Genomic DNA, 57,671 nt, shown 5'->3' on the forward strand with positions numbered 1-57,671 from the left:
ACACTTGCAAAGTAATAAAGCTCATTCTCAGATGGCGCACCAAACGATTTGAAAGCAAGTAAACCTGTCGCTTGAGCCATAGCTTCAAGAATCAAAACACCAGGAAAAACCGGAAGCTGAGGAAAATGACCAGTAAACTGTGGTTCGTTAACGGAAACATTTTTAATTGCCGTTAGGTGCTTCGCTTCTTCAAAGTCAACAACACGATCGATCAACAAAAATGGGTAGCGATGAGGCAAAAGCTCCTGAATTTCAGTGATATTCATCGTTTTCTTTTCAGTAGTCAAAGTCATATTCCTATTCTAATACTTAATTAATTATTTGCGATTATAGACGAAAAAGACCCGCACATCGCGAGCCTTCTTCAATAAATATGGTATTACGATTCCACATTTCTATCGATTAACTTCTCGACAGCTTTTAATCGCTTATTCATATCGTCAATTCGATGTACGCGAGTCGCTGTTTTACGCCACTCTTTATTGGTTTGCAATGGGATACCAGAAGAGTACATGCCTTTCTCTTTGATTGAGCGCATGACCATACCCATACCGGTGATCGTTACTCCATCGACGATTTCAATGTGACCATTAATCACACAACCACCACCAATAATACAGTATTTACCGATATTAGTGCTGCCAGCGATAATAGTACCACCTGCAATCGCAGAACCATATCCGATGTGAACATTATGAGCAATTTGGAGTTGGTTATCCAAAATCACGTTATCGTCCACAATGGTATCATCTAATGCACCGCGATCGATCGTCGTACAAGAGCCGATTTCAACACGGTTACCAATACGAACAGAGCCGACTTGGGGAATTTTTATCCACTCGCCTTTCTCATTCGCATAACCAAAACCATCAGAGCCAATCACTGTGTTTGCTTGAACTAAACAATCGTTTCCAAGCTCAACATCATGATAGATACTTACATTCGACCATAACTGAGTGTTAGCACCGATTTTGGCTTTTTGACCAATAAAGCAACCTGCACCGATAACAGCACCATCGCCGAGTTCAGCTCCAGATTCAATCACTGCATTCGCACCAATAGAGACGTTTTCACCAATAATGGCATCGCTAGCAACAACGGCAGAAGGTGCAATACCTTCAGCCGCTGCAGGTGTTAAATCTAAAGCTTGAGCGACTTTAGCAAAAGCAACATAGGGGTCATCCACAACAATAACATTTGTCTGACAAAGTTCTCTTTCCGCCGCCTTAACCATAATGGCAGATGCACAGCAATCAGCTAAATGCTTGCTGTATTTTGCATTCGAAAGAAAAGTGATTTCTCCTTGTTTTGCTTTATCCATAGGAGCAACCGATGAGATGATTTGATCACCTTCACCGTAGAGCTCTCCCCCGGTAATTACGGCCAATTCGGCTAAAGTGAGTTGTGGCATAACGTTCTTATTTTAATTGCTTAATAACCAGTTCTGACACATTAAATTCAGGCTTACCATATTGCATAGCTTGAATATCAACGATCAGATCGTAACCTTCTTTTTCAGCAACCGCTTTTACTGCTGCTTGAATTTGCTTAAATAGTTTTTGCTTCTCTTGAGCTTCGCGACGTTGACTCGCCTTCTCTAAAGCTTGTCCTTTGATTTTGTAGTTGCTCTGAAGTTGGCCAATTTCAATACGTAGTTTTTCAACTTCGTCTGGACCTAGTAGCTCACCATCACGCTTAAGTTTTTCAATTTTTGTTGCTGCTTCAGCTTGAATCGCTTGTAGTTCAGCCGCTTTATCTTTGAACTCTTCTTGCAATTTTTGCAGTACGATTTCACGTTGAGGTAGCTCTTGGAATACTTGAGCAGTATTAACATAACCAACTTTCTGAGCAGCTTCCGCAGCTTGAGCAAATAAAGAAGAGCTTAATACGATAAGGCCAAGACCCGCTGCTTTCATCATGTTTTTCAAAATATATTCCTTAAAATTTAGAATGTTCTACCAATAGTGAAAGTGAAGAACTCTTCATCATCACCTTCAAAAGATTTAGCCGGCTTCGCGACTGAGAATACTAATGGCCCCATAGGAGACATCCACTGCAACGCAGCACCATATGACGAACGATAATTTGTTGGGTCTGAATAGTCGTAGTAGTAAGCGCCACCAGGCATGTCAGCACTCGCTTTACGGTAATCAAATTCGGTATCCCATACACTTGCCATATCGAAGAATACGCTAGTACGGATTTGATTTCGTACTTCATCCGATGCAAATGGTGTTGGTACGATCAGCTCAATACTTGCCAATGCCACCGCGTTACCACCGACAGAGTCATCTGTCGCTTTATAATTAGGGTTATTACCTACACCTTCATTATAAACAGCTTTAGGCCCGGCGGAGTTCGAACCAAAACCACGTAAAGTGGTAAAGCCGCCCGCGTAGTAGTTCTCATAGAATGGGAATAAGTTATCATTACCATTCGTTTGACCATAACCATTACCGTAACCTAAACGACCACGCATCAAGAGCGTAAATTCATGCTTTTTGGTTAAAGGTATGTACTGTTTCACATCATACTGAGCTTTAAAATACTGAACATCAGAGCCCGGTACCGTTGCCTTGAAAAATGCTCGTTGATGGTTACCTTCCGTCGGGAAATACCCTCGGTTTAAATTGTTGCGTGTCCATGAAATATTGAGATCAAAATCATTGGTCACCAAGCTACCGTCAGAGTTCATGTTATCGGCTTGCGCTTGTAAAAACTGCTCAATTTGTACATAGGCATCTAAGTTTGAAATCTTATTATGCGTATAACCAATACCAAATTCGACACGGTTGAGCTCATCAAACGGGAAACCCCACGTTAAGCTCGTACCGTAACTTTCATTGGTATAGTCAACAATACCCGCTTCAGAAGCTTCAAATTCATTGTAGAAAACTTTACCACCTAGACTCACACCATCAAGGTTCCAGTATGGGTCACGGTACTCTAAGCTGATATTTTTCTGATAGTCATTCATCATGGCACTGATGCCGACTCGATTACCACTACCGGCAAAGTTATCCTGCTGTAGACCGACTTGGAAACTTACGCCAGATTCCGTACCGTAGCCTACGCCAAAGTTTACACTACCCGAGTTGGCTTCTTTTACGTTGTACACTAAATCGACTTGATCTTCGCTTCCTGGAACACGAACCGTTTGAACATCAACCGTTTCGAAGTAACCAAGACGGTTCAGACGTGCTTTACCCGTATCTATCGATTTTGAATTTAACCAACTGCCTTCCATTTGACGCATTTCACGACGTAAAACTTCGTCTTTAGTGGCGTTATTTCCAGTGAATCGGATATCACGAACATAAATTCGACTACCCGCATCAACATTGATAATAAGTGACACTTCATTAGTTTCATCATCAAATTCAGGAATAGTACGAACTTGAGGATAAGCGTAACCCGCCTCCCCTAAAATACGTTTAACCCCTTCCTCTAATTCCGTCACTCGAGAGCCGTTATACACTTCGCCAGCTTCAAAAGGATTTAAAGCGGTAAACTCAGCCTCTTTACCTACAAGGTCACCACGGAAATTGATGTCCTTGACGGTGTAGGCTTCGCCCTCTTCTAGGCCAAGCGTAATATAGACACCTTTCTTATCTGGGGAGATGGCAACCTGTGTCGAATCAAGCTTAAACTTCAAATACCCTCGGTCAAGGTAGTAAGACTTCAATGCTTCTAAATCACCTGCAAGAATCTGCTTCTGGTACTTATCATCAGATAGGAAGTTCCACCACTCAATATCTACGTTCAGATTAAATCGAGAAAGTAACTCTTCATCATTATAAACTTCATTACCAATAAAGTTTATCTGTTGAATTTTAGCGGAAACACCTTCGGTGAAAACAAATTTAAGGTCAGAACGATTGCGAGGAAGTGGGGTTACAACCGCTTTTACCGTCGCATTATATTTACCAACACTGTAGTAAAAATCTTCTAAACCTTTCTCAATATTGCTTAGCGTAGTGCGATCTAAAGCTTCACCCACACGAACCTCAGATGCATCCAAGTTCTGCTGAAGCTGCTCTTCTTTAATCGCTTTATTACCAGAAAATGAGATGCTGGCAATGGTCGGGCGCTCTTTGACTTGGATGACTAAAGCATCGTTATCACGTAATACTTTTACATCTTCAAAGTTACCTGAAGCATAAAGCGCTCGAATAATTTCCGATACGTCTTGTGAGTCAACAGAGTCGCCAATACGAACAGGCATCTTCAATAATGCGGCACCGAGAGCCACACGCTGTAATCCTTCGATTTTTATGTCTTGAACGACAAAATTTTCTGCGCCATTCGCTGACACGCTAGTTGCCAACAACGTTGCGAATAGAATCTGCTTAATCGCCATATTTATTCTAACTATTCCTTGCTACTGCTTTTGATTACGATTTAAAAATCATAAACGAGTAAAATCATTAAATATTGCTAACGCCATCAATGAGAAGATGATAGCTCCTCCGACTCTATACCCCATCTCTTGTACCTTTTCTGGCACCGGGCGTCGGGTTACGGCTTCAATTGCGAAAAACAGCAAATGCCCACCATCTAACATAGGCAATGGAACCAAATTAATGATCCCTAAATTCACACTGATTAATGCTAAAAACCCAAGGAAGTAAACAATGCCATAATCAGCGGTTGCTCCTGCTCCTTTTGCTATCGATATCGGCCCACTTAAATTATCGAGGCCTACATCACCAACAACCAGCTTCTTAAGCATGCTGATCGTCAAGCTTATAATTTGCCCTGTTTTATCAAACGCTTTTTCTATCGATTCAAATACACCATATTTCAGCTCAAATCGATAACTTTGCGGCCATTCTGCGACTTTCGGTGCAATACCCGCAAAACCAATCACTTTATCCTTGGAAATCTTTTTGCTATCTGGTTCTAACACAACAGGAAGAACCACACCATTTCGTTCGATCTCTAAAGCCACCACTTTATTCGGACTTTGGCGTATCACCTCTACAATCTGCTGCCAGTCCTCAACGATGACATCATTGACTCGCACAAACTTATCACCTGCGATCAGCCCAGCTCGAGCACCTGCCCCGTCTTCTGATACGTTAACCAGTACTGGTGTTATCTCAGGTGTAAACGGAGAAAAACCAAGTGCCCTCATAGCAGACTCAGTTTCTGGGTTAAAGTTCCATTCTCTAATGTCGAGAGTCTTCACTTCTTCGTAACCAACACCATCAACTGGCGTAAGCGTGACTGTCATCACATCATCACCGATATGAGAAATTAACCCCATATTCACTGATTCCCAGTCAAGAGTTCTAACGCCGTCGATCGACTGAAATTGCATTCCACGTTCAATGCCTGACTGCGCCGCAATTGAATTTGGAATAACTTCACCGACTACGGGCTTAACCGCTGGAATACCAATTAAAAACACCAACCAGTAAGCAAAAATCGCGAACACAAAATTAAAAGCAGGACCAGCGCCAACAATCGCGCTCCTCTTCCATAATGCTTTTTGATCGAACGCGTACTGTTTTTGGTCTTCAGGCACTTCATCAACACGAGAGTCGAGCATTTTTACGTACCCGCCTAATGGGATCATTGAAAGGCTATATTCGGTCCCATCTTTACCCATTTTTCTCCAGATTGATTTACCAAAACCAATTGAAAATTTTTCCACTTTTACGCCGCAGCGGCGGGCTACCCAGAAGTGCCCATACTCGTGCACAGCCACCAAGATGCCTAAAGCAATGATAAATGAACCGAAGTTCCATAATATATCAATCATAATTTACGCTCACGAGTGGCTTCTAAAGCAAATATTCGAGCCATTCTATCTAGCTCAAGTAGGCTTTCCAAGCTATCTATGGAATGAGATGTGTTAGTCGCGCAGACCTTAGACAATACAGCTTCATTAACGGCTGCAATGTCCGTAAATTTAAGTGTGTTATTCAAAAATGCGTCAACGGCGACTTCATTGGCTGCGTTTAATGAGGTGGTGGCATATTGCCCTTCATAACACGCATCAATCGCAAGTTTTAAACAAGGGTAGCGGTCGAAATCTGGTTCAAGGAAGGTCAACTGCCCCACTTTAGTAAAATCGAGCGCTTTGACACCAGCATCCACACGCTGAGGGTAAGACATTGTCAGAGCAATAGGTGTCGACATGTCCGGCTCGCCCATCTGGGCTAACACCGAGCCATCTTTATATTGAACCATTGAGTGAATGACAGATTGAGGATGAATAATTACTTTCAGCTGCTCTTTGGAGGCATTAAACAGCCATTTAGCTTCAATATACTCAAGACCTTTGTTCATCATTGTCGCAGAATCAACCGAGATTTTCGGCCCCATAGCCCAGTTAGGATGAGCAATAGCCTGCGCTGGAGAAACTTCACTTAATTCACTGACATCAGTGTAACGAAATGGGCCACCGGATCCGGTCAGTAGTATGTTATCAACTCCACTCTGTTCGAGGTTACATCGACCTAAGTTAGTTTGGATCTCACTAGGTAAGCATTGGAAGATAGCATTATGTTCACTATCAACTGGCAATAATTCTGCGCCAAATTTGTCTACCGCATCAATAAAGAGTTGGCCTGACATCACCAGAGCTTCTTTATTCGCTAACAAAACTCGCTTACCCGCTTGTACCGCCGCCATAGTAGGGATAAGTCCAGCAGCGCCAACGATAGCCGCCATCACCGTATCCACTTCATCAAATGAAGCGATATGATTCATCCCTTCCAAGCCTGACAGTACTTGAGTTGAGATTTTTAATGTTAATAGCTGTTCTTTTAATAACTTAGCAGCATCATCACTCGCCATCACTGCATATTTTGGTCGCCACTTTTCACACAGCTGACGCATTTTCTCTACATTGGTTCCGGCAGCCAGAGCAACAACTGAAAAATGTTCAGGGTTTTGCTCTACAACCTTGAGGGTACTAGTGCCAATTGAACCCGTTGCGCCGAGAATAGTTAAATTTCGCATTGCGTATAGACCGTTAGTTGCGAGAAAAAGGCAAGAATGACCTTGCCTTAATCACTAAAATAAAACGTTATTAAAATATATAGTACAGAAGAGCAAATACAGGGAAGGCAGCGGTTAAGCTATCAATGCGATCAAGGATGCCACCATGCCCAGGAATGATATTACTGCTATCTTTAACTCCTGATACACGTTTAAACATACTTTCTACTAAATCACCTAGTACTGAAATGACAACCGTAATAAGCGTGATCACAATCATGTGTAAAGGCGTTGCAAATTGGATATCAAACCAAACTGAGAAGCCCCAGCCAACCAGTAGCGCTGCAATAATGCCTCCCAATAAACCTTCAATCGTTTTATTAGGGCTTACTGCGGGAGCCATCTTTCTTTTGCCAAATGTTTTGCCTGAGAAGTAAGCGCCACTATCAGCCGCCCATACTAAAAAGCAAACAAACATAACCAGCTTAGCGCCGTGGTATGGATCAGTAGAGATATCTTCGGCACGTAGAATCACGACACTCCAAAAAAAAGGAAGTAATGTCAGTAACCCAAACACATGACGTAAGACATTAGAGCCTTGCCAACCAGCTGCCGATTTAGGGTAGGTTATCGCTAAACCACTCGCGATAATCCACCAGATAGAGCCAACAGCTAAAATTGAAAAGTGCAAACTAGAGAGGGAGTTCAAGCTATCAGCATCGGTAGGCAGTAAGGCATAACTTGCGGCACCAATAATAACGGATGGGATTAATGCCATATAACGAGATTTATGTTCTACAAATTGCGTCCACTCCCAAAATCCTAGTAGTGTGATCACAGCTAGTGCTAACATAAATAGCGGGAGCGATAATTCAAAAATTCCTAAAATAACTAGAGGAGCTAAAATCAACGCGGTAATGATTCGTTGTTTCAAACTTTATAATCCTTATTTTTCTTCCATCAATGCTTTAACCTGGTCATCAGTACAACCAAAACGTCGAACTCGATTGACAAACCAAGTTACAGCTTCAACCAAACTATCTTCATCAAAGTCTGGCCAAAATTCTTCGGTAAAAAACATCTCTGCATAAGCGAGTTGCCAAAGCATAAAATTACTTATGCGACATTCGCCACTTGTCCTAATCAATAAGTCTACTTCTGGAATATCGGCCATAGTGAGATGTTGAGAGATCATATCCTCATCAATATCACTTACGCTACATTTCCCTTCAGCGACTTGAGTGGCAATAGACTTCATGGCTTCTGTGATGTCCCACTTACCGCCATAATTGGCCGCGACATTAACCACCATACCTGTATTGTTTGCGGTTAACTCTTCAGCTTCAATGATTTTCTTTTGCAAACGAGCACTAAATCGGCTTTTATCACCAATAATGCGCAGCTTTAAATTGTTTTTATGGAGTTTCTTTATTTCACTCGATAATACAGTAATAAACAATTCCATAAGCAAGCCAACCTCTTCTTCAGGTCGACGCCAATTCTCACTACTAAATGCAAATAAAGTCACCGCTTCAATTTTCAGCTTACTTGCTGCTGATATCGTTTTTCTTACGGCACTCACCCCTTTTTTATGGCCAAAAACACGAGGCTTTCCATGAGATTTAGCCCAGCGGCCATTACCATCCATAATGATAGCGATATGTTTTGGAAGGGAGTCTGTGAAGTTCTGAGAATTTTGCATATGAAGTTAATTTACGTACCATCGTCAAGATTGGACAGACTAGCATAAAAAAAGGCGCTGTGCTGCGAGCTCAGCGCCTTACCAATCATAAAGTTGTAAGTATTGGTTATACTTCCATCAACTCTTTTTCTTTAACTGCTAGAACGTCATCAACACTCTTAACAGCAGCATCTGTTAGCTTTTGAATTTCGTCTTGTGCACGACGATCTTCATCTTCTGAAATTTCTTTGTCTTTAAGAAGCGCTTTAAGATCACCGTTTGCGTCACGACGGATGTTACGAATAGCAACACGACCACCTTCAGCTTCGCCACGAACGATTTTTACTAAATCTTTACGGCGTTCTTCTGTTAGTGGTGGAAGTGGTACACGGATAACGGTACCCGCTGACATAGGGTTTAAACCTAGATCAGATTTCATGATTGCTTTTTCGATAAGAGGAGTAAGCTCTTTATCAAATACAGTAATAGACAGCGTACGCGCGTCTTCAGCGATGACGTTAGCCACTTGGTTTAGTGGCGACATTGCACCGTAGTACTCTACAGAGATGCCAGACAGAAGGCTTGGATGCGCACGGCCTGTACGGATCTTAAGTAGGCTGTTACGTAGTGATTCTACACTTTTTTCCATGCGCTCTTGCGCGTCTTTTTTGATTTCGTTAATCACAATTTCACCTTAAATAATTTTTCTTAAAGAATACGCTTTGATGAATACGTACTAAAAAGAATGAATAGGATGACTATAAAATACAAACCATTTGATTTGTAATTTTATAATTACTCAGCATCGCTAATTAGCGTGCCTTCTGCTTCACCCATTACCACGCGACGTAATGCGCCTGGTTTGTTCATATTAAATACACGAATAGGCATTTTATGGTCACGTGCTAGTGTAAATGCCGCTAAGTCCATAACCTTCAGCTCTTTCTCAAGAATGCTGTTGTAAGAAAGCGTATGATACAACTCTGCTTCAGGGTTGGCTACAGGGTCAGCTGTAAATACGCCATCAACTTTTGTCGCTTTTAGAACGATATCCGCTTCAATTTCAATACCGCGTAAACATGCAGCAGAATCTGTAGTGAAGAATGGGTTACCCGTTCCTGCCGAGAAGATCACAACGCGACCTTGACGAAGTTGGCTAATTGCATCTGCCCAGTTGTAATCGTCACATACACCTTTCAGTGGGATTGCAGACATTACACGTGCGTTCACATATGCACGGTGTAAAGCATCACGCATTGCTAAGCCGTTCATTACGGTTGCAAGCATACCCATGTGATCACCAACAACGCGGTTCATACCCGCTTCAGCCAGACCAGCACCACGGAAAAGGTTACCGCCACCGATAACCACACCAACTTGAACACCTAGCTCCACAAGCTCTTTTATCTCTTGAGCCATACGATCAAGTATCGTTGCATCGATACCAAATCCTTCTTCGCCTTGAAGGGCTTCGCCGCTAAGTTTAAGCAGAATACGTTGATATGCTGGTTTAGGGTTCGTAGTCATGAAGTATACCTTCCAAAGAGAGTAGTTAATTAACAGTCATGATTTAATACTCTGAACACTTTCATCATCTCTAATAATGAAACGAAATACCAAATCATGACAATTAATAAAATGGGTACAGCAGTCATAAAAAGACCGCAGCAATGGCCACGGTCTTTTCATTAGCAATACACTAAGGATTAACCTTTTTGTACCGCTGCAACTTCATCAGCAAAGCTCATTTCTGCAGCTTTCTCGATGCCTTCACCAACTTCTAAACGAATGAAGTCAGTTACTGTAGCACCTTTAGCTTTAAGAATATCGCCAACAGTTTGCTTAGGTTCCATGATGAAAGCTTGACCAGTTAGTGATACTTCACCAGTAAACTTCTTCATGCGGCCGATAACCATTTTTTCTGCGATTTCTTGTGGTTTGCCTTCGTTCATTGCGATTTCAACTTGAACCGCTTTCTCTTTAGCAACTACATCAGCAGGTACGTCAGCAGGAGTTAGGAACTCAGGCTTAGACGCAGCAACGTGCATAGCAACGTGCTTGATAGTTTCTTCGTCAGCTTCACCAGCTACAACAACACCGATACGGTCGCCGTGGCGGTAAGAACCAACTTTAGCGCCTTCGATGAATTCAACACGACGAATGCTGATGTTCTCACCGATTTTAGTTACTAGCGCGATACGTGCTTCTTCAAATTTAGCTTGAAGAGCTGCGATATCTAGGCGCTCAGCTAATGCTACTTCTGCTACTTCATTAGCAAATGCAAGGAAACCTGCATCTTTTGCTACGAAGTCAGTTTGGCAGTTAACTTCAAGAATAGCAGCAACACCTGCTTCTTCTTTAATTAGGATTGTACCTTCAGCAGCAACGTTACCCGCTTTTTTAGCTGCTTTAGCTGCGCCAGATTTGCGCATATTTTCAATCGCTAGCTCAATGTCGCCTTCAGCAGCAACAAGTGCTTTTTTACATTCCATCATGCCCGCAGCTGTGCGTTCACGAAGTTCTTTTACTAGAGCAGCAGTTACAGTTGCCATTCTCGATTCCTCGGTTGATTCTAAAATAAGGTAAAAATCAGGGGCCAAATAGAGGGCCCCTGATGCTAACTATAACTTAGTTTCTATTAAAACGAGGGTTCACTAAAACTCTGTCTTCCAAAACTAAGTAATGGTTGGAGTCGCTATTATTCAGCAGCTTCTACAAAACCATCTTTTTCAGCAGTGATAGCAGCAACATCTTTGTTACGACCTTCTTTAACCGAATCAGCAGCAGCGTTTAGGTAAAGCTGTACCGCACGGATTGCATCGTCATTACCAGGAATGATGAAGTCAACGCCGTCTGGGTTAGAGTTAGTATCAACAACAGCGTAAACTGGGATACCTAGGTTGTTTGCTTCTTTAACTGCGATGTGTTCGTGATCTGCATCAATTACGAATAGAGCGTCAGGTAGGCCGCCCATGTTTTTGATACCACCAAGAGATTTCTCTAGCTTCTCCATTTCGCGAGTACGCATTAGAGCTTCTTTCTTAGTAAGCTTGTCGAAAGTACCGTCTTGAGCTTGCGCTTCAAGTTCTTTCAGACGTTTGATAGACTGACGAACAGTTTTGTAGTTTGTTAGCATACCGCCTAACCAGCGGTTGTTAACGTAAAACTGGTTGCTGTTGATAGCAGCTTCTTTAACAGCTTCAGATGCAGCGCGCTTAGTACCAACGAAAAGAACTTTACCTTTTTTCTCGCCAACTTTAGCAAGCTCAGTAAGAGCTTCGTTGAACATTGGTACAGTTTTTTCTAAGTTGATGATATGAACGTTGTTACGAGCACCAAAGATGAATGGCTTCATTTTTGGGTTCCAGTAACGAGTTTGGTGACCGAAGTGAACACCAGCTTTAAGCATATCGCGCATTGATACAGTTGCCATTTTAAAATCCTCTATGGGGTTAGGCCTCCACATTCCCCATGCATCCGACCCCTAACTTATTAACCTGAGTTAATGAAGTTGAAGCACCCCGGAACATGTGTCGAAATGTGTGTGATTTAAAGATAATTAAGTATAGGTCAAAGCTGCTTCGCCAAACAGGAGATAACAGTCTTTGTTCCCGGCGCGCTTTATACCATAGTTTGATTATAAATTTCCAGTAAAAAGCCAATTTCCTTAGTCAAATTGGGCGAACAAAATCTAAATGAAAACGGATTTCAATTGCGCTTCCGTGTCTCACTGATAGAATAGCGGCTATAGCCATCTTAAGGCATCTGAAAATAGATAATAGAGAAAGCCAATGTCTGTAAAAATCAAAACAGCTGAAGAAATAGAAAAAATGCGCGTTGCGGGCAAACTTGCAGCAGAAATTTTAGAAATGATTGAACCTCATATTCAAGTGGGTACGACGACAGAAGAGTTAAACACCATCTGTCATGAATACGCGCTTGCGAAAGGTGCCTACTCTGCCCCTCTTAATTATCACGGTTTCCCTAAATCTATCTGTACGTCAATCAACCACATTGTGTGTCACGGCATCCCTGCAGAAGAAGATGTTGTCGTTAATGGTCAAATCAAACCTGCAGTATTAAAAGATGGTGATATTCTCAACGTTGACATTACCGTAATCATCCCTGATGACGAAAATGCAGACCTAAGCGTACGTCCTACAGGTTACCACGGTGATACTTCTAAGATGTTCCTTGTGGGTGATGTATCAGCCGTTAACAAGCGCCTATGTATGGTTGCTCAAGAAGCGTTATATGAAGGTATGCGCCAAGTTAAACCGGGTGTTCAGCTGGGTAAAATTGGTACTGCGATTGAGAAATACATCAAGACCAACAATAAGAATAACCCTCGTGCTAAATTTTCGATCGTTAAAGACTATTGTGGACATGGTATTGGTGCTGAGTTCCATGAAGATCCACAAGTGGTTCACTACAAAAACAGTGATCGTACAGTTTTAAAAGCTGGAATGATTTTTACTATTGAACCAATGATCAATGCAGGTAAATTTGGTTGCCGCCTTGATGATGAAGATGGCTGGACAGTTTACACCGCTGATAACAAAAACTCAGCGCAATGGGAACATACTCTTCTCGTAACCGATACAGGTTGTGAAGTGCTGACACTTCGTAACGAAGACACCATTCCACGACTGCTAGTTAACTAATTATTAGCTAACGACATCGAATCTGTTTTGTTGAAATATCTCCGTCAATCGGGGATATTTTTTTATCTAGCCCTATATTCTGGTAGATTAGTTTTATTCTACTTTTCTTGCATGGATTGCAGACAATGCCTTATCAATCACCACTCACTTTTAGCGATGAGCAGCTTCAAGTCTCAGAACTAAAAGAGCAGCTCGATATTTTCACTTGCTACCAAAAGCAAGAGTTTCTCAACCAGCACCCAATAAACGATTTAGTCCTCGCTCGTGCAGAATATATGGATCTGTTGCTGACACGATTATGGCGTCATTTTGGCTTCTATGAACGACCAAATTTAAGTTTAGTTGCCGTAGGTGGTTATGGTAGAGGTGAGCTTCACCCTCTTTCTGATATTGATATCCTCATTGTCTCCAAGCATAAACTACCCGATGCGCTTGGCGTTCAAATCAGTGAGTTCATTACTCTGTTATGGGATTTAAAGCTCGAAGTTGGCCATGCCGTTCGAACGGTTGATGAGTGTAATGACATTGGCCGTGAAGATTTAACTGTCGCAACAAACTTACAAGAGTCTCGACTTCTGTGTGGCAGCGAAGAGACGTTTCAAGCATTAAAATTACGAGTACATTCTGAATCATTCTGGCCGAGCGAAGTCTTTTACAAAGCCAAAATCCAAGAGCAAAGGCAACGTCATGCTCGTTTTCACGATACCACTTATAACTTAGAGCCCGACATCAAATCGACACCAGGTGGCTTAAGAGATATCCATACTCTCAGTTGGGTTGCTCGCCGGCACTTTGGCGCAACATCACTACTGGAAATGAGCCGTTTTGGATTTCTGACCGATGCAGAATATCGCGAGTTGGTTGAGTGCCAAGATTTCTTATGGCGTGTTCGCTTCGCACTGCACAGCGAATTAAAACGTTACGACAACCGACTCACATTTGCCCATCAGGCTCACGTCGCGGAAAACTTAGGCTTTATTGGTGAAGGTAATGTAGCCGTCGAAAAGATGATGAAAGAGTTTTATCGAACGTTAAGACGGGTTTCTGAGCTCAATAAAATGCTGCTCAAACTGTTTGATCAAGTTATTTTAAATGGAGGGGAAACGTCTGAGCCTGAAATATTAGACAATGACTTCCAGCGCCGAGGCTCACTCATTGAAGCAAGAAAGCCAGCACTGTTCCAAGCCAGACCTGAAACCATCTTAGATATGTTCATTCATATTGCGAATGATTCAACCATTGATGGCGTTAGCCCCCCGACTTTGCGTCAGTTACGAACCGCTCGACGTCGCTTAAATAAATTTTTGCATACCATTCCCGCAGCACGCGAAAAGTTCATGGATCTTGTTCGTCACCCTAACGCATTACATAAAGCCTTTCGTTTAATGCACCGTTTAGGGGTTCTTTCTGCCTACCTACCGCAATGGAGTCAGATTGTCGGTCAAATGCAATTTGATCTTTTTCATGTCTACACGGTAGATGAGCACAGCATGCGATTGCTCAAACATATTAATCAGTTCAGTTACGCGAAAAATAGAGATAAGCACCCGATCTGCTGTGAGGTGTATCCTCGAATCCAGAAGAAGGAGTTGCTAATTCTTGCGGCCATTTTCCATGATATTGGTAAAGGCCGCGGAGGGGATCATTCTGAAATTGGCGCGGTTGAAGCTTATAATTTTTGCATCGAGCACGGTCTATCGAAGCCCGAAGCGAAGTTAGTCTCTTGGTTAGTTCAAAATCACCTTCTCATGTCGGTTACCGCGCAAAGACGTGATATATACGATCCCGAAGTGATCACTGAGTTTGCCAAAAAAGTACGCGATGAAGAGTCCTTAGAGTTCTTAGTCTGTTTAACCGTAGCCGATATTTGTGCTACCAACCCTGAACTTTGGAACAGTTGGAAACGCACGCTTCTTGCTGAGCTGTTCCACTCAACTCAACGCGCATTAAGACGCGGATTAGAGAACCCTGTCGATATTAGAGATAGAATCCGCCACAACCAGCAACTCGCATCTGCCCTTCTACGTAAAGAGAACTTTAGCCCAAGGCAAATAGAAGTTCTATGGCAGCGGTTTAAAGCGGATTATTTTCTACGCCACACCCATAAGCAAATCGCATGGCATTGTGAGAATTTACTCAGACAAGATAACCCAGATGAACCTCTGATCCTTATCAGCAAAAAGCCAACAAGGGGCGGAACAGAAGTTTTCGTTTACTGTAAAGATCAACCAGCACTGTTTGCCACGGTTGTAGCGGAATTAGATAGGCGTAATTTTAACGTGCATGACGCACAAGTGATGACCAGTAAAGATGGCTATGTCATCGATACATTCATGGTTCTCGATCAACATGGACAAGCCATTGATGAATCTCGCCACAAAGCCGTGGTGAAACACTTAGTTCATGTACTTGAAGATGGCCGCCCTACAAAAATAAAAGTACGCCGCGCCCCAAGAAACCTTCAACATTTCAAAGTAAAAACCAGAGTTGATTTTCTACCAACTAAAAGTAAAAAACGCACCTTAATGGAATTTGTTGCGCTTGATACTCCTGGGCTACTCGCCAAGGTTGGTGCCACTTTTTCTGAACTTAATATCAGCTTACATGGCGCAAAAATCACCACGATTGGGGAGCGAGCAGAAGATCTCTTTATCTTAACCAGTGATGGTGGTCGATTGAGTGACCAGCAAAAAGAGGTATTAAGAGAGAAACTGATTCTCAATGTTTCACAACTTGCCCCCAGTTAGTCCCTAATATTTTTATGCGTACGTTGTGAGCGAGATTAAGATGAAAAATTAATCGCGATCTTGCCCACAACTTATCACTCAAGCCTAAAGATCATCTATCTACCACACAGTTAGGCTGCTACATTGGTTTATGTCACTGATGTTAATTATAGAGGTAACTTATGTATCCAAACCTCACTGGTTTAGGCATTCAAGACCCTAAACAAATTGAGCGTTATTCCCTACGTCAAGAAGCTCACAAAGATGTTTTGAAGATCTATTTTCATAAACAGAAAGGTGAGCTTTTTGCTAAAAGTGTAAAATTCAAATATCCGCGTCAAATTAAGAATGTACTGGTCGACAGCGGAAGCCATCAGTACAAAGAAGTCACGGAGATTAATAGAAATCTAACCTTGGTGATTGATGAATTGAACAAAATCACCAAACCAATTAAAGTGCCAGAGCTCGACGTAAAACAGAAGATCCTCACCGACTTGCGTCACCTTGAAAAAGTCGTATCGAGTAAAATCGCTGAGATTGAAGCTGACTTAGAAAAATTAAAATAACCTTATTTGAAACTGAAAAAGGGCGAGTCACACCACGGTGCCTCGCCCTTTTATACTTTAATCTTTAGCTTCTAGCTTCTAGCTTCTAGCTTCTAGCTTCTCAAGAATATCTTGCCACTCAAATCGTTCAAACAACGCCAACCATGTTTCATCGAACTTCGCCTTTAATACCAACTCTTGGTGAGTGAATGGGTGAATAAAACGCAGCTCTGAAGCGTGAAGTAATAAACGGTGCGACTCTAAATTCTCTCGAAAAAGTTTATTATGCTTCCCATCACCATGAGACGTATCACCGACAATAGGGTGCCTTAAATGGGCCATATGCCTACGAAGTTGATGCTTTCTCCCTGTCTTTGGAGCCATTTCAACTAGCCCGTAGCGACTCGTAGGAAAGCGTCCCGTTGAATACGGAATTTCAACTTTGGCTAACGGCTCATAGGCAGTCACAGCTTCTTGAGGCTCTTTATCCTCTTTCGCAAACTTATCTGCAATTTTATCCAGTTCCACTTTCAAAGGGTAATCGAGAGTGTCTCCCTCTTCAATCCAGCCCCGAACAATAGCGTGGTAGGTCTTCTGCATCTCATGATTGGCAAACATTGGCATCACTTGTGAGGCAACCTCACTAGAAAGTGCGAAAACCAACACACCAGATGTCGGTCTATCCAATCGGTGTAAAGGAAATACATGTTGCCCGATTTGATCACGCAGCGTTTGCATGACGAATTGAGTTTCATGCTTATCAAGCCAAGAACGGTGCACTAACATACCCGCAGGCTTATTGACCGCAACAAAATATTCGTCTTGAAAAATAATATCGAGCATTAATGGCAAGCCTTTTCTATCGATTCAATTAATAGTAGAAGAGGCTGCATTTCTTGGCGCTCTTTCCACACTTCAGAAAAATAAGGCGACATTTCAAAGCCTTTCGGTAACGGCTGATTTAACTCAATGAGTTGACGAATTTTGGCAATAAAGATCCACTGTAACCACTGCTCGGGTTGTAATGTATCAATGGAAAAAGGTTCCCGACTGGCTAAAGCGTCATCGGTTGGTTTTGTCGCCTGCCAGACACCCAGTTTGCGCATCTGATGTTCCAATTCATTTAAAATATTCGTTATCTTTGCCGCTGTGGTCATTGTTCACCAAGTTATTTTGTTTACTAACCTTGAATTTGTGCCATAGAGTACCATCTATTGAGTAAAGAAAGTTAGGACCTTATTGCCCATGGAAACCATTCACACCCTTAGCCAATTGTTACAAGATAGCCAATGTCAGTATAAGATTTTTGATTTAGGTCGCCGAATTCAAACCATCGACAGCCAACAATTCGAAAATGTTGAGGCGGGCAAACAGCCGTATCCATTCCCAAGTCAAAGACATGCACATATCGGAATCGCTTACTGGAATGACAATAATCAGCCATGGATTTGGTTTCTGAAGTTCTCTTTAGACGAACGAGGTCTTCTAGAGCAAGCTGAGGTGGGTAATTTCCTGAAATATGTGATCGAAGCGATGGGAAGTCGTATCAATAGCAATATGACAGAAGAGCAGCAAGATAAGCTAGCGAATAATCCTTATACGTTTAAACCCGCTGATGACAAGATGGCCGTTTTTCACAGCCAAGTCAGAGCTCACTTAAACCTTGCGACAAGTCAATATTATGAACACGCCCAACATTACTTCTCTGGTGGTTTAGGCTGGGCAAATTGGCAAACCGTTGGACTTCAAGGCATTACTGATATTTGTGCCCGATTAGATCGTGATCAGAACGGTTTAATGATGCGAAAAGCACTAGCACATATCGCAAATGAACCACTATATGGTGTACTGGGAGCTTTAGAGCACTCAACACTACCTGAAAAGTTAGCGCTAAAAATCCAAGAGTTAGCACAGCAACAAATTGATTCTCAAGATCCTGATCTATTTCTACTCTCGGCTTATGCTCGAGCATTATCGGGTACTAGCAAAAATATATACCAGCCAATCATTGACGGTATCTTAGCAAGCCCAAGGTTGAGTCATCCTGAAGTGTTAATCGCAATAGCAGGTAGAACATGGCAGGCTTTGTCAGAAAGCAAAACCGCAGAAAAATATTTACTAAGATTAGCTCAAAGTGGCAATCAGGCTCTATTTAATCAATTATTTGCAGATCTAGTGATGTTGCCAGAATTAAGAATGGTCATGTTACCGCTTCTTCATTCCAATCCATCTCAAGAACTAGGCTCTGCGCTAATGAATCTGCAAAAAGCGACAAAATCATAGAGGGAATTTCATGATCGGAGATCTACTGTCGATACTACTGCTCAGTTTTGGGTGCTTTCTTTTCTGGCAACAGAGAAGGCAATCAGAACTCGCAAAAGCAGCCGTAACAAGGAAGTGTGAGCAGTTAGAACTTCAAATGGTTAGTGTTGCGTTTGGTGGCCATAAGCTAAAAACACCTCAAGGCAATTGGCGCTGGCATACTGTCTACAATTTTGAGTTTTCAGCGCTTGGAGATGATTGCTACCAAGGTCAATTAACCATGGTCGGCTTTCGTCCTATGCAGTTTCACTTACCACCGCATCGGATGTAAATCGGTACTCATAATATGGTCCATGAATATCAGATTTCACTGCGCCTTGTTTAAACCCTAATTTTTCAAGTATACGTATCGACGGTTGATGTCCAACATTAACCGTTGCATACACTTCCATTAATGAAAGCTCCCAACACGCTTTCGATAGAAAAGCTTTAAGGGCTTCAAATCCAATGCCTTTCCCCCAGTGAGAACGATCAAAAATAAACCCCAACTCCGCAAGACCATCATCAGAATGCTGTAAAAACACATGCCCTAAATAGTCTCGGTTTTTATTATCCAGTACCGCCATTGCGTATAATGATGGGTCATTAAGCACGGTTTGAAATAGTTTTTTTGCTGACGAAACAGAGTGTGCTCCATTCATTTGAGCGCGATTAATCGCATTGCAATTCAAAATTACAAAGTCAGCTTCTAGGGTCTCTGTATATGGGGTGAGCAGAGTTCTGGTGGTCGCAATCGTCATTTTACATTCCTTGTATCAGTTCCGAAATTTTCTCATACCATTCGGGATAAAACATTGACCACGGAACAAAAAACGTTGGAATATAAGAAAGCCCTGATACCGAGGTATCAGGGCTGTAGTCTTACCCGCAGCGATCCGGCTACTTGTTTATGCTCCATGCATCGTCCGTAATAGTGGCTGATTCTTTCAGCTCTTTCCTTTACTTCGCCATCCTAGCGGTGTCCTAGTCATCCTGACAGTTAACAAATCCTAGCTAACTCACGTCACTTGTTCCTTGAGCGGTATCCCTTACATCATCCTGATGTTGTTCCTAACCTTTATCCTAAAGGTGTCCATTGTCATTCCTTTGCAGCCAATATCCTATCGACTGTTGCGTCCGTACAATGTCCTTCGCTCCATGCTGATTACTCGTCCTGAATAATCAAATCTTCATCCTAGAAGATAACCAAATCCGTGGTTGTTTCCTGTTCCGTGCCGCTTCCCTTTCGACAAGGTCTAATTTACGCTTTTTTAGCACCATCTCAATGGACCTTGAGCAATATTAAATTATCTCAAATCATTCAAAAAATACATAGGCCATATTAATCAACAGGTTATGGTAAAACCATTAGCCATATCGCATGGGTAAAATCACTTTTACTTACACCTTTGTAAGCGATCTCTTACAAGCAATCTCTTATTTTCCCATTTATCAAAAGTACCGCTACAATCACAACCCAATAATGAACGGATTCGCCTAATCCAAGCAAAAATAGTAGCATGCACTCAAACCAACGATGAGGGTTCAAATGTTAACTAAAGATATATCGGCAGAGCTTGAAAATGTGCTGCAAACATTGAAAGAACAAGGAAAAGAACCAACTGTTGCCATCGTCAAGGCTCGTTTAAGTTCTCCGGTTCCGATGCCAGCATTAATTGCGACTATCAAAAGTTGGAAAAATAATCATCGAGTACCTAAAGTGGAAATAGCTCAAACAGCAGATTCCACACAAGATAAAATCGCGCAGTTAGAGGCTCAAGTAAAGGCACTAACCGCTCGTATCGAAGCATTAGAAAACCAAGAAAATAAATAGGAATACTGACCAATGAAGATTTGGGTTGATGCCGACGCGTGTCCAAAAGTAATTAGAGAAACTATCGTTCGAGCAGCGGAAAGAACTGGCGTAGAGTGCACCTTTGTTGCCAACCATGTCGTCCCTGTACCAAAACGCGCCAATATTCATTCGCTCCAAGTCCCAAGTGGTTTTGATATAGCTGATAATGAAATTGTGAGGCGTACAGAAGTTGGTGACTTAGTGATCACCTCTGATATTCCACTCGCAGATGAAATCATTACCAAGGGTGGCCAAGCACTCAGTTCCCGTGGTGAGCTATATACAAAAGAGACCATTAAAGCCCGACTTAATATTCGAGATTTTATGGATACCATGCGTTCAAGCGGTATTCAAACCGGTGGACCAAGCACTTTATCTCAAACCGATCGCCGCGAGTTTGCCAACCATTTAGACCGAATCCTTGCCAAGCGATAACATAATTACTATTCGAATACTTAAAACAGTAAAAAGCCATGTATCCAATTGAACCAATAGGCGTCATTCAAAGCCCTTACCAAGAAAAATTTGCCGTACCACGCCAACCGCGTCTGACTCCAAGTGCGACCGCAAGAATCAAACTGATGGGAGAGGCCAATTCACCCGAATCGGTTCGTGGTATCGAGCAATTTAGCCATATCTGGCTACTGTTTCTATTCGATAAAAACTTAGCGGCAGGATGGAAACCAACCGTTCGGCCACCACGTTTAGGGGGAAATGAGCGAATTGGCGTGTTTGCCTCACGAGCTACATTTCGCCCCAATGGAATTGGAATGTCTGCGGTAGAATTAAAAGGCGTGACCCAACAAGGCAACCAAACTTGGTTAGATCTCGGCAGTGTTGATCTCGTAAATGGCACCCCGATTGTTGATATTAAGCCCTACATCCCCTACTCCGATTCTATACCAGATGCAGAAGGCGGCTTTGCGGCTGAAGAACCTGAAATATTAGAAGTCAACTTTTCAGAACAAGCGATCTCTAAGCTTAACCAGCATCCCGAGGCGAAGCATATCATCCAAGTCATCAAAGAGGTGCTTGGGCAAGATCCACGACCGGCCTACAAGAAAAACAAGCTAGATGAAAAGGAATATGCGGTAAATTTGTTCGATTTGAACGTAAAATTCACCGTTGGCCCTCTTTTCATAACAGTAACTCACATTGAGCACTTTTGAGATCGCTGTTAGGCTGATATCATGTTCAGCTCAATTCAATTTATTGCTGCAAAGGCACAATAAATTTTCTTTTATCAATGATGAAACGGATACCATAGAATGCGTACCAGTAACTACCTTCTTTCTACTCTGAAAGAGACTCCAAACGACGCAGAAGTTATCAGTCACCAGCTGATGCTACGTGCAGGTATGATCCGTAAGCTAGCTTCAGGTTTATATACTTGGCTACCTACTGGTCTACGTGTACTGCGTAAAGTCGAAAATATCGTTCGCCAAGAGATCGATAATGCGGGTGCCGTGGAAATCTTGATGCCCGTAGTTCAACCGTTTGAGCTTTGGGAAGAGACTGGTCGTTCTGAAAAGATGGGGCCTGAGCTACTTCGTTTCACAGACCGTCACTCTCGTCCATTCGTTCTTAGCCCAACAGCAGAAGAAGTGGTAACGAGCCTAGTACGTAACGAGATCAGCTCTTACAAACAGCTACCTCTAAACCTGTACCAAATCCAGACTAAATTCCGTGATGAACGCCGCCCTCGTTTTGGCGTAATGCGTGCTCGTGAATTCTCTATGATGGATGCGTACAGCTTTGATATCGACAAAGAAGGCTTAGAAAAGTCTTACCAAGCGATGCACGATGCTTACTGTAAAGCATTCGACCGCATGGGCCTTGAGTACCGTCCAGTATTGGCAGACTCTGGCGCAATCGGCGGCAGCGGCTCTCAAGAGTTCCACGTTCTTGCTGAAAGCGGCGAAGATCTAATCGCATTCTCTTCTGAATCTGATTACGCAGCGAACATCGAGAAAGCAGAAGCACCAGCTCCTACAGAAGAAGTTGCAGCGCCAACTCAAGAGATGGAACTGGTTGATACGCCAAACGCGAAAACAATCGCTGAGCTTGTAGAACAACACGGTCTAGCAATCGAGAAGACGGTTAAGACTCTATTCGTTAAAGCGTCTGATGAAGTAGACGCTGATATCATCGCACTGATTATCCGTGGCGACCATGAGCTTAACGAAGTGAAAGCAGAAAACCTTCCACAGGTTGCTTCTCCACTAGAAATGGCTGATGAAGCTGCAATCCGTGCACTTGTTGGTGCAGGTCCTGGTTCACTTGGCCCTGTTGGCCTAGAGCTACCATTCATCGTTGACCGCTCTGTTGCTGTAATGAGCGACTTCGGCGCTGGCGCAAACATAGACGGTAAGCACTACTTCGGCATCAACTGGGGTCGTGACGTTGAGCTTGCTCAAGTTGAAGACCTACGTAACGTTGTTGAAGGCGATCCAAGCCCATGTGGTCAAGGTACTATCCAGCTTAAGCGCGGTATCGAAGTAGGTCACATCTTCCAACTAGGTAACACTTACTCTAAAGCAATGAACTGTAACGTGCTTGGTCCTGATGGTAAGAGCGTAATCCTAGAAATGGGTTGTTACGGTATCGGTGTTTCACGTGTTGTTGCATCTGCTATTGAGCAAAACCACGATAAATTCGGTATCACTTGGCCAGACGCACTAGCGCCGTTCCAAGTAGCTATCGTTCCAATGAACATGCACAAGTCTGAGCGCGTTAAACAGGCGGCTGAAAAGCTATACGCAGATCTAACGGCCAAAGGTATCGAAGTATTATTTGATGACCGTAAAGAGCGCCCAGGTGTTATGTTCAAAGATATCGAACTAGTAGGCATTCCTCATACTATCGTTATTGGTGACCGCAGCATGGACGAAGGTAACTTCGAATACAAAAACCGTCGTACAGGTGATAAAGACGCAGTTGCAATGGACACTGTGGTTGATCATCTATTATCTCAGCTTAAATAAGACCATCATATTTAAGTAATCTGAGTTATGTTTCTTTAAAGGGTTGCCGCAATGGCAGCCCTTTTTATTGAGCGTTATTTTTATTGAGTGTTATTCTCGTTGAGTCCCATACCCACTTTTCTTTCTCACCTGTTAATCCCCCATTCATCTTCATTCATTTAGTCTGACGGTATCACTATTCGGAGGTACTTTATGAATCTAACCAGTTTACTTAACCAAGCACTTAATTCTGACATCGTAAAGCAGGGAAAAGAGCAGTTATCCCAAGCATCAAGCTCAAGTAATAATACGCTCAATTCATTAACTAAAGATAAGAGCCAACTTGCGACGCTTGGGGCTGGCGCGGTCGGAGGTGGGATTTTAGGGCTACTCATGGGCTCCAAAAAAACTCGAAAAATGGGAAAAAAAGCCATTGGTATGACGAGTGCGGCGGCATTAGGAGCGCTTGCATTTAAAGTGTATAAAGATTGGCAGTCTAACCAGCCAGCATCTGCATCCGAGGCTGCACCTAGCGCCTTAGAGACATCATCAACCACTTTAGATGCATCAAATCACTCCACCTCACTAACGAATGAAGAGAAGCAAAATACCTTGATTCTGCAAGCGATGATCGCCGCAGCTAAAGCGGATGGACATGTTGATGAACAAGAACAGCACCAAATTCAACAAGCAGTGGAGGCGTTAGGAGCCGATCCTAGTGTGAACTTGTTTGTACAGCAGGAACTTAGTAAGCCTCTTGATCCTGCTGAAATTGCAACCCTTGTCTCTTCCCCAGAAGAAGCCGCAGAGGTGTACTTAGCGTCATTACTTGTGGCTGATGAACAAAACTTCATGGAAAAAGCTTATCTTCAAGAATTGGCTAAGCAACTTAACTTGGCTCCCGACCTTGTTGCTCAACTGAGCGCGCAAATCAGTGAATAGCTAAATTAATAATAGCTGGTTAGTAATAGCTGGTTGATAAATAGAATGTTGATAAGTCGCAGGTTAATGAGTGAATAAATGGTGGATCAGTTGAATAGCTTTGATCGAATATGACACCTGATTTGATGGAAATACCACCAACTCATACCGCTATTTGAGATAGAACAACTCTCACAACAATCTGATTTTGTTTTTCGAGTGCTCACTGTGTATATTGAGACCAGTTATCATTTAGTGAAGGTTAAACCATGAAAATATACGATTGTTGTGATCTAGTAAGAGAACTATACGCACAAATTGGCAGTGGCGATCAGGGTTACATTCCGCAAGCAATCACTTGCGTATTGAAAACACTAAACGACATTGCAGCAGATGAATCACTGCCGAAAGGAACTCGTGAGCGAGCAGCTTTTGCGGCTGCCAATCTATTAATTTCTGATTTCGAGGATTAATATGAACCTGTCTAATTTTGAAAAAATGGACCCAATTATGCTCATGAGCATTATCAACATGAAGCTTCGTGATGACTTCTCTGGAGACTTAAATAAACTCACTGCATACTTCGAAATTGATAAATTAACTTTAGTATCAAAACTGGCTTCTGCCGGGTTTGAATTTATGAGTGAAACGGGGCAGTTCAGATAATCTAAAAGTTAATAATTTGATTAAAATCATTAAAATAATCATAAACTTTTAACTATATCTATATAAATAACAGGATATATGTCTACGCTTATATGTAAGTTCTAATTACGAAGCTAAAGGCATATATGTCTGGAAAAGAAAAGTTCACAACAATACCAAAAACAGTCCGGCGTTCCTTCATACGTGCGGCGATAATCCCCTTTCTATTTGTTGAAGTGACCTTTCTCTGTATTTACTGGCTTAGCGTGACCATTAGTAATGATCAATCTATTCAGCTCGCAGTCGATGCCGCTTACGATAGTATTCAAATCCATACGTTAAAAGCGGCGAAAAGAATCGACCACCAGTTAACGTCCATTCAAGCTGCCACAAAAATCTTTGCCTCTCAAACAAGTTGGGTTCTCAATAGTGATGATGCAACAAAGATATACGCCGACAATTTAGCGTTATCACCTGATGGTGTGTACCACACGACGCACAATAATGGCGGTTCTTCCGTTTACTACAGCGCGATTAATACCATAGATAAAGAGCAGAAAGACAAAGTCGCTGTAACCGCCACCCTCGACCCACTAATGAAGTCCATTCATGGCTCGAACGACCTAATCCAGCAGGTGTATATCAATACTTATGACTCATACAATCGGCTTTATCCATATATAAACACCTTGACGACATTCTCAAGCGAAATCGACTTGATTGATTTTAACTTTTACTACCTGGCAGATTTAAAACATAACCCCAAAAGAGAAGCGGTTTGGACAGATGCTTACTTAGATCCCGCAGGCTCTGGGTGGATGATTTCCTCCATAGCCCCTGTTTACTCCACAGCAGAACCAGACAAATTAGAAGCGGTTGTCGGGGTCGATATCACCTTGAAGTCGATAATAAAAGAAATGCTAAATATCCAAATTGGTTGGTTAGGCTACGCAATGATTATTGATCAAAATGGATCGATAATCGCAATGCCAGAAAGAGCTGAAAAAGATTTTGCACTGAAAGAACTCACTTCTCACCAATATACTCAGCACATCGATCAGGACCAATTCAAACCCAGTCGCTTTAATTTAAAAACACACCCAAAAACCCAAGAGTATATCTCTACATTACTTTCGACTCCTCAAGGATCCACCTTAATCACTTTAAACAACCCAATGATAATGAGTTGGGCTCAAGTACCAGGAACGGATTGGAAGTTAGTGTTTCTTGCGCCATCCAAACAGATTGAACGTCGCTATTTCGACATCAAACAAAATTTGGCAAACATTGGTTGGCTAATGGTGGCGGGGCTATTTTTCTTCTATCTTATTTTCTTCTTCTATATCACTTACCGCTCCGCTCGTATCGGCGAATCGTCCGTATCTGAACTAAACAGCATTCTTAAACTCGTTCAGAGTATTGGCCAAGGAAATTATCAGCAGCAGAAACCAAGGATGAAGTTTGCTGAGCTTGATAACCTAGCAAACCATGTCGTTGAAATGGGCAATAAATTAGGCGACGCTTACAATGCTATCGCTAAAGCGGAGTACCATGCTGGGCACGATAAGCTCACAGGTCTTCCAAATCGCTATTTAATGGAAGACTACCTAAAACAGTCCATTGCTTTAGCTCAGAGGCATCATCAAAAGATCGCTGTGATATTCATTGATTTAGATAAATTTAAACAAGTTAACGATCAACTCGGCCATTATGTCGGGGATATCGTATTACAATCGGTGGCTTCTCGGATTCAAAGGAACTTACGAAAGTCCGATATTGTGGCGCGATTAGGTGGCGATGAATTTATTGTGATACTCAATGACATCGAAGATACTGACCCCGTCATTAACCTCATTGATGCGCTCAAAGAGAGCATTTCCCAGCCAATAGCGTATAAAACCGGAAGCTGTACTATCGAAGCAAGTATGGGTTATGCGATCTACCCTGATCACGCAAACAATAGCCAAGACTTAGTCAACTATGCCGATGAAGAGATGTATAAACAGAAGCCAGTAAAGAATACATCATCCACTGGCTCTGTTTTATATCGCTAAAAGTCGCTTAAAAAGAGGCCCAAATAACGGTTGCAACTAAAATGGGGCACACAAACTTCACATACATTGGCCAAATTTTACCGAATAAGCCTAGCTGAAAATCAGGGCAACCTTGCTCTAGCTCTTTAATCTTAGATTGTCGGCTCCATACCCAACCACCAAAGAGGCAGAAGAGTAATGCGGCACTGGGTTGTAAGTATTGCGTCGCCACAGTTGCGACTAAACCAAATAGCGCACCAAAATTATAAACGATGACCACACTAAACAGAGCAATCAACCCGCCAAGGATCCAGCTCGTCGGTGTACGGCGAGTGTTGAAACGTTCACTCACTAGCGCTACTGGGCACTCTAGCATTGAGATAGATGATGTTAATGCCGCAATAGTCAGCAGAAGGAAAAAGACAACCGCGAACAGTTGACCTAAAATGCCTAAACTATCAAACATAAGAGGTAAAACAGTGAAGACTAGTGTATCTGAACTAAGCAAAGAGCCATCTTCAGCGTAGATTTGAACGCCTTTTTGCATTGCCACAAACATTGCAGGCATAACAACCAGACCCGCAATGAAAGCGACAGCAGTATCGACTAGAGTCACGTTCATCGCCATTTTTGGTAGGTTCTCTTTCTTACTCAGGTAAGAACCATAAATCAGCATCGAACAGCCACCGATCGTCAGCGAGAAGAATCCTTGTCCCATGGCTGCCAATATGAGCTTCTTGTCCCAAATCTTATCGAAATCGGGAATCAGGTAATGCTCTAAACCCTGCATCGCTCCATCTTGCATCATGATGTAAATAAATAGGACGCCAAACAAGATAAACAGAGCGGGCATTAATCGTGTCGACCACTTTTCGATCCCTTGTTTAACGCCACCCTGTACGATCAAGATAGTAAGAACATAAAAGACAATCGTACCGAACAGGTTTCGCTCAACACTAAAACCTTTAAACCATGCCGTTGCAGCATCAAGCCCAGCCAATTCAGTTAACGCTCCCAACAAGAAGCAAATCAACCAACCACCGACAATACTGTAAAAAGCTAAAACTGCACTAGGAACACTTAAGCCTATCCAACCGATTAGCCCACCTACATTCTTACCCATCGGGTTAGAAGTTAGTGAGCGCATACTATCAACAGGATTAGCTTGACCGTGACGACCAATTGCCATTTCAACGATTAGCATAGGGAGGGCAACAACTAAGATCATGACTAAATAGACAAGCAAAAATGCACCGCCACCATTACTTGCCGCTTGAGTAGGAAATCCCCAAATATTACCTAAACCAACAGCAGCACCAGCGGCGGCCAGAATAAATCCAAGGCGAGAGCCAAAGTGCTCACGGGGTTGTGATGAGGATCTGTTTTCTATCATGCTTTCTACCTAAAAGTACTTACAAACTAGCGTGCTAGTACATTATTGCAAATAGACACTTTGCTCAAATAGGAACGTTCATAATTTAAACAAGTTTGGGATTTAATATTATATCGGTATGTAAAAGTATTTTTACAGTTGGGAGTACTTAAAGAGTATGAAAGCTAAAATAGACTTACAAGGCAGGCAATTAGCTCATACAAAAAAAGCACCATAGGGTGCTTTTTATTAATAAAGAAGCTGATGTTAAATAGTAAACACTTGATAGTTCTTCAATTCAGGAATCTTCTCATGCAACTCTTGCTCTTGTTCTGCTACTTCATCAAGAGACTCACAATAAATCTGCGCTTCTTTCTCTATAACTTTCGACTGCTCTGTCACTTTAGCCGCTAATTTCTCTTTTAATTCGGCCATCTTATTGGCAAGTTCAGTAAAATTAATACCACCATCTTGTTTCATTTTCTCAGACATCGCATCAAAGGCACTGGTAAAGAATTCGCTATTAAATACCTCTTGAGCTTTATCAAAATCTTTTTGCCAATTTTGAATAAAGGAGTCAAACGCATCTTTCTGTAAAACGAACTCATCACCTTGGTAATAGCGAGCTTCTACGTCAGCAAAAAATGCCTCTAAAGCCGTCTTAACTTTATTGAACGACTCCGAGTTATCAAAGCTCACTGAAACATCATCAATAATGTCATTCGCTAGGTTCAGTCCATCATTGGCAATATCTTTTGCACGAGGTAGATAAGCATTCATTTTCTCACGGTACTCTTCAATCGCTTGCTGTTGCTTATCATCAAGCTGAATTTTTTCTCCGTGGATATAAAGGTGATTATCATCATTGATCAGAACTTTCGGAGTACCATCTTTATATATCTCTAAATCTGAGCCATTGAGGTGCACCTCATTCTCAATATCAACATTACACTGCACCGCATAAACACTTGAACTGAGAGTTAAGGCCATTACGCCAATTACTGATTTCATACGCACCTCATAAACATTAAACCTATTCATTAACGGTATCAGACATTAACAAATAGTAAGTAAAAATTGGGTCAAGAAACCTGTGCGATTTCGTAACTGACACTTTTTGAGCCTATCGTCAGCTCTATTTCATCCCCAACTTGCTTCTTATTTAGCAACGCACCTAATGGGGCATGAGGCGTCAATACCGCCACCCGATTGCCTTGGCACTCAACTATCAACCCTCCAGACGTTGGCCCAATAAAAAACCAGCGGGTCTGATCGTCTTCATCAATTAGCTGAACTAAAGCACTCATACCAATCGCACTCTTGTCATCAAACTCTCGTAATACAAGCTCCCGAAAAGTCCGAATATCATCTTCACACTCTTGTACTCGTAAAGCTTGCCCATGAGCCAAATAAGACGCCTCCAATGCTAAAGTGTCGTATTTATGCTCAGGTACTGTCTCTTCATCTGTCGCAGCATCAATCGCACGTTGAGTCGCATCAACGGCAACTTGATGGTTCATTTCTAAACGTTGCAAAATGATTTGCTGTAGATCGTATTTATTCATTCTATTTACAACTCTTTTCATTAGACGTTCAAGGATAGAATTAAGTACCATAGAGCGCCAGCAAAAAAGGAGACCGATTGATGGTTGAACAGACGCTAAAACAGTATTTTGGATTTGATAGCCTAAGAAAGGGACAATCGGATGTTATTCATCATGTTCTTGAAGGACACTCTGCCGCAGCTATCTTTCCTACTGGATCAGGGAAGTCTCTTTGCTATCAACTTCCAGCAATCGAGCTCCCGCACTTAACTTTGGTGATCTCTCCTCTGTTGGCCCTAATGAAAGATCAATTACAATTTCTGCACTCTAAAGGCATTGCTGCGGCTTCTATTGATTCGAGTCAAGAGAGAGAACAGACTCAGCAAGTGATGCAAGCGGTACGCAATGGCGAAATTAAGATCTTAATGATTTCAGTCGAAAGATTGAAAAACGAACGATTCAGACATTTTATCTCTCAAATACCAATGTCTCTGCTAGTGGTGGATGAAGCACACTGTATCTCTGAGTGGGGCCACAACTTCAGACCCGATTATTTAAAGCTTCCACAATATCAACAGGCATTAAAAATCCCGCAAGTTTTGCTTTTAACAGCGACGGCGACGCCTAATGTTATTGAAGATATGCAGAGTAAGTTTGCCATTCAAAAAGAGCACATTACGATCACGGGTTTTTATCGATCTAACCTCGACCTGGCTATTTCACCGTGTGTTGAAGAGCATAAAACCGACAGTTTGATTGATATCATCGCTCCTACACCAGATGAACCGACCATCGTATATGTCACGTTGCAGCACTCAGCAGAGCAGGTCGCCAAAACCTTACAACATGCAGGCATCTCGGCTCACGCGTACCATGCTGGTCTTAAAACTGAACAGCGAGAATTCATTCAGCAGCAATTCATGCAAGGTAAAATAAACTGTATTGTGGCAACCATAGCGTTTGGGATGGGAGTAGATAAAGCCAATATTCGCCGCGTCATTCATTTTGATTTACCTAAATCAATTGAGAACTACTCTCAGGAAATTGGACGAGCTGGCCGAGATGGACAAGATTCGGTTTGTACCTTGTTGGCGAACGCAAATGGCCTGAATGTGCTTGAGAATTTTGTCTATGGAGACACTCCAGATAAAGCGTCGATTCGGTATGTGGTGGAGCAGATCTACGCACAGCAAAAACCTTGGGAAATCATGCTCAATCGATTATCTCGAGATTCCAACATTCGCCAATTACCACTCAAAACGCTATTAGTCTACCTAGAACTCGCGGGGGTTATCGAGCCTAAATACAGCTACTTTGCAGAGTATAAATTCAAGTTTATCCAAACCCAACAACAAATCATCTCCCACTTTCAGGGCGAGCGGCAACATTTTGTGCATGCAATTTTCCAGTGCGCACCAAAGGCCAAAACATGGTGCACTTTAGACTTTGAAGCATTATGGATGAATTATCAGGCAGATAGGCAGCGTGTGATAGCCGCGATTGATTACTTCAATGAGCAAGGATGGATTGAGCTTGAAAGCAAGCAGATCACTGATGTATTCCAAATCACCAACACTCAAACACCAATCGATGAGTTAACTGAACACCTTTATCAGCTTTTTCATCAAAAAGAGCATAATGAGATAAAACGAATTAAAGCGATGGTTAACTTTTTTGAAGAGTCAAAATGCTTAAGTCACAAGTTGGCGAACTACTTTGCGGATCATCATGCACCAGCCCAATGTGGGCATTGCTCTGTTTGTCGAGGCAATCAAGCAAAACTGCCAAGCACGTATCTCGGAGAAGCGAATGTCAGCCAGCTTGGTTCTTGGATAACCACCCTTTTAGCCGCAAGCTCCGACCCGCTGACCAATGAGGCCATTACGCGTTTTCTGTGTGGGATCACTACGCCACTTTCCACAAAATTAAAAGCAGGCAAAATGGAAGGTTTCGGTAAACTTGAGCTAATGCCTTTTGATGAGGTTAGACAGTTGGTGATCAAGCATCAAAGCTCTTCTTAGTATCAAGTTCTTCTTAGTCTTATGCTCTGGCTCTGGCTCTGGCTCTGGCATAGCAATCTATGCCCAAATGCGATTTAAATGCTAGTTAAAAAAAGCTGAGTTGTTTCATTTGGGCTTCAGGTTTAAGCATGACGTTTAAGCCAAGTAAACGGATCTCTCGTCCTTTTTGACGCTGTAATATATCTCGTAGCAAGCCTTTGAAGTCATCCAGCTCTAGTTGATGATGTATATGCTCAATCGTAGTCTGTTGAAAATCAGCAAACTTCAACTTAATACCTTGTTTGATGATCGCTTTATCAGCCGTTGCCTTGCCTAATCTTCGGTCTAATTCCGGAAAAAGCTGCCCTTCAATCACTTGCCAACACTGCTCGTAACTAGAGATATTTTGGCTGAACGTCCTTTCAACGCCGACGGATTTTCGTTCTCGCTCAACCACGATTTCTCTGTCATCAATACCATGGCTACGCTTCCAAAGAGAAGCACCTTGACGCCCAAACTTAAGCAGTAATTCACGGTAATCACTATTCTTAATATCTTCACAAGTATAGAAGCCTGCCTGATTTAGTTTCTCTAAGCTAACTTTTCCCACTCCTGGGATTTTTTCCAATGGCAACTTATCGACAACTGCTTGCACTTGATCTGGAGGAATAACAAACTGCCCGTTAGGCTTATTCATATCCGAAGCGACTTTCGCGAGAAACTTAATTGGAGCGACACCAGCAGAAGCAGTTAAATTAAGCTCTTGCCAAATATCGTTGCGAATCGCTTGTGCAATCAAGGTCGCAGAACCTTGGCATAAGGTTGACTCCGTCACATCAAGATATGCTTCATCCAGCGATAAAGGCTCAATTAAATTGGTATAACGGGAAAAAATCTCTCGAATATGCGTGGAGACCTCTTTATAAACCTGCATTCTTCCAGGTACAACAAGTAGGTGCGGACATAGTTTTAATGCTTGGCCCGTGGGCATTGCGGAACGAATTCCAAATTTTCGAGCTTCGTAATTGCAGGTACTCAGCACGCCACGCTGTTTTTCATGCCCTCCAACCGCTAAAGGTCGATTTCTATATTCGGGGTTATCTCGAACCTCCACAGCAGCAAAAAAACAATCCATATCAACGTGGATTATTTTCCTAATTTTATCTATTGCGGTCATCACTACATCCCCCAATTATCGAACTGTATATAATACCAGTATAATTATTCATTGGTAAATTGGTAATTATGGCGTTTCCCCCTCAATATTAATGATAAAGTAGTAATTAAACATAAATTCACCAATGATTTATAAAAATATCATTTTTTATGATAGACGTGAGTCTGTACAATTTGAATCAATACTGATCGATAGGGACATTTGATTGAGTAATAAAATACTAGTCGTTGAAGACAGTCGGGCGTTTCGTAGCTATTTACATCAGCAACTCACTCAAATAGGTTGCGAGGTGGTACTGGCGGAGTCTGTCGAACAAGCGAGAATAATTTTAAATTCAGAGTCTGATTTTTTATGTACCGTGCTCGATTACTGCTTACCAGATGGTCAAGACGGTGAAATTATTGACCTAGTTTTAAGCTTTAATCACAGAGTTATTGTCCTCACGGCTATGGTTCAAGAAAATGCCCGTGAGCAAATACTGTCTAAAGGTGTGCTCGACTATATTTATAAAGATAGCCAAGCTTCCATTGCCTACTTACTCATTTTAGTTCAGCGACTGATTAATAACCGAAACCATAAAGCCCTCGTTGTTGATGATTCTTCGACGGTCCGACGCCATGTAGTACAGCTTTTAGAGCATCAATATATTCAAACGATTGAGGCCGAGAATGGCGAACAGGCAATATCACTTCTCCAGCAAAATCCAGATATCACTTTCATTATTACCGATCACGACATGCCAGAAAAAGATGGCATCCAGATGACTCGTGACATCCGTATTACCTATGATAGAAATCAACTTGCCATTTTAGGGTTGTCAGGTAGTGATGACAGAGCAATGACCGCGCGTTTTCTTAAGGCGGGAGCGAACGATTTTTTATACAAACCATTTAATCAAGAAGAGTTCTTCTGTCGTGTCCATCAGATTCTAGACATGAAAGAAGCCACTGACAAATTGTATAAAATGGCGAACCAAGACGCTCTTACTGGCTTATGGAATCGACGCTACCTGTTTAATCAAGTTTGTGATGGTTGTAATAAGCGCAATATTGCGATGATTGATATTGACCATTTCAAAAAGGTAAACGACACCTATGGTCATGATGGTGGTGACAGCGTTTTAGTCACTCTAAGCCATATATTAAGTATTTACTTTAAAGATGACGTGGTTGCCCGCTTTGGTGGTGAAGAGTTTTGTATTCAATCATGCTCACCGTTTAACGAATTCATCCAACAATTGGAAAGAATGAGAAAACGAATAGAGAAGACCGAGATCAGTCATAATGGCGAACCAATATCCATTACCATCAGTGTCGGCACATCTAACACCCCAGCAAGCTTAGATGAGCAGATAACTCAAGCCGATGATCGACTGTATCAAGCCAAAAATGAGGGAAGAAATAGGATTGTGTATGAATGATAGTGGTACTCATCAGATAAAATAAAACCCAAAACAAACTGTTTTGGGTTTTGAGAAATATCATATTGTTCTAAGCGGTTTGCTTAAGCGATTCGGTCTTTTTCCCATGCGGCAAGCTGCTCATTTCGAGCGGCAAGTTTCTCTTCTCGCATCGCTTCTCTTGCTTCACGCTTCTTACGTGCATCACAAGGTTCAGGACAATTACATACCTTATCGATACCTACAGCACCAAGACCGCCACAGCTTCCTTTCACTACTTTTTTCTGTACGATGTAACCAACCGACATCGCCACAACAAAAGCTAGAAACGCTCCGAATGTAATCAAAAATGTATTCATTTTATCGCTCGCTCTTATTTATATTTCTTCATAAATGGTTTGAATGCTTCAGAAGCGATCTCTTCAAATCCGTCTTCTGTTTTCACAACCATAAATACAGGTATGTTTTTCTGATTTGCGACTTCCATGCCTTTCTCTTCACCCAATACCATTAAGCCTGTCGCCAAACCATCAGCGGTCATAGACGAAGGATCCAAGACGGTCACAGAGACCACTTTATGACGAATTGGCTTACCCGTTTCTGGGTTAATAATGTGGGAGTAACGAATGCCGTCTCTCTCAAAATAAATTCTGTAATCACCTGATGTCGCAACCGCCATATCACCCGGTTCAATAATTTCTTGAATGGTACGCTCATCAACGCTTGGTTTTTCAATCGCGATGCGCCAGCCTATATCTTCTCGGTTTTTCCCTTTCAGACGAATTTCACCACCGACTTCAACCATGTAATCAAGAATTCCTTGAGACTCAAGGTAATCAGCAACAACATCAACCCCCCACCCTTTTGCAATCGTTGATAAATCAACATACAGGTTAGGGATATCCTTAGTTAACGACGAACTCGTCGCTGTCAGGTGTTCAATACCAACATTCGCCTGACGGGCTTTAAGCTCTTTATCAGTAGGTACAACTTCCGGTCTTGCCTCTGGACCAAAGCCCCATAAATTCACTAAAGGCCCAACGGTTACATCTAATGCACCTAATGTAAGACCGTTCAAACGTATCGCTTCTTTCACAACCAATGCCGTTTGCTTTGATACTTCGAATGCATCTAAACCTTGATACTGGTTAAAACGGCTTAGCTCAGAGTCTTTTCGATACGTCGACATCTGATCATTAACTTCTTCGAGTAAGCGATCAATTTCAACTTGAAGCGCTTCAGCTTTAGGTGTGTTCTCAAGTGTTATGTACTTAACATTGTAGCTTGTCCCCATCGTAGGACCACTTAAATGCACCTGTTCACGAGGTTGCGTACAAGCAACAATAGTTGTAATCGAGATAAGTGTCACAAACCAAAATTTAATATTTTTAGCTAGGTGAATAATACTGAATTTCACTAGCAACTCCTTGAGTATAAATAACTGATTTATAGGTACTCACCAAAAAAGGGAATCAATGAATAGCTATAAATGAATAATCTAATTCTAAAAAACAAATGGCTGACTCCAAAGAGTCAGCCATAGATTCAATCACTTAGGTAGATTAACCACCAAAGTCATCAAGCAAGATGTTTTCATCTTCAACACCAAGATCTTTCAGCATGCCGATTACAGCAGCATTCATCATTGGTGGACCACACATGTAATATTCACAATCTTCTGGTGCTTCATGATCTTTCAAATAGTTTTCATAAAGTACGTTGTGAATAAAGCCTGTGTAACCATCCCAGTTATCTTCTGGCTGAGGATCTGAAAGTGCACAATGCCATACGAAGTTTTCATTCGCAGCCGCTAGGCCGTCAAAATCTTCAATGTAGAACATTTCACGTTTAGAACGCGCACCGTACCAGTAAGACATCTTACGAGTAGAGTTAAGACGCTTAAGTTGGTCGAAGATATGAGAACGCATTGGAGCCATACCAGCACCACCACCAATGAAGACCATCTCATTGTCAGTTTCTTTTGCGAAAAACTCACCAAATGGACCAGAAATCGTACACTTATCACCTTCTTTCAGTGACCAGATGTAAGATGACATCACGCCTGGTGGCACGTCTGGGTTGTTTGGCGGCGGAGTCGCAATACGTACGTTAAGCTTGATAATGCCTTTCTCTTCTGGGTATGACGCCATAGAGTAAGCACGAATCGAAGGTTCAGTAACGATTGACTCATAACGGAACAAGTTAAACTTATCCCAGTCACCACGATACTCTTCTGGAATATCGAAATCAGCGTATTTGATGTGATGCGGTTCAGCTTCAATCTGGATGTAACCACCAGCTTTAAACGGAACTTCTTCACCTTCTGGGATCGCAAGAGCAAGTTCTTTGATGAAGGTTGCTTCGTTATCATTAGAGATAACAGTACATTCCCATTTTTTAACACCAAAGATCTCTTCTGGAAGTTCGATTTCCATGTCAGTTTTAACGGCTACCTGACACGCTAGACGTTCGCCTTCACGAGCTTCACCTTTGCTGATGTGGCTAAGTTCTGTTGGTAGAATATCGCCACCGCCAGATTTAACTTTTACACGACACTGACCACAAGAGCCACCGCCACCACAAGCAGAAGAAACGAAAATACCACTACCCGCCATTGCGTTAAGTAGTTTGTCACCTGGAGAAGTTTTAAATGCTTTCTCTGGGTCACCGTTTACTGAGATAGTCACGTCACCTGACGGTACAAGCTTAGATTTAGCAAATAAAATTACTAATACTAGAACAAGTACAATCAGAGTAAACATCACTACTCCAAGAATAATATCCATCAACTATTCCTTAAATATTGTGCGGTTTACCCGACTTACAGTTGAACACCAGAGAAAGACATGAAGCCTAACGCCATCAAACCTACTGTGATGAAAGTGATGCCTAGACCACGAAGGCCTGGAGGTACATCTGAATATTTCATCTTCTCACGAATACCAGCAAGTGCCACGATAGCTAACATCCAACCCACACCAGAACCAAAGCCGTATACCACAGACTCAACGAAGTTATAATCACGTTGAACCATGAAAGATACACCACCAAAGATCGCACAGTTAACTGTGATCAGCGGAAGGAAGATACCAAGTGCGTTGTACAAAGGTGGGAAAAAGCGATCCAGTACCATCTCAAGGATTTGTACTAGAGCTGCAATTACACCAATGAAGGTAATGAAGTTAAGGAAGCTTAAATCCACGCCATCAAGCAGCGCATTCTCTTTTAGTACAAATGTGTAAACCAAGTTGTTTACAGGAACAGCAATCGTCAATACAACAACAACGGCAATACCAAGACCAAAAGAGGTTTTCACTTTCTTTGAAACCGCTAGGAATGTACACATACCTAGGAAGAAAGAGAGCGCCATATTTTCAATGAAGATCGATTTAACGAGTAAACTAATATAATGTTCCATTTTTACCTTACTCCTTCGCTTCTACTTGTTCAGGTCGAATGATACGGATAGCCCAGATCATGAAACCGATTAAGAAGAACGCCGATGGTGCGAGTAGCATCATACCGTTTGGTTGATACCAGCCACCTTCACTGATTAGAGGTAGAACCTCCATGCCGAACAACTTACCTGAACCGAATAGTTCGCGGAAGAATCCAACAGTAATCAGAACGAAACCGTAGCCTAAGCCATTACCAATACCATCAATAAGAGAAGGAATTGGCGCTGATTTCATTGCAAATGCTTCCGCACGACCCATTACGATACAGTTCGTAATGATCAAACCAACGAATACAGAAAGCTGCTTAGAAATATCGTATAAGTAAGCTTTAAGTACTTGGTCTACCACGATTACTAGAGATGCAATGATCGCCATTTGAACGATAATACGCACACTACCAGGAATATGGTTGCGAATTGAAGAAACAAAGAAGTTAGACAGTGCTGTTACAAAAGTTACAGCAAGCGTCATTACAAAGGCAGTTTCTAATTTAGTGGTTACCGCAAGAGCAGAACACACACCAAGAACTTGTAACGCGATAGGGTTGTTATCCAACACTGGCGCTAAAATGCTCTTTTTAATATCGTTTGCACTAGCCATTAGTTCAAACCTCCATCACGCACTTTAGCTAGGAAAGGACCAAAGCCTTCATCACCTAACCAGAAGTCAAAAGTACCTTGAACACCGTTACCCGTTAAGGTTGCGCCAGATAGGCCATCAACGCCGTGTTCAGAACCTTGAGGAGCGCCACCTTTAACCACTTTAATCGCTGGTTTATGGTTCTCATCAAACAGTTTCTTACCCACGAATTGAGCACGCCATCTTGGGTTTTCTACTTCACCACCAAGTCCAGGAGTTTCACCCTGTTCGTAGTAAGTAATACCCGCAACAGTGTTACCATCGGTTTCTACTGCAACAAATGCGTACATCATCGACCAAAGACCACTACCGTGAACCGGAATGATAACTTTTGATACAGCACTGCCATCTTTAACTAGGTATACAAGACCTTCGTTAGCACGGCGGATGATTTTCGCTTTATCTTGTTCAGCAGTCAGTTTGATCGATAAGTTCTTATCTTTAGCCGCTTTACGCTGGTCGTAAGTTGCAGCATCGCCGTCAACAAACTCACCAGTAGAAAAGTCAACCAGACGAGGTTCGATGTACTGAGCGAAAAGATCAGGGATCTTCTTACCTTCAGTATCAAGACCTGCAACTTCAACAATCTTACTTTGCTTATCTAGCACTGCATTTGCTTTCTGCTTATCACGCAGGCTAACAGCTGCTGTTGATACGATGATTGAGCACACTAGGCTCAATGCGATAACAACAAACAGCGTCTTTTTAATGCTATCGTTATTACTTGCCATAGCGAGCTAGTCTCCGTTTGATATTCTTCTCGATCACAATGTGGTCGAACAGAGGAGCAAATAGGTTAGCGAATAGAATCGCCAGCATCATACCTTCTGGGTATGCTGGGTTAACAACACGAATCATCACACACATTGCGCCGATAAGGATACCGTAAGCTAACTTACCTTTATCAGTAAATGATGCAGATACAGGGTCGGTTGCCATGAAGAACATACCGAATGCAAAACCACCAAGTACTAGGTGCCAGTGCCAAGGCATGCTAAACATTGCGTTAGTATCTGAACCTACTAAGTTAAATAGTGTTGAAACCGCGATCATACCTAGCATTACACCGACAATGATGCGCCATGAAGCAATGCCCATGTAAACAATCATTGCAGCACCAAGCATAAGAGCTAGTGTAGACACTTCACCAATAGAGCCTGGAATGTTACCAACGAATGCATCCATCCAAGTGATAGCTTCACCTGTCACGATATTCATTAGTTCACCGCTACCACCTTGAGCCCATTGGCTAAGAGCAGTTGCGCCAGAGAAACCATCAGCTGCAGTCCATACTACGTCACCAGAAATCTGTGCAGGGTATGCAAAGAAAAGGAACGCACGGCCAGCAAGTGCAGGGTTTAGGAAGTTACGACCTGTACCACCAAAGATCTCTTTAGCTACGACAACACCAAAGGTAATACCTAGTGCTGCTTGCCATAGAGGAAGTGTCGGTGGAACAATCAGTGCGAATAAAATAGAGGTAACAAAGAAACCTTCGTTAACTTCATGTTTACGCACCATACAGAACAACACTTCCCAAAATCCGCCCACTAAAAAGACAGTAGCGTAAATTGGTAGGAAGTAGGTCGAACCCAGTAGCATTTTACTGCCCCAACCTGCATCCGCAGAGATGGAACCGCCAAGCATTTCTGTTAACCAGTAATGCCAGTTACCTGCAACTACTGATACTAATTCAGCACCAGAGTACATATGTGTTAGCGCAGCGATCGCTTGACCACCAGCGTTATACATACCCCAGAACATTGCTGGGAATACGGCTAACCAAACCATAATCATGATACGTTTTAAATCAACGCTATCACGAACATGCGAGCTACGTTTTGTTACTGTACCAGGCGTGTAGAACAACGTTGCCGTTGCTTCATACAGTGCAAACCATTTTTCATGTTTGCCACCAGGTTCAAAATGATGCTCGATGTCTTCAAGAAACTTCTTAAGCATGGAATTATCCTTCCTTCTCAATCTTGTCTAGGCATTCACGAAGTAATTGACCATATTCGTACTTACCTGGACATACAAAGGTGCACAATGCCAAATCATCTTCATCTAATTCAAGAGCACCAAGGCTCTGTGCGCTATCGATATCGCCAGCACATAGATCACGAAGAAGCAATGTTGGTTCCATATCAAGTGGCATTACTTTTTCGTAATTACCAATTGGAACCATTGCACGATCACTACCATTCGTTGTCGTTGTCATATTAAACAACTGACCATTGAATAAGTGACCAAGGAATGAGCGAGTAACAGAGAACTTATTCTTACCAGGCATAGCCCAACCGAATAGCTCTTTCTCGCGACCTTCACGAAGAACAGACACTTGCTGATGGTAACGGCCAAGGAAAGCATGAGGGCCGGTAGCATGAACACCATTCAGAACTGAACCTGAAATAACACGAACTTCGCCAGGAATTAACTCATTATCTGTTAACTCATCAAGGCTAGCACCAAGCTGAGTACGAACAAGACGAGGGTTATTTACCACTGGACCCGCAAGAGAAACAACACGATCTGTGTAGATTTCACCGGTAAGGAAAAGCTTACCGAAAGCGATAACGTCCTGATAGTTAATGCTCCACGCAACATTTTCAGCATTTACCGGATATAGGTAATGCATGTGCGTACCAGCAAGACCTGCTGGGTGAGGGCCATCAAAAACGTGTTCTTCGATGTTTGGTTGAGCCGAACGAGGAAGGCTTGTACCTTTTTTACAAACGTACACCTTGCCATCAGTTAGAGTCGATAGAATGTCCAGGCCGGCAATAAATGCATCAGACTGTTCATTAATAATCAATTCAGGCTCTGCTGCGAGTGGATTGGTATCCATAGCAGTAACGAAAATGGCCTGAGTTGTAGACTCAATGGCTGGAACCTTGCTGAACGGACGAGTTCGCAGAGCGGTCCATGAACCAGACTCAATTAACTGAGCTTTAACCGCTTGACGGTCAAGTTTAGCTAATTGGCTAGCTTCAAAGCTATCAAACGTAATTTGCTCATTACCTGCAACTTCAATAACAACAGATTGAAGTACACGTTTAGCACCACGATTAATTTCGATAACTTTACCGCTTGCTGGAGAAGTAAATTTAACGCCCAAATTCTTCTTATCTTCAAAAAGAATTTGACCTTTTTTTACTTCATCACCAACGCGAGCATGCATCGTAGGACGCATACCAACGTACTCTTCGCCAAGCAAGGCGACTTTATTGATGGACTTACCATCATTAATCACCTGGGATGGAGTTCCTGCAATAGGAAGATCCAAGCCCTTCTTTATTGTAATCATACGCGCTTGCACTACTTTATCGGGAAAAAGATTCTTTAATTGCGTAACATTTAGACACGACATTTAAGTGTCCGGCCTTAGTATAATGACACACCAAGATCGCAACATTCTCTTAAAAAGACAATTACAATCAGTAATTGCTATTTATTAGGTGCAGTAGTTTAGCATCTTTTTAGAATGGGATGCCATGACCAACCGCTTGAATAGACATTTTATTTACGAGGAATTGCTGTATATAGGCTTGCGAATATTGATAACTTTGATGTGTCGCACAATTACTCACCGCATTATACTTTAGAGGTATACCAATATTCATAAATGGAAATATTTTACTTTAAATCCATTACATTTCTCACATGTTGAAACACTGTTAATTTTCTTCTTATCAACACAGCATATATAAAGAGCAAAACCTATTTATAAAAACCGATTATTTATCTCCCCCCATACACATCGGGCTATCAGGCACGCCATCTCTTTCGATTCTCCATTCTGATTCCGTGTATGTGTGGATTGAAAGCGCATGAATGTTATTTTTCAACTCGTCAGCTAATGCAACATTAATGAGCCTATGTCGAGCAATGAGTCTCTTGCCTTCGAACTCGTTACTGACCACAATCACTTTAAAGTGACTCTCAGAACCAGGGGGAACGTTATGCATGTAGCTTTCGTTTATCACATTCAAATACTCTGGCTTAAAAGTATTATGTAGTTTCGACTCTATCACTTCTTGGATCATTGCTCTTCCTTAGTATTCCAACAGAATTTATTCATTCATGTTTTAAGTATAAACTTTGGCTCAAATTATGTCTGTAGGGTTTTCATGGCCGAGTTATTTTCTAACTTCAAGCCATGAGATTCGATGTTTTTGTATCTTGTTTAACAAGGTTTTGCGACAATAGTTTCGTTAATCCTCCAATGTAAGCGCCAATAAACTATGAAAACTGAACTGACCCTTCATGACCGCACCCTGACCCTGAATCGTTTTCCAAAGCGATCAAATGAAACATTACAGGCGTGGGATGCCGGAGATGAGTATCTCATCAATCATGTGGAAGATATGAAACTGGAACCTGGTAAGCATATCTTGATACTCAATGATAATTTTGGCGCGTTATCTTGTTGGTTCTCAGAGAAACATCAAGTCACAATGATGAGCGACTCTTATGTATCTCATTCAGGCACATTAAAAAATTTACAACGCAATCAATGTGGACGAATCACTTTTTTGAACTGTATGGACGAGATCCCTGAGTTTATCGATTTGGTTTTGTTTCAATTACCGAAAAGTAATCGTCATCTTGTATGGCAACTTAACCAGCTAAGAAAAGCACTTCCTAAGGGCTGCCCTGTCATTGGTGTCAATAAAGTAAAAGAGATCCATACTTCAACGTTAGATCTGTTTGAAAAATACTTAGGAACTACCACCACCTCTTTGGCAAAAAAGAAGCATCGCCTTGTATTTTCGACGCCTGACTGCGAACCCGTTTTAGACGTCAACCCGATCACTGAGTGGGACGTGGATGATGAAGATATCCACTTGAAGAATTTACCAAATGTTTATTCAGGTGAAGGTCTAGACCTTGGCGCTCGTTGTTTGCTCGATCACATTCCTCAAGATCCTGAGTTACGTCATATTATTGATTTAGGCTGTGGTAATGGCGTGCTTTCTGTTAAAGCTGGTCAACTTAACCCAGAAGCTCGAATTACTTGTATTGATGAAAGCTTTATGGCGATAGATTCAGCAAAACAAAACCTTTTAGACAATTTAGGTCCAGATCGCCAAGTTCAGTTCATCGCCAATAACTGTTTAGATGGATTCAAGAAAAACAGCACCTATCTCGTATTGTGTAATCCTCCATTCCATCAGCAGCAAGCCATCACCGATCATATCGCGTGGCAGATGTTCTGTGATGCGAAGCATGTTCTTAGCAATGGAGGCAAATTAATTGTTATTGGAAACCGTCACCTCGGATACGATGTAAAGCTGGCTAGATTATTTGGTGAGGCGAATGTTGAAACTCTTGAACTCAATAATAAGTTTGAAGTTTTACAAGCCACTAGAGAGCCTGCTAACTTTAACAAATAACTGAATTTATAGTATATATCGGTAACTCTCGCGCCACCGATGATGTATTTGACAAGGAAATAGTAATGAAAAAATTGATTTTAGTCGCTTCAATGGCTCTATTGACAGCCTGTGCAGCACCACAGCAAGAACAGATTAATCTGGCTCCCAAAGCTACCTTGAGCCAAAATGACATTGTTAAAGGCAAAACATTAACACTAACCAGTAAAGATGTTCGCGCCGCTCAGTACGTTGCTCTACTCAATAATGGCCGCTCGAACATTCTGCCAATTCATGCGAAGCAGAATATGAGAATATCTTTAGAGAACGTTCTTGCTGATCAATTCTCATCTCAAGGTTTCAATGTCACTGTCGCAAGCGAGAACTCGATTACCTTAGAGATCCAAGAAGCTCTGATTACTGTACAACACTCAGTAATGGAAAACGAAATGGAAGGTAAAGTTACATTAGAAGTTACCGCTGAAACTCCGAAAGGAAAACTAGTGAGAACTTACAATGGTACAGCACAACGCACTGGAACGTTAAGCGCGTCAAATGAAGACGTCGAGATGGTTTTAAACGATGTGATCAATTTGGTATTAGCTGAAATCGCCAACGACCAAGAGCTACAAACCTACATGAAGGAACGCTTCTAATGAATCGCCTACTTTTATCCGCTTTGCTACTGGTTAGTGGCGTCTCTTGGGCAAGCCCTCAAGTGGTATTTGAAACTACATTGGGCTCTTTTACTGTCTCTTTAAATGAAGAAAAAGCACCCATCAGTGTCGGAAATTTCATTAAATACGTAAATGACGGTAGCTATGTTGGCAGCCAGTTCCACCGTGTTATCCCTGGTTTCATGGCTCAAGGTGGCGGCTTTGATAAAGATATGAAACGTCTTCCAACTTATTCTCCAATAAGTAATGAAGCGTCTAATGGTTTACAAAACAACCAAGCGACCATCGCAATGGCAAGAACAAACGATCCTAACTCTGCCACTCGCCAATTTTTCATCAATTTTGGTAACAATAATTTTCTAGATTATGGCCAACGTCCACCAGGTTATGCTGTATTTGGTAAAGTAACGAAAGGTTTTGATGTTATACAGGGTATGGCAAATAAACCCACTCACAGTTTACGTGGTATGAAAGATGTTCCTGTAGAACCCATCATTATCACTAAAGCGACACTTATTAACGATTAATACTTCTTCATGTCTCGTGTTTGATCATCTAATGCCTAGAATCTCATTCTAGGCATTATTCATTCAGCTTAGAAGAATCAACAAGGATTGGTTTTATGCCTTCAACTTCCTCCCCTTCATGGATGGACACCTTCCGCAGCTTTTTAGACAAACGCTTACTTTGGGTATTCATGCTTGGTTGTTCAAGCGGCTTTCCTTGGGTATTGATCGGCTCAAATATGTCCGGTTGGTTAAAAGATGCTGGCTTAACCCGTGCAGCTATTGGGTACTTTGGTTCTGTCTTTGCCGTTTATGCGATTAACTTTCTATGGGCTCCTCTAGTCGACCGAGTAAAGCTACCTATTCTGCATTCTGTTTTAGGTCAACGCCGTAGCTGGATCTTCCTTTGCCAATCAGCCATTCTCATTTGCACTCTATTTATAGCAGGAGTCAATCCCGCTAATGATTTAATGTTCACCTCAATGCTGGCTCTTGGCATTGCTATCGCCTCATCAACTCAAGATATTGCGATTGATGCCTTTCGTATCGATACTTTCCCTAAATCCGAATCAACTAAACTTCCTCAAGCCTCTGCTATGGCGGTAATGGGTTGGTCGACAGGTTACTCGCTTCCAGGTTATTTAGCCTTTATCAATGCTGACTCAATTGGCTGGAATGGCGTTTATTACGGTATGGCTATTATTGTGGTCGTGCTAATGGTCTTTACTCTTTTAGCAAATGAGCCGAACACCAATCGTGAACAACTACAGCATCTTGCAGAAGCTCGCCACAACAAAGTGGTTGGTTCCAAATTTATCGCTTGGATCAGCGTTACCGTGATCGAGCCATTTTATGACTTCTTTAAGCGTAATGGCGTGCAAGTTGCGATCACGCTATTGCTGTTTGTTTTCCTTTTTAAAATTGGAGAAGCTTTCCTTGGGCGCATGTCGATCACTTTCTATAAAGAGGTGGGCTTTAGTAATGAGCAAATAGGCTACTACTCTAAGCTTATCGGTTGGGGCGTTACTCTACTATTTACCTTCATTGGCAGCTTATTTAATGTCAGGTTTGGTATCGTTCGTGGTTTGATGATCGGTGGTATTGCTATGGCAGCGAGTAATTTGATGTTTGCTTGGATAGCAAATGTAGGGCCAAATGAGAACCTGTTCCTAGCGACAATCATCGTAGATAACTTTACCACCGCCTTCTCAACGATTGCCTTTGTCTCTTTCTTAACGGTATTAACAGGACAAGCTTTTTCGGCGACTCAATATGCCCTGCTCGCCTCCCTCGGCAATTTTGGCAGAACCACTCTGGCGTCATTCAGTGGTGAATTGGTCGATTACCTTAATGACTGGTCAACTTTCTTTATAATCACGGCACTGATGGTTCTTCCAAGCTTATTCATGCTTTACAGACTGCGCCATTACTTCACGGATCTACTTCATCAAGCCCAACAGCGAAACCTAAATGAGAGCTCTGATAAGTAAAGTGAAGCTGAACACAATTATTTAGTTCACCGACAAAGGAGGCTTATATGCCTCTTTTGTGTTTTTCATAACCTCACATTTTTTCAGACATTCACTGTTTTTGTTGTTTTTTCGATTGCGACATATCTCACACAAATAAAGAAACAGAATATGTAAGCTCACTTCTCCACGTAAAATGTAACGACTTAAATCACACAAACAATGCAACAAAATGTAATTTAAATTTAGTTCCGCAAAAGAGTTTTACAGCGTGATCATGATCACCATATTTGTTTGTTTTTCCGCCTTTCGTCACTACCAATTAAAAATTTTGCCGCTATTATTCTCGCCATCAGGAATACGGCTTAGATCGTATCCATCAATTAAATGCAAACATAGAGAGTCCCCTTATGCGCAAATCACTTCTAGCTCTTGGTTTAATGGCAGCAGCAACAACTGCTCCTGTTATGGCTGCAGATTACTCTGACGGCGATACTCATAAAAATGATTACAAATGGATGCAATTCAACCTTATGGGTGCATTCGATGAAAAAGGTGTAGGTTCAGAATCTAGCCATGATTACCTAGAGATGGAATTTGGCGGCCGCAATGGTATTTTTGATCTTTACGGTTACGTTGATGTATTTAACCTAGCTGATTCAGAAAGCAGTGATAAAGCAGGTAAAGATAAAATCTTCATGAAGTTTGCACCTCGTATGTCTATCGATGGCCTAACGGGTAAAGATCTATCTTTCGGTCCTGTACAAGAACTTTACGTTGCAACGTTAAACGAATGGGATGGCTTCCTTAAGAACCACAAAATTGGTCTAGGTTCTGACGTTATGGTTCCATGGCTTGGTAAAATTGGCCTAAACGTATACGGTTTCTACGATGGTAACGAGAAAGATTGGAACGGTTACCAAGTATCTACAAACTGGTTCAAACCTTTCTACTTCCTAGAAAATGGTTCATTCGTATCTTACCAAGGTTACATCGATTACCAATTCGGTATGGACGATAAAGACGCTCACCGTACAAGTGCTGGTGGTGCAATGTTCAATGGTATCTACTGGCACTCTGACCAGTTCGCAGTTGGCTACGGTCTGAAACTATACAAAGATGTATACGGCTTCAAAGATGGCTCTACTTCATTCGGTGCTGAAAATGAATCTTCAGGTGTTGGCCACTACGTAGCAGTAACTTACAAGTTCTAATTTAACTTGAAGTAATTTTCCAAAATGGCGCTCTTGAGCGCCATTTTTTATTGCTTTCTAAAGTAGCCCACTTATCATCGTCCTATACCATTCAGCTAGGACACTCCCTTGAACATCACTATTGTAGGCCCCGGTGCCATTGGTTCCCTTTGGGCATGTAAACTTCATCAAGCTGGCCATAATGTTTCGCTTTGTAGTCGCAGTACGAACAAACACCTCTCAATTAAGCTTGATAACCACCCTGAAATATCATTCCACAATAACGATGTTCAACGCCTTCAGCAGACAGATATATTACTTATTACGGTAAAATCTTGGCAAGTTGAAAGTGCCCTACTCCCTCTATTAGACAAGATCGATTCCAAAACGATACTGCTTTTTATGCACAATGGTATGGGGGCGGTTGATGACTTAAATTCTCAAATAAGCCACTTTCCGATCGTACTTGCCACCACCACTCACGGCGCACTAAAACCTTATGCCCAATGTGTGTTGTATACTGGGAAAGGCCAAACTCAAATTGGGGCATATAACGATCTAGGACAACAGTGCTCCTTTCTCGCGGATGTATTCAACCATGCTCTGCCAAGTGCGGTTTGGAACTCAGATATCAACACAGCTCTTTGGAATAAACTTGCCATCAACTGTGCGATTAACCCTTTAACAGCACTTCATCGATGTAAAAATGGCGCACTTGCACAGCCTCAATTTCAAATCGAGATACAAGAGATAGTCACTGAGCTGGTTCAAGTAATGAAAGCAAACCATATCCAAGCGGATGAAAAATCATTACTCAATACAATATATAACGTGATCAATGCCACCGCTGAAAATTACTCTTCCATGCATCAAGATATTCATCATAAGCGCAATAGTGAAATTGACTTCATCACCGGATTTTTAATCAAAGCAGCCGCTAACCACCACATAGAGCTACCTAAAAACCGCGCTTTGTATGAATCAATCAAACAAATCGAAAATAACTGGCAATCCGGAGAATAGAAAATAACGACTCGCTAATATAAGAAAGAGTTAGAAAGAGTTGTGATAGCGAGTGACTACGCCTATGATCGCTCTTTCAGCACTCACGACCACAACATTAAGTTATCTCATGTTTGATATACAAAGTATTCGCAATCAATTTCCGGCACTAGCACAAACGATCAATGACCAATCACTCGTCTACTTAGACAGTGCTGCCACCGCTCAAAAACCTCAAGTTGTCATTGATGCGATTAGCCGATACTACAGTAGTCAAAATGCCAATGTTCATCGTGGGAGCCATAGCTTAACCGCCGAAGCAACGAGCCAATTTGAAGCCGCTCGCCAAACGGTTTGCGACTTTATTGGCGCCTCTTCAGCTAAAGAGATCATTTGGACTCGCGGTGCGACTGAAGCACTGAATTTGATCGCTCAAACTTACGCTCGGAATACTTTAAAGTCTGGCGATGAAATATTGATCAGCGAAATGGAGCACCACGCAAACATAGTTCCGTGGCAGATCGTCGCACAGCAAACAGGTGCTAAAATCGTAAAAGTTCCAATGACCAGCCAATGTCAACTCGATTACTCAGCTTTTGAAACGTTAATCACACCAAAAACGAAAATAGTGGCGCTTGCACAAACCACTAATGTCACCGGAACTCGTCAACCAATAGAGTCCGTTATCAAAAAAGCGCACCAATTTAATGCAGTCGTTGTGGTTGATGGCGCACAAGGTATCGTTCATGAATCAGTAAATGTGACCGATCTCGATGCGGATTTCTACGTCTTCTCTGGTCATAAATTGTATGCGCCCGCAGGCATTGGTGTGCTCTATGGAAAACAGAGTTTACTTGAAAGTATGCCTCCATGGCATGGTGGTGGAAAAATGGTAGAGAAGGTCTCTTTTTCGGGAACCACATACTCTGAACTGCCGGGGAAATTTGAAGCGGGGACACCAAACGTTGCAGGCGCGATTGCACTGTCAGTAGCAATTGATTGGTTTCGACAATTTAAAATCTCTGACATTGAAGAACACATCACTCAGCTCCAACAATTAACCTACCAAGCGCTTTCGAAAATTGAGGACATCACGGTTATCGGTTTTCAAGAGCATGCTAGTGTGATCACTTTTATCATGGACGGTGTCCACCACCAAGACATCGCAACACTGCTTGATCAGCAAGCCATTGCCGTTAGGGCAGGACATCATTGCGCTCACCCTCTAATGGATGCGCTTGGAGTGAAAGGAACCGTCAGAATATCATTTGCTATTTACAATACGCTTGATGACGTAGAACGGTTGATCTCTGCTATCAAAAAAGCCGTAGATCTGCTCTAGAATCGAAATCAAAGCATTATATCGAATAAATAAAAAAGCCGCTGACAACAATGTTCAGCGGCTTTTATTTATTCACCTGTTCTTCTATTAACCCACGTTCTTACGTGCGTTTTGGAACATACGCATCCACGCGCCATTCTCGCCCCAACCTTCTGGAGACCAAGAATTTGCAACCGTACGGAATACACGCTCTGGGTGAGGCATCATGATAGTCACGCGGCCGTCTGTAGTCGTTAAACCAGTGATAGCGTTTGGCGAACCATTCGGGTTATTCGGGTATTGCTGCGTTGGGTTACCGTTGTTATCAACGTAACGTAGAGCAACCGTACCTGAGTTTTCAATCGCGTTTAGGTGGTCGTTGTCACGCACTTCTACGCGGCCTTCACCGTGAGAAACAGCAATTGGCATACGAGAACCTTCCATGCCGTTGAAGAATACAGAATCAGACTTCTGAACTTCAACGAGGCTGAAACGAGCTTCAAAACGCTCAGATTCGTTACGAACGAAACGTGGCCAGTACTCAGCTCCAGGGATAAGTTCACGCAGGTTAGACAACATCTGACAACCATTACACACACCTAGAGAGAAAGTATCTTCCCGCTTGAAGAAGTTTTCAAATTGGTCACGTGTAGAGTCGTTGAACAGAACCGATTTAGCCCAACCTTCACCAGCGCCCAGTACATCACCGTAAGAGAAGCCACCACAAGCCACAAGGCCGTTGTACTCTTCTAGTACCGCTTGACCCGTTAGGATGTCGCTCATGTGAATATCAGTCGCTTCAAAACCTGCACGGTCGAATGCTGCTGCCATTTCAACGTGAGAGTTAACACCCTGCTCACGTAGAATCGCCATCTTAGGCTTAGCGCCCGTGTTGATGTAAGGAGCAGCAATGTCTTCGTTTACATCAAAGCTTAAGCTAACGTTTAGACCAGGGTCTGAGTTGTCTTTCTTCGTTTCATGTTCTTGATCTGCACAGATTGGGTTATCACGTAGACCTTGCATCTTGTGCGTGGTTTCAGCCCAGATAGTACGTAGTTCAGTACGGTTACGTTGGATTACAACGTCTGCGCCTGACTTAATCACTACTTCGTCTGATGCTTCCCCTTCCTCAACAACGCTACCAATTACGTGTGAACACGCTTCTAGGCCATTGGCTGCAAGCGTAGAAAGGACTGCGTCTAGGTCGTCGTTACGAACTTGGATTACCGCACCTAGCTCTTCGTTGAAGAGTGCTGCTAGTGTGTCTTCGCTGTTCTCTGATGCAGCTAAAAGCGCTTCAATGTTTGCGTTAACACCACAGTGACCTGCGAACGCCATTTCAGCTAGCGTTACGAATAGACCGCCATCGCCTTTATCGTGGTAAGCCACAATTTGATCGTTAGCCACAAGCGCTTGAACGCCTTCGTAGAAACCTTTTAGTTGCGCAGCGTTGTCTACGTCTGCTGGCTTGTCACCAAGTTGCTTGTAAACTTGCGCAAGTGCTGTCGCACCTAGACGGTTTTTGCCGTTACCTAGGTCGATAAGAACTAGTGAAGTGTTGCCTAGTCCTTCAAGGTTATCAGAGGTACGAAGTTGAGGCGTAATCGTCTTACGAACATCTTCAACACGAGCAAACGCAGTAATAACAAGGGACAGCGGAGATGTGACTTCTTTCTGCTCGCCGTTCTCTTCCCACTTAGTCTTCATCGACATTGAGTCTTTACCTACTGGGATAGTAAGACCCAGTGCCGGACATAGCTCTTCACCGACGGCTTTAACCGCTTCGTAAAGACCCGCATCTTCACCAGGGTGACCGGCTGGAGACATCCAGTTAGCCGACAGTTTAATGTGTTTGATATCGCCGATGTTCGTCGCTGCAATGTTAGTGATTGCTTCACCAACCGCTAGACGAGCCGATGCACCGAAGTCTAGTAGTGCCACTGGCGTACGTTCACCAAGAGACATTGCCTCACCGTGGTAAGAGTCGTAACTTGCTGCAGTTACTGCGCAGTTAGCAACTGGAACCTGCCATGGGCCAACCATTTGGTCACGAGCAACAAGGCCTGTTACCGAGCGGTCACCGATAGTGATAAGGAATGTTTTCTCTGCCACTGTTGGTAGGCGAAGAACACGGTCAACCGCTTCGTTTAGTTCGATACCAGAACGGTCAATCGCAGGATTGTTTGCTTTTAGCGTCTTCGCATCACGGTGCATCTTAGGTGTTTTACCTAATAAGATGTCCATTGGCATGTCGATTGGCGTGTTGTCGAAATGAGAATCTTCTAATTTAAGATCACGCTCTTCAGTTGCTTTACCAACCACTGCATATGGCGCGCGTTCACGCTTACAAATCGCGTCGAATGTTGCCATGTCTTTATCAGCAACGGCCATTACGTAACGTTCTTGAGATTCGTTACACCAGATTTCAAGTGGGCTCATACCCGGCTCATCGTTTGGCACGTCACGTAGGTTGAAGATACCGCCACGCTCACCATCGTCTACTAATTCAGGAAGAGCATTAGAGATACCGCCCGCGCCCACATCATGGATGAATGCGATTGGGTTCGCATCACCAAGCTGCCAACAACGGTCGATAACTTCCTGACAACGACGTTCCATCTCTGGGTTTTCACGTTGTACAGAAGCAAAATCTAGGTCCTCAGAAGAAGAACCCGAATCCATTGAAGATGCCGCACCGCCGCCAAGGCCGATGTTCATCGCAGGACCGCCAAGAACGATTAGGCTTGCACCTACTGGGATCTCTTTCTTCTGAACATGATCATCACGAATGTTGCCTAGACCACCAGCAAGCATGATTGGTTTATGGTACCCACGCACTTCTTCACCTGCGTGAGAGTTTACTTTCTCTTCGTAAGTACGGAAGTAACCTAGTAGGTTTGGACGACCAAATTCGTTGTTGAATGCTGCGCCACCAAGAGGGCCTTCAAGCATGATATCCAGAGCAGTAACGATACGGCTCGGCTTACCAAAGTCAGTTTCCCAAGGTTGAACGAAGTTCGGGATCTTAAGGTTAGATACAGAGAAAGCAACCAGACCCGCTTTTGGCTTACCACCAATACCTGTCGCGCCTTCATCGCGGATTTCACCGCCTGAACCTGTTGATGCGCCCGGCCATGGAGAGATCGCCGTTGGGTGGTTGTGCGTTTCAACTTTCATCAAGATGTGTGTTTTCTCTTGGTGATAGTTGTACTGACGAGTTTCTGGATCTGGGAAGAAACGACCGACTTCAGAACCTGTCATTACCGCTGCGTTATCTTTATAAGCAGACAGAACGTGTTCTGGTGTCGTTTCAAAGGTGTTCTTAATCATCTTGAACAATGATTTTTCTTGCTTAACGCCATCGATAGTCCAATCAGCGTTAAAAATCTTGTGACGACAGTGCTCTGAGTTCGCTTGTGCAAACATCATTAGCTCGATGTCAGTCGGGTTACGACCTAGCTTTTCAGTGAAGCTTTCAAGAAGGTAATCAATTTCATCTTCTGCAAGCGCAAGACCTAAGGTAACGTTTGCTTGTTCAAGCGCTTTACGTCCGCCAGTTAATAGGTCAACTTCCGCATAAGGAGCAGGCTCAGCAACAGTGAACAGCGCCGCCGCTGATTCGAAGTCAGTGAAAACCACTTCCATCATACGATCGTGCAGAATTGCTTTCAGCTCAACAAGTTGAAGCTCAGAAAGTTCAGCTGAGGTTTCAATGTAGAAAGCGGTACCGCGCTCTAGACGTGACACTTTAACCAGTCCACAGTTGTGTGCGATATCAGTTGATTTTGAAGACCAAGGCGAGATAGTGCCTGGGCGTGGCGTGGCAAGCAGCAGTAAACCTTCAGGTTGATGCTCTTCGCCATTGCCTTTACAAGAAAGCGTTGGACCGTAAGTCAGTAGCTTTTCTAGCTTCTCAACTTCAGACTCATCTAGGTCTGCCGTTAGATCAGCAAAGTGGGCAAACTCAGCGTAAATACCTGTTACAGGTAAGCTTAATTCACGACAAAGCTCTAAAAGCTTGTTAACACGAAACTCAGATAGAGCTGGGGAGCCACGCAAAATTCTCATGTGCTTACGTCTCTTATGCAGTTGATTAAGGTAGTATTGGAATAAATTCAGTGGGTTATAGGAACAACCTAACTGTTTTCTTCGAAGCTATTCCCGAAGGTTGCCAAACCTATGCCGATTCCACCTCTTCAATGCGAGCGCATTATAAAGCATTTCTTTTTGTGAAGTAACACAAAAAGCAACCGTTTGCGTTATTTTTTACGTCATCGCCTTTTTTATCTCGTATTGATGCTTTATTCCTCAGTTTGACACTTATTACTTAATCCGGCATGAATCAAACTATCCCTAATCGCGCCCCTTTGATATAAAGGCATAAGTTAAAGTACGAGAACGAAAATTTAATGCCAAAGTTAATAATTAGCTTACCAATGCGCTTGCTCTCTCTAATACTGATCACTGTCGGAATTGCAGGCTGCCAAATAGACTCAGACCCTAAAAGTGAATTAGAAAAGATTCGCGAGCGTGGGGTTTTACGCGTTGGAACTCTCAACAATCAATTGTCTTACTACATTGGCCCCGATGGCCCTACCGGACTTGATTACGAACTTGCTCGCGTATTTGCCGATCAATTAGGTGTACAGCTAGAGATGAAGCCGGCTTACCGAATTTCAAACCTATTCCCTGCATTAAAAAGTGGTGAGATAGATATGATTGCCGCAGGTTTAAGTCAATCACCTGAACGTTTAAGTCAATTTAGAGCAGGCCCTGCATACTATTATGTTAGCCAACAGATGGTATACAAAAAAGGTCAATGGCGACCAAGAAATCTCAAACAGTTAGTCAATAAACAGGTAAAACTTAAACAACAAATACTAGAAGATGGCGACACTACGTCTCCTGAATCAACGCCTTCATTAGTGATTGTTAAAGATTCACACTTTGTACAAACCTTAGCTGACATTAAAGCTAAACAACCAGATCTTGAGTATACCGTTGACACCAATGCCGATGTAAATGATCTACTTAAACAAGTGTCTGAAGGTAGCATTCCATTCACTATGGCTGATTCAGTTGAGCTTTCATTATCGCAACGATTGTATCCCGATCTTGCACTTGCCTTTGAGTTAACTGAAGACCAACCGATCTCTTGGTATATGCGCCGCTCAGATGATGAAAGCCTTTATGCTCTTTTAATCGAGTTTTTCGGCAATTTAAAACAGTCTGGTGAACTGGCGAGTTTGGAAGAGAAATACCTTGGCCATATAGGTTCATTTGACTACGTAGACACTCGCGCCTTTATTCGTGCCTTAGATGCCAAACTTCCAAAATGGTCGCCTCTGTTTCAGCAATATTCACTTGAATTTGATTGGCGATTAATTGCGGCACTCTCGTATCAAGAATCTCACTGGAACCCGAAAGCTAAGTCACCAACAGGTGTACGCGGCATGATGATGCTAACCCTGCCAACAGCGAAAAGTGTCGGTGTGACAAATCGACTTGATCCTGAAGAATCGGTACGTGGCGGCGTTGAATACCTCCGTAGAATTGTAGACCGAGTGCCCGACTCTATCGCCGATCATGAGAAAATTTGGTTCGCTCTTGCTTCCTATAATGTCGGTTATGGGCATATGATGGACGCTCGAAGGTTAACGAAAAGACAAGGTGGTGACCCTAATGCTTGGGCGGATGTAAAAGATAGTTTGCCGCTATTAAGGCAGCAAAAATACTTCAGCACAACTCGATACGGATATGCGCGTGGTGATGAAGCGAGAAACTATGTCGAAAATATTCGCCGATATTACCAAAGTATTATTGGTCACATCGACAAACAACAGATCATCGATCAAGAAAATAACATCGATGATCTTGTCGTCATTCCCGGCCCTGTAGTACAGGAAACAGATAGGCTTGACGCGGAGAGTTCTGCGGCTATCTCGACGCTCGACTCAGCAGATGAAGAGTCACCAGAAACCGCTACCACAGAGAAATAGGCAAGCTAAGCAACATCACTTCAGCGTGCAAAAACTGGATGTTTATTGCACGCTGAAACTCCCCTTTTGCAACTCATACATAGAAATGTGAGTCACATCACTAGGCAAGCTTCATATAACGGTAACAATTTGCTTCTATAACATAGTGGCAAAACGATATATTGAGATATCAAAGTCCCCTAAACCAAAACATTAGGGATATATTAACGTCAGGCTTAAATTTTTAAGCCCACCATTAGGTAGGAGGCCGTCAATGCTAGCAAAAAGAAAGCTATCTCAGCGCCTTAATAAAACCGTATCAGCGAATCGCCGTAAACGCATGATGTCGAATAATAAAAAGAAAATCATCTGGCGGAACCGAGCATTTGTACAACTGCTCGTAGAATAATATTTAATTAATAAAAAATTCAATCAACTATTCATCCTCAAACAACTATCAACAAAGAATCATATCTATCGCAAACATCGACTCAGGGAGATGTTTGCAAATATCCATCAAGTCATCATTGACCATCTAATGCTTTTTTTGCCTTCCTTTGCTCTTTAATCTCTTTTCTGCGTCTTTTAAAGAAAGCTTGTAATTGCTCACGGCACTGATCTTCTAATAGCCCCGACTCTATTTCCGCGTAATGATACGAAGCCTGACTTTCGAATAAATTTAATACGGTTCCTGCCGCACCTGATTTAAGATCGGGCGCACCAAATACAACCCGCTTAACTCGGCTATGCAATAACGCTCCAGCACACATTGGACAAGGTTCTAATGTGACGTACAACGTCGTATCGAGTAGGCGATAGTTTTCTAATTTCTTTCCCGCTTGGCGTAATGTCTGAACTTCAGCATGCGCGGTCGCATCATGGCAACCAATCGAACGATTCCATCCTTCAGATATAATGACGCCATCTTTCACTAACACAGCCCCAACAGGTACTTCCCCTTCCCCCTCGGCTACTGAGGCGAGCTCAATGGCCCGACGCATAAACTTCTCATCTTGATCAGTAAAATGATTCGGTGATTCAGGTTGGGAGGGATGGTCTTGGTTCAAAGTCGCCACTATAGAGTCTCAATTCATATTTTTGGTTATTATAAAGCATCTGCTAAAAAATCGACGAGTAATCGCACTTTCGATGATAGGTTTTTATTTTGCGGATAAAGAGCCCAAATCCCTTCTCTATCATCTCGATAATCGGAGAGTACCTCTACAAGCTCACCGCTATCCATATATTCTTGTACATAATAATCGGGCAGTTGAAT

At 42.4% G+C, this 57,671-nt stretch carries 55 protein-coding genes (2 of these 55 cut by a window edge); 24 read left to right on the forward strand and 31 right to left on the reverse strand.

The window, feature by feature from the left end:
- The 12 genes from fabZ to rpsB form a co-directional block, all read right to left on the reverse strand.
- On the reverse strand, positions 1-287 hold the 5' portion of the coding sequence (gene fabZ, locus L4C39_RS06175) for a 3-hydroxyacyl-ACP dehydratase FabZ (RefSeq protein WP_029203513.1). The gene continues 166 nt to the left of window position 1, outside the view; 287 of the gene's 453 nt are visible here — the first part of the coding sequence; the start codon lies at positions 285-287; its stop codon lies off the left edge, out of view.
- A gap of 92 nt (positions 288-379) precedes the next feature.
- A complete protein-coding gene (lpxD, locus tag L4C39_RS06180) occupies positions 380-1,411 on the reverse strand; it encodes a UDP-3-O-(3-hydroxymyristoyl)glucosamine N-acyltransferase (RefSeq protein ID WP_113799037.1) in 1,032 nt (343 codons plus the stop codon).
- 7 nt (positions 1,412-1,418) lie between these two features.
- Positions 1,419-1,919 (reverse strand): OmpH family outer membrane protein, encoded by a 501-nt coding sequence (locus L4C39_RS06185; protein ID WP_029203514.1) that lies wholly within the window; start codon positions 1,917-1,919, stop codon positions 1,419-1,421.
- Between the two features lie 26 nt (positions 1,920-1,945).
- Positions 1,946-4,360: an outer membrane protein assembly factor BamA gene (gene bamA / locus L4C39_RS06190; protein ID WP_429745013.1), complete on the reverse strand. Its 2,415-nt coding sequence runs from the start codon at positions 4,358-4,360 to the stop codon at positions 1,946-1,948.
- 48 nt (positions 4,361-4,408) lie between these two features.
- On the reverse strand, positions 4,409-5,767 hold the full coding sequence (gene rseP, locus L4C39_RS06195; protein ID WP_429745015.1) for a sigma E protease regulator RseP: 1,359 nt from the start codon (positions 5,765-5,767) through the stop codon (positions 4,409-4,411).
- Positions 5,764-6,972, reverse strand: a complete 1,209-nt coding sequence (gene ispC, locus L4C39_RS06200; protein ID WP_429745017.1) for a 1-deoxy-D-xylulose-5-phosphate reductoisomerase — start codon at positions 6,970-6,972, stop codon at positions 5,764-5,766. Before ispC ends, rseP begins: the two co-directional genes overlap by 4 nt.
- 70 nt (positions 6,973-7,042) lie before the next feature.
- Complete coding sequence (locus L4C39_RS06205; protein WP_113799040.1) at positions 7,043-7,885, reverse strand: phosphatidate cytidylyltransferase; 843 nt, start codon at positions 7,883-7,885, stop codon at positions 7,043-7,045.
- Between the two features lie 12 nt (positions 7,886-7,897).
- Positions 7,898-8,653: an undecaprenyl pyrophosphate synthase gene (gene uppS / locus L4C39_RS06210; protein WP_017053981.1), complete on the reverse strand. Its 756-nt coding sequence runs from the start codon at positions 8,651-8,653 to the stop codon at positions 7,898-7,900.
- Between the two features lie 106 nt (positions 8,654-8,759).
- The gene (gene frr / locus L4C39_RS06215) at positions 8,760-9,317 is read right to left on the reverse strand and encodes a ribosome recycling factor (protein WP_017053982.1); all 558 of its coding nucleotides are present in this window, start codon (positions 9,315-9,317) and stop codon (positions 8,760-8,762) included.
- A 110-nt stretch (positions 9,318-9,427) separates the two neighbouring features.
- Positions 9,428-10,159, reverse strand: a complete 732-nt coding sequence (pyrH, locus tag L4C39_RS06220; RefSeq protein ID WP_017053983.1) for a UMP kinase — start codon at positions 10,157-10,159, stop codon at positions 9,428-9,430.
- Positions 10,160-10,338: 179 nt separating this feature from the next.
- Entirely contained in the window at positions 10,339-11,184 is an 846-nt protein-coding gene (gene tsf / locus L4C39_RS06225; RefSeq protein ID WP_113799041.1) for a translation elongation factor Ts, read from the reverse strand.
- Positions 11,185-11,330: 146 nt separating this feature from the next.
- Entirely contained in the window at positions 11,331-12,065 is a 735-nt protein-coding gene (gene rpsB / locus L4C39_RS06230) for a 30S ribosomal protein S2 (RefSeq protein WP_017053985.1), read from the reverse strand.
- Between the two features lie 358 nt (positions 12,066-12,423).
- Here rpsB and map point away from each other — a divergent pair, with 358 nt between their 5' ends.
- From map to L4C39_RS06245, 3 genes are all read left to right on the forward strand, one after another.
- Positions 12,424-13,296 (forward strand): type I methionyl aminopeptidase, encoded by an 873-nt coding sequence (gene map, locus L4C39_RS06235; RefSeq protein ID WP_113799042.1) that lies wholly within the window; start codon positions 12,424-12,426, stop codon positions 13,294-13,296.
- A gap of 125 nt (positions 13,297-13,421) precedes the next feature.
- The gene (gene glnD, locus L4C39_RS06240; RefSeq protein ID WP_429745021.1) at positions 13,422-16,043 is read left to right on the forward strand and encodes a bifunctional uridylyltransferase/uridylyl-removing protein GlnD; all 2,622 of its coding nucleotides are present in this window, start codon (positions 13,422-13,424) and stop codon (positions 16,041-16,043) included.
- 161 nt (positions 16,044-16,204) lie between these two features.
- Positions 16,205-16,588, forward strand: coding sequence for a DUF3461 family protein (locus L4C39_RS06245; RefSeq protein ID WP_429745023.1), 384 nt, complete (start codon positions 16,205-16,207; stop codon positions 16,586-16,588).
- 78 nt (positions 16,589-16,666) lie between these two features.
- Here the strand turns inward: L4C39_RS06245 and truC are convergent, their stop codons facing one another.
- Together truC and L4C39_RS06255 are read right to left on the reverse strand one after the other, a co-directional pair.
- Positions 16,667-17,410, reverse strand: coding sequence for a tRNA pseudouridine(65) synthase TruC (gene truC, locus L4C39_RS06250; RefSeq protein ID WP_171755992.1), 744 nt, complete (start codon positions 17,408-17,410; stop codon positions 16,667-16,669).
- Complete coding sequence (locus L4C39_RS06255; RefSeq protein ID WP_113799046.1) at positions 17,410-17,724, reverse strand: YqcC family protein; 315 nt, start codon at positions 17,722-17,724, stop codon at positions 17,410-17,412. The genes truC and L4C39_RS06255 overlap by 1 nt, the downstream gene beginning before the upstream one ends.
- A gap of 88 nt (positions 17,725-17,812) precedes the next feature.
- On the opposite strand from L4C39_RS06255, the gene L4C39_RS06260 reads away from it, so the two are divergent.
- Both L4C39_RS06260 and L4C39_RS06265 read left to right on the forward strand, forming a co-directional pair.
- The gene (locus L4C39_RS06260; RefSeq protein WP_017053991.1) at positions 17,813-18,850 is read left to right on the forward strand and encodes a DUF3549 family protein; all 1,038 of its coding nucleotides are present in this window, start codon (positions 17,813-17,815) and stop codon (positions 18,848-18,850) included.
- Positions 18,851-18,860: 10 nt separating this feature from the next.
- The gene (locus L4C39_RS06265; protein ID WP_113799049.1) at positions 18,861-19,160 is read left to right on the forward strand and encodes a DUF3301 domain-containing protein; all 300 of its coding nucleotides are present in this window, start codon (positions 18,861-18,863) and stop codon (positions 19,158-19,160) included.
- On the opposite strand, the gene L4C39_RS06270 is transcribed toward L4C39_RS06265, so the two are convergent.
- Entirely contained in the window at positions 19,126-19,629 is a 504-nt protein-coding gene (locus L4C39_RS06270; protein ID WP_017053993.1) for a GNAT family N-acetyltransferase, read from the reverse strand. The two genes, L4C39_RS06265 and L4C39_RS06270, sit on opposite strands and share 35 nt — an antisense overlap.
- 788 nt (positions 19,630-20,417) lie before the next feature.
- On the opposite strand from L4C39_RS06270, the gene L4C39_RS06275 reads away from it, so the two are divergent.
- The 8 genes from L4C39_RS06275 to L4C39_RS06310 all read left to right on the forward strand — a co-directional run bounded on the left by L4C39_RS06275 (position 20,418) and on the right by L4C39_RS06310 (position 27,306).
- Positions 20,418-20,702: a hypothetical protein gene (locus L4C39_RS06275; protein WP_113799050.1), complete on the forward strand. Its 285-nt coding sequence runs from the start codon at positions 20,418-20,420 to the stop codon at positions 20,700-20,702.
- A gap of 12 nt (positions 20,703-20,714) precedes the next feature.
- A complete protein-coding gene (locus tag L4C39_RS06280; RefSeq protein ID WP_113799051.1) occupies positions 20,715-21,158 on the forward strand; it encodes a YaiI/YqxD family protein in 444 nt (147 codons plus the stop codon).
- Positions 21,159-21,196: 38 nt separating this feature from the next.
- Positions 21,197-21,892 carry a tRNA (N6-threonylcarbamoyladenosine(37)-N6)-methyltransferase TrmO gene (gene tsaA, locus L4C39_RS06285; RefSeq protein ID WP_171755989.1) on the forward strand — a complete coding sequence of 232 codons (696 nt, stop codon included), beginning with the start codon at positions 21,197-21,199 and terminating at the stop codon, positions 21,890-21,892.
- A gap of 99 nt (positions 21,893-21,991) precedes the next feature.
- Positions 21,992-23,707, forward strand: coding sequence for a proline--tRNA ligase (locus L4C39_RS06290; protein WP_429745027.1), 1,716 nt, complete (start codon positions 21,992-21,994; stop codon positions 23,705-23,707).
- Positions 23,708-23,899: 192 nt separating this feature from the next.
- A complete protein-coding gene (locus L4C39_RS06295; RefSeq protein ID WP_429745029.1) occupies positions 23,900-24,628 on the forward strand; it encodes a tellurite resistance TerB family protein in 729 nt (242 codons plus the stop codon).
- A 248-nt stretch (positions 24,629-24,876) separates the two neighbouring features.
- Entirely contained in the window at positions 24,877-25,080 is a 204-nt protein-coding gene (locus L4C39_RS06300; protein WP_017053999.1) for a YaeP family protein, read from the forward strand.
- Position 25,081: 1 nt separating this feature from the next.
- Positions 25,082-25,273 carry a DUF4250 domain-containing protein gene (locus L4C39_RS06305; protein WP_113799055.1) on the forward strand — a complete coding sequence of 64 codons (192 nt, stop codon included), beginning with the start codon at positions 25,082-25,084 and terminating at the stop codon, positions 25,271-25,273.
- A gap of 245 nt (positions 25,274-25,518) precedes the next feature.
- On the forward strand, positions 25,519-27,306 hold the full coding sequence (locus L4C39_RS06310; protein ID WP_429745033.1) for a cache domain-containing protein: 1,788 nt from the start codon (positions 25,519-25,521) through the stop codon (positions 27,304-27,306).
- 7 nt (positions 27,307-27,313) lie between these two features.
- Here L4C39_RS06310 and L4C39_RS06315 read toward each other — a convergent pair whose 3' ends face one another.
- From L4C39_RS06315 to L4C39_RS06325, 3 genes are all read right to left on the reverse strand, one after another.
- Positions 27,314-28,678, reverse strand: a complete 1,365-nt coding sequence (locus tag L4C39_RS06315; protein WP_371712643.1) for a sodium-dependent transporter — start codon at positions 28,676-28,678, stop codon at positions 27,314-27,316.
- Between the two features lie 246 nt (positions 28,679-28,924).
- Positions 28,925-29,668, reverse strand: coding sequence for a YggN family protein (locus L4C39_RS06320; RefSeq protein ID WP_113799058.1), 744 nt, complete (start codon positions 29,666-29,668; stop codon positions 28,925-28,927).
- A 71-nt stretch (positions 29,669-29,739) separates the two neighbouring features.
- A complete protein-coding gene (locus L4C39_RS06325) occupies positions 29,740-30,222 on the reverse strand; it encodes a transcription elongation factor (RefSeq protein ID WP_113799060.1) in 483 nt (160 codons plus the stop codon).
- An 80-nt stretch (positions 30,223-30,302) separates the two neighbouring features.
- Between L4C39_RS06325 and L4C39_RS06330 the strand changes: the two genes are divergently transcribed.
- Positions 30,303-32,222 (forward strand): RecQ family ATP-dependent DNA helicase, encoded by a 1,920-nt coding sequence (locus tag L4C39_RS06330; RefSeq protein WP_429745036.1) that lies wholly within the window; start codon positions 30,303-30,305, stop codon positions 32,220-32,222.
- Positions 32,223-32,307: 85 nt separating this feature from the next.
- On the opposite strand, the gene dinB is transcribed toward L4C39_RS06330, so the two are convergent.
- Complete coding sequence (gene dinB, locus L4C39_RS06335; RefSeq protein WP_261888947.1) at positions 32,308-33,378, reverse strand: DNA polymerase IV; 1,071 nt, start codon at positions 33,376-33,378, stop codon at positions 32,308-32,310.
- Positions 33,379-33,583: 205 nt separating this feature from the next.
- Here dinB and L4C39_RS06340 point away from each other — a divergent pair, with 205 nt between their 5' ends.
- Complete coding sequence (locus tag L4C39_RS06340; RefSeq protein ID WP_429745039.1) at positions 33,584-34,798, forward strand: diguanylate cyclase; 1,215 nt, start codon at positions 33,584-33,586, stop codon at positions 34,796-34,798.
- An 83-nt stretch (positions 34,799-34,881) separates the two neighbouring features.
- On the opposite strand, the gene nqrM is transcribed toward L4C39_RS06340, so the two are convergent.
- The 9 genes from nqrM to bolA form a co-directional block, all read right to left on the reverse strand.
- The gene (gene nqrM, locus L4C39_RS06345; protein WP_017054008.1) at positions 34,882-35,136 is read right to left on the reverse strand and encodes a (Na+)-NQR maturation NqrM; all 255 of its coding nucleotides are present in this window, start codon (positions 35,134-35,136) and stop codon (positions 34,882-34,884) included.
- A 14-nt stretch (positions 35,137-35,150) separates the two neighbouring features.
- Positions 35,151-36,161, reverse strand: a complete 1,011-nt coding sequence (locus tag L4C39_RS06350) for an FAD:protein FMN transferase (protein ID WP_429745251.1) — start codon at positions 36,159-36,161, stop codon at positions 35,151-35,153.
- Positions 36,162-36,339: 178 nt separating this feature from the next.
- On the reverse strand, positions 36,340-37,563 hold the full coding sequence (nqrF, locus tag L4C39_RS06355) for an NADH:ubiquinone reductase (Na(+)-transporting) subunit F (RefSeq protein ID WP_017054010.1): 1,224 nt from the start codon (positions 37,561-37,563) through the stop codon (positions 36,340-36,342).
- A 35-nt stretch (positions 37,564-37,598) separates the two neighbouring features.
- Complete coding sequence (gene nqrE / locus L4C39_RS06360) at positions 37,599-38,195, reverse strand: NADH:ubiquinone reductase (Na(+)-transporting) subunit E (protein ID WP_017054011.1); 597 nt, start codon at positions 38,193-38,195, stop codon at positions 37,599-37,601.
- Between the two features lie 7 nt (positions 38,196-38,202).
- A complete protein-coding gene (locus L4C39_RS06365) occupies positions 38,203-38,835 on the reverse strand; it encodes an NADH:ubiquinone reductase (Na(+)-transporting) subunit D (RefSeq protein ID WP_017054012.1) in 633 nt (210 codons plus the stop codon).
- Complete coding sequence (locus L4C39_RS06370) at positions 38,835-39,605, reverse strand: Na(+)-translocating NADH-quinone reductase subunit C (protein WP_017054013.1); 771 nt, start codon at positions 39,603-39,605, stop codon at positions 38,835-38,837. Before L4C39_RS06370 ends, L4C39_RS06365 begins: the two co-directional genes overlap by 1 nt.
- Positions 39,595-40,836, reverse strand: coding sequence for an NADH:ubiquinone reductase (Na(+)-transporting) subunit B (locus tag L4C39_RS06375; protein ID WP_017054014.1), 1,242 nt, complete (start codon positions 40,834-40,836; stop codon positions 39,595-39,597). Before L4C39_RS06375 ends, L4C39_RS06370 begins: the two co-directional genes overlap by 11 nt.
- 4 nt (positions 40,837-40,840) lie before the next feature.
- Positions 40,841-42,181 carry a Na(+)-translocating NADH-quinone reductase subunit A gene (locus L4C39_RS06380; RefSeq protein WP_113799068.1) on the reverse strand — a complete coding sequence of 447 codons (1,341 nt, stop codon included), beginning with the start codon at positions 42,179-42,181 and terminating at the stop codon, positions 40,841-40,843.
- Between the two features lie 430 nt (positions 42,182-42,611).
- Positions 42,612-42,920 carry a transcriptional regulator BolA gene (gene bolA, locus L4C39_RS06385; RefSeq protein ID WP_017054016.1) on the reverse strand — a complete coding sequence of 103 codons (309 nt, stop codon included), beginning with the start codon at positions 42,918-42,920 and terminating at the stop codon, positions 42,612-42,614.
- A 198-nt stretch (positions 42,921-43,118) separates the two neighbouring features.
- Here bolA and L4C39_RS06390 point away from each other — a divergent pair, with 198 nt between their 5' ends.
- From L4C39_RS06390 to csdA, 7 genes are all read left to right on the forward strand, one after another.
- Complete coding sequence (locus L4C39_RS06390; protein ID WP_136995496.1) at positions 43,119-44,270, forward strand: methyltransferase; 1,152 nt, start codon at positions 43,119-43,121, stop codon at positions 44,268-44,270.
- Between the two features lie 65 nt (positions 44,271-44,335).
- Positions 44,336-44,905, forward strand: a complete 570-nt coding sequence (locus tag L4C39_RS06395) for a YajG family lipoprotein (RefSeq protein WP_017054018.1) — start codon at positions 44,336-44,338, stop codon at positions 44,903-44,905.
- Positions 44,905-45,453: a peptidylprolyl isomerase gene (locus tag L4C39_RS06400; RefSeq protein ID WP_017054019.1), complete on the forward strand. Its 549-nt coding sequence runs from the start codon at positions 44,905-44,907 to the stop codon at positions 45,451-45,453. Before L4C39_RS06395 ends, L4C39_RS06400 begins: the two co-directional genes overlap by 1 nt.
- Before the next feature lie 95 nt (positions 45,454-45,548).
- Complete coding sequence (locus L4C39_RS06405; protein ID WP_429745043.1) at positions 45,549-46,922, forward strand: AmpG family muropeptide MFS transporter; 1,374 nt, start codon at positions 45,549-45,551, stop codon at positions 46,920-46,922.
- Between the two features lie 389 nt (positions 46,923-47,311).
- Positions 47,312-48,115 carry a nucleoside-specific channel-forming Tsx family protein gene (locus L4C39_RS06410; protein ID WP_429745044.1) on the forward strand — a complete coding sequence of 268 codons (804 nt, stop codon included), beginning with the start codon at positions 47,312-47,314 and terminating at the stop codon, positions 48,113-48,115.
- Positions 48,116-48,223: 108 nt separating this feature from the next.
- A complete protein-coding gene (panE, locus tag L4C39_RS06415) occupies positions 48,224-49,117 on the forward strand; it encodes a 2-dehydropantoate 2-reductase (RefSeq protein ID WP_429745046.1) in 894 nt (297 codons plus the stop codon).
- A gap of 109 nt (positions 49,118-49,226) precedes the next feature.
- A complete protein-coding gene (csdA, locus tag L4C39_RS06420; protein ID WP_429745048.1) occupies positions 49,227-50,438 on the forward strand; it encodes a cysteine desulfurase CsdA in 1,212 nt (403 codons plus the stop codon).
- Between the two features lie 87 nt (positions 50,439-50,525).
- On the opposite strand, the gene purL is transcribed toward csdA, so the two are convergent.
- Entirely contained in the window at positions 50,526-54,485 is a 3,960-nt protein-coding gene (gene purL, locus L4C39_RS06425; protein WP_429745050.1) for a phosphoribosylformylglycinamidine synthase, read from the reverse strand.
- A gap of 341 nt (positions 54,486-54,826) precedes the next feature.
- Between purL and mltF the strand changes: the two genes are divergently transcribed.
- Both mltF and L4C39_RS06435 read left to right on the forward strand, forming a co-directional pair.
- Positions 54,827-56,416 carry a membrane-bound lytic murein transglycosylase MltF gene (gene mltF, locus L4C39_RS06430; protein ID WP_429745052.1) on the forward strand — a complete coding sequence of 530 codons (1,590 nt, stop codon included), beginning with the start codon at positions 54,827-54,829 and terminating at the stop codon, positions 56,414-56,416.
- 253 nt (positions 56,417-56,669) lie between these two features.
- Positions 56,670-56,804, forward strand: a complete 135-nt coding sequence (locus L4C39_RS06435; protein ID WP_017054026.1) for a hypothetical protein — start codon at positions 56,670-56,672, stop codon at positions 56,802-56,804.
- Positions 56,805-56,919: 115 nt separating this feature from the next.
- Here L4C39_RS06435 and tadA read toward each other — a convergent pair whose 3' ends face one another.
- Both tadA and L4C39_RS06445 read right to left on the reverse strand, forming a co-directional pair.
- Positions 56,920-57,471, reverse strand: a complete 552-nt coding sequence (gene tadA / locus L4C39_RS06440; protein WP_017054027.1) for a tRNA adenosine(34) deaminase TadA — start codon at positions 57,469-57,471, stop codon at positions 56,920-56,922.
- Positions 57,472-57,500: 29 nt separating this feature from the next.
- Positions 57,501-57,671 carry the 3' portion of a LysR family transcriptional regulator gene (locus tag L4C39_RS06445; RefSeq protein WP_017054028.1) on the reverse strand. Its footprint extends 696 nt past the window's final position, so only the last 171 of its 867 coding nucleotides appear in the window; its start codon lies beyond the right edge, outside the window; it ends in the stop codon at positions 57,501-57,503.

The sequence above is a fragment of the Vibrio clamense genome (assembly GCF_050337905.1).
Classification (GTDB): Bacteria; Pseudomonadota; Gammaproteobacteria; order Enterobacterales; family Vibrionaceae; genus Vibrio; species Vibrio cortegadensis.

What these genes read in the sequence shown, in the direction of transcription:
- lpxD (WP_113799037.1), bottom strand. Translation starts at nt 1,411, where the DNA reads ATGCCACAACTCACTTTAGCCGAATTGGCCGTAATTACCGGGGGAGAG.
- L4C39_RS06185 (WP_029203514.1), bottom strand. Translation starts at nt 1,919, where the DNA reads ATGATGAAAGCAGCGGGTCTTGGCCTTATCGTATTAAGCTCTTCTTTA.
- bamA (WP_429745013.1), bottom strand. Translation starts at nt 4,360, where the DNA reads ATGGCGATTAAGCAGATTCTATTCGCAACGTTGTTGGCAACTAGCGTG.
- rseP (WP_429745015.1), bottom strand. Translation starts at nt 5,767, where the DNA reads ATGATTGATATATTATGGAACTTCGGTTCATTTATCATTGCTTTAGGC.
- ispC (WP_429745017.1), bottom strand. Translation starts at nt 6,972, where the DNA reads ATGCGAAATTTAACTATTCTCGGCGCAACGGGTTCAATTGGCACTAGT.
- uppS (WP_017053981.1), bottom strand. Translation starts at nt 8,653, where the DNA reads ATGCAAAATTCTCAGAACTTCACAGACTCCCTTCCAAAACATATCGCT.
- pyrH (WP_017053983.1), bottom strand. Translation starts at nt 10,159, where the DNA reads ATGACTACGAACCCTAAACCAGCATATCAACGTATTCTGCTTAAACTT.
- tsf (WP_113799041.1), bottom strand. Translation starts at nt 11,184, where the DNA reads ATGGCAACTGTAACTGCTGCTCTAGTAAAAGAACTTCGTGAACGCACA.
- rpsB (WP_017053985.1), bottom strand. Translation starts at nt 12,065, where the DNA reads ATGGCAACTGTATCAATGCGCGATATGCTTAAAGCTGGTGTTCACTTC.
- map (WP_113799042.1), top strand. Translation starts at nt 12,424, where the DNA reads ATGTCTGTAAAAATCAAAACAGCTGAAGAAATAGAAAAAATGCGCGTT.
- glnD (WP_429745021.1), top strand. Translation starts at nt 13,422, where the DNA reads ATGCCTTATCAATCACCACTCACTTTTAGCGATGAGCAGCTTCAAGTC.
- L4C39_RS06245 (WP_429745023.1), top strand. Translation starts at nt 16,205, where the DNA reads ATGTATCCAAACCTCACTGGTTTAGGCATTCAAGACCCTAAACAAATT.
- truC (WP_171755992.1), bottom strand. Translation starts at nt 17,410, where the DNA reads ATGCTCGATATTATTTTTCAAGACGAATATTTTGTTGCGGTCAATAAG.
- L4C39_RS06255 (WP_113799046.1), bottom strand. Translation starts at nt 17,724, where the DNA reads ATGACCACAGCGGCAAAGATAACGAATATTTTAAATGAATTGGAACAT.
- L4C39_RS06260 (WP_017053991.1), top strand. Translation starts at nt 17,813, where the DNA reads ATGGAAACCATTCACACCCTTAGCCAATTGTTACAAGATAGCCAATGT.
- L4C39_RS06265 (WP_113799049.1), top strand. Translation starts at nt 18,861, where the DNA reads ATGATCGGAGATCTACTGTCGATACTACTGCTCAGTTTTGGGTGCTTT.
- L4C39_RS06270 (WP_017053993.1), bottom strand. Translation starts at nt 19,629, where the DNA reads ATGACGATTGCGACCACCAGAACTCTGCTCACCCCATATACAGAGACC.
- L4C39_RS06275 (WP_113799050.1), top strand. Translation starts at nt 20,418, where the DNA reads ATGTTAACTAAAGATATATCGGCAGAGCTTGAAAATGTGCTGCAAACA.
- L4C39_RS06280 (WP_113799051.1), top strand. Translation starts at nt 20,715, where the DNA reads ATGAAGATTTGGGTTGATGCCGACGCGTGTCCAAAAGTAATTAGAGAA.
- tsaA (WP_171755989.1), top strand. Translation starts at nt 21,197, where the DNA reads ATGTATCCAATTGAACCAATAGGCGTCATTCAAAGCCCTTACCAAGAA.
- L4C39_RS06290 (WP_429745027.1), top strand. Translation starts at nt 21,992, where the DNA reads ATGCGTACCAGTAACTACCTTCTTTCTACTCTGAAAGAGACTCCAAAC.
- L4C39_RS06295 (WP_429745029.1), top strand. Translation starts at nt 23,900, where the DNA reads ATGAATCTAACCAGTTTACTTAACCAAGCACTTAATTCTGACATCGTA.
- L4C39_RS06300 (WP_017053999.1), top strand. Translation starts at nt 24,877, where the DNA reads ATGAAAATATACGATTGTTGTGATCTAGTAAGAGAACTATACGCACAA.
- L4C39_RS06305 (WP_113799055.1), top strand. Translation starts at nt 25,082, where the DNA reads ATGAACCTGTCTAATTTTGAAAAAATGGACCCAATTATGCTCATGAGC.
- L4C39_RS06315 (WP_371712643.1), bottom strand. Translation starts at nt 28,678, where the DNA reads ATGATAGAAAACAGATCCTCATCACAACCCCGTGAGCACTTTGGCTCT.
- L4C39_RS06320 (WP_113799058.1), bottom strand. Translation starts at nt 29,668, where the DNA reads ATGAAATCAGTAATTGGCGTAATGGCCTTAACTCTCAGTTCAAGTGTT.
- L4C39_RS06325 (WP_113799060.1), bottom strand. Translation starts at nt 30,222, where the DNA reads ATGAATAAATACGATCTACAGCAAATCATTTTGCAACGTTTAGAAATG.
- L4C39_RS06330 (WP_429745036.1), top strand. Translation starts at nt 30,303, where the DNA reads ATGGTTGAACAGACGCTAAAACAGTATTTTGGATTTGATAGCCTAAGA.
- dinB (WP_261888947.1), bottom strand. Translation starts at nt 33,378, where the DNA reads ATGACCGCAATAGATAAAATTAGGAAAATAATCCACGTTGATATGGAT.
- nqrM (WP_017054008.1), bottom strand. Translation starts at nt 35,136, where the DNA reads ATGAATACATTTTTGATTACATTCGGAGCGTTTCTAGCTTTTGTTGTG.
- nqrF (WP_017054010.1), bottom strand. Translation starts at nt 37,563, where the DNA reads ATGGATATTATTCTTGGAGTAGTGATGTTTACTCTGATTGTACTTGTT.
- nqrE (WP_017054011.1), bottom strand. Translation starts at nt 38,195, where the DNA reads ATGGAACATTATATTAGTTTACTCGTTAAATCGATCTTCATTGAAAAT.
- L4C39_RS06365 (WP_017054012.1), bottom strand. Translation starts at nt 38,835, where the DNA reads ATGGCTAGTGCAAACGATATTAAAAAGAGCATTTTAGCGCCAGTGTTG.
- L4C39_RS06370 (WP_017054013.1), bottom strand. Translation starts at nt 39,605, where the DNA reads ATGGCAAGTAATAACGATAGCATTAAAAAGACGCTGTTTGTTGTTATC.
- L4C39_RS06375 (WP_017054014.1), bottom strand. Translation starts at nt 40,836, where the DNA reads ATGCTTAAGAAGTTTCTTGAAGACATCGAGCATCATTTTGAACCTGGT.
- L4C39_RS06380 (WP_113799068.1), bottom strand. Translation starts at nt 42,181, where the DNA reads ATGATTACAATAAAGAAGGGCTTGGATCTTCCTATTGCAGGAACTCCA.
- bolA (WP_017054016.1), bottom strand. Translation starts at nt 42,920, where the DNA reads ATGATCCAAGAAGTGATAGAGTCGAAACTACATAATACTTTTAAGCCA.
- L4C39_RS06390 (WP_136995496.1), top strand. Translation starts at nt 43,119, where the DNA reads ATGAAAACTGAACTGACCCTTCATGACCGCACCCTGACCCTGAATCGT.
- L4C39_RS06395 (WP_017054018.1), top strand. Translation starts at nt 44,336, where the DNA reads ATGAAAAAATTGATTTTAGTCGCTTCAATGGCTCTATTGACAGCCTGT.
- L4C39_RS06400 (WP_017054019.1), top strand. Translation starts at nt 44,905, where the DNA reads ATGAATCGCCTACTTTTATCCGCTTTGCTACTGGTTAGTGGCGTCTCT.
- L4C39_RS06405 (WP_429745043.1), top strand. Translation starts at nt 45,549, where the DNA reads ATGCCTTCAACTTCCTCCCCTTCATGGATGGACACCTTCCGCAGCTTT.
- L4C39_RS06410 (WP_429745044.1), top strand. Translation starts at nt 47,312, where the DNA reads ATGCGCAAATCACTTCTAGCTCTTGGTTTAATGGCAGCAGCAACAACT.
- csdA (WP_429745048.1), top strand. Translation starts at nt 49,227, where the DNA reads ATGTTTGATATACAAAGTATTCGCAATCAATTTCCGGCACTAGCACAA.
- purL (WP_429745050.1), bottom strand. Translation starts at nt 54,485, where the DNA reads ATGAGAATTTTGCGTGGCTCCCCAGCTCTATCTGAGTTTCGTGTTAAC.
- mltF (WP_429745052.1), top strand. Translation starts at nt 54,827, where the DNA reads ATGCCAAAGTTAATAATTAGCTTACCAATGCGCTTGCTCTCTCTAATA.
- L4C39_RS06435 (WP_017054026.1), top strand. Translation starts at nt 56,670, where the DNA reads ATGCTAGCAAAAAGAAAGCTATCTCAGCGCCTTAATAAAACCGTATCA.